This is a genomic window from Curtobacterium sp. MCBD17_030, assembly GCF_003224255.1.
GTDB lineage: Bacteria > Actinomycetota > Actinomycetes > Actinomycetales > Microbacteriaceae > Curtobacterium.
In genome coordinates this window covers 1-56605 of sequence record NZ_QKLI01000011.1, presented here as the reverse complement: position 1 = coordinate 56605, position 56605 = coordinate 1, and the positions used below count along the sequence as shown (strand labels likewise).

Below are 56605 nucleotides of genomic sequence, written 5' to 3'. Positions count from 1 at the left end.
ACGGCGGGGTGCGGCGGACGCGGTACACCCCGGCGCTCGTCTCGAAGACCAGGTCGACGAAGGGCTCCACCCTGGGGTCGGCGTGCTGGCTGTGCAGGCGGTCGTTGCTGGCGTCGCTGCCGGCGAGCCCGCCGTAGAGGGCGTAGACGACGGCGTCGATGATGGTCGACTTGCCGGAACCCGTCGGCCCCTCGAGCAGGAACACCCCCGAGGCGGCGAGGGACGCGAAGTCGATCGACACCAGGTCCGGGTAGGGACCGACAGCGCGGAGTTCCAGGCGGTGCAGGTACATCAGCGCGCCCCCTGCTCGGCGAGCGCGGCGGCCGCGGACTCGTACGCGTCGCGGAGGATCGCGAGCTCGACCTCGTCCGGCGCACCACCCGTCGCGTAGGTGACGAAGTCGGCGGCGACCTCCACCGGGTCGCTCGTCGCACTGACCGTCCGCGCAGCCGAGCGCTCCGGGGCGACCGCGGGCTCGTGCGTGATCGCGAGCGCGTGCGGGAAGCGGTCCTTCACGCGGGCGTACAACCGCTCCGGGTGCACGGTGTCGGTGACGGCGACCCGGACCCAGGCGTCGACGTGTTCGGCGAAGGCCCCGGACTCGATCTGCCCGATGCTGCCGCGGACGTCCACGAGCCGTCGGGGCACCGGGGTCGGCAGGAGGTCCACCGTCACGGACCCGTCCGCTGCCAGCTCGACGAGGGTCACGGACTTGGTGTGGTTCCGCTCGCCGAACGAGAACGCCAGCGGCGAGCCCGCGTACCGGATGCGGTCCCCCGTCCCGACCCGCTGTGGTCCGTGCAGGTGTCCGAGGGCGACGTAGTCGATGCCGTCGAAGGTGGACTCGGCGACCCGGTCGACCCCACCGACCCGGATGTCCTGCTCGCTGTCGCTGGCCAGGGCTCCACCGACGAAGGCATGCGCGACGACGACCGAACGCGTGCCCGGGCGACCGGCGAGGTCGGCTCGGACCAGGTCCGTCGCGGCTCCGACGACCGCCTGGTGCGAGCGGGCGAGTGGCTCGTCCGGCACCGGGGCGAGCGCGTAGCGGACCATGTCGGGCTGCAGGTAGGGCAGGCCGTACACGGCGACCGGGCCGCCCCCGTCGGCGGCGTCCACCAGCACCGGTTCCGCCAGTCGGGACGGCTCGGCGAGGATCCGAACGCGGTCGCTCATCACGCCGGCGCCGAACCCGAGTCGGACGGCGGAGTCGTGGTTGCCGGGCGTCACGACGACCGTCGCCGTCTCGGACAGGCGTTCGAGCACGCGCGAGAGCATCCGGACCGCCTCCACCGGCGGGATGGCCCGGTCGTAGACGTCGCCGGCGACCACGACGAGGTCGACCGCGCGCTCGCGGACCACCTGCACGAGGTGGTCGAGGAACGCCGCCTGGTGCTCGAGCAGGTCCGCCCCGAGCAGCGTGCGTCCGAGGTGCCAGTCGCCCGTGTGCAGGATCCGCATGCGAGCCACGGTAACGGCCGCCAGGGACATCGCCGGACGCCCCCCCTTCTGTTGGGGGTGGAACGCACAGGCGCGAAGGCGCACCATGATGACCACGGCGACCGCCCCGAGTCGCCCGTCGACCGTCCACCGCGGTCCCTGGCGAGAAGAGCGACACCCCCGCATGCGCGACTCCCGAGCGCCCGTCCCCATCGTGCCTGAAGTACTGCCCGACGCGCTGCCCGATCCGCTGTCCGGTGCCCTGCCGGTGCCCGTGAGCCCGGACGTGCAGCCCACCCCGCCGGTCCCCGCCGCCGCCGAGGACGACCTCGCCGACCTCATGGTCGCGTTCCGCTCGTTCCAGATGCACCACGCCCGTGTGCTCGCCCGCGAGAGCGCCGCGCGCGGACTCAACGCGACCGACACCCGCTTCGTGCTCTTCCTGGCCGCCACCGGCACGGGCGTCACCCCGAAGCAGGCCGGCGAGCACCTGGAACTGTCCACGGGCGCGATGACCTCGTTGATCGACCGGCTCGAGCGGCACGAGCACATCCGCCGTGGGCCGAACCCGGACGACCGCCGCAGTCTGCTGCTCCGCCTCACCCCGTCCGGTGCCGCGGTCGCACAGCAGATCGGTGGCGTCTACTCGGCGGCTGCCCGGGAGGTCGTCGCCCCCGCTGACCGCGCCCGCCTCGCCACCCAGTTCACGCTCCTCGGCGAAGCCCTCGCCCGCCACTCCCGAGCCGCCAGCCTCTGACCGAGGTGCGGCGTACGGTCGGACTCATGACCACTCCCGCCGAACTCCTCGTCGAAGCGTTCTCCCGCGTACCCGAGACCGTCGGACGTGCCGTCGACGGCCTGTCGGAAGACCAGCTCGCCTCCCGCCCGGCCGCCGGCGCCAACACGCTCGCCTGGCTCGCCTGGCACATCGCCCGCGGTCAGGACTCGCAGATCGCCGCCCTCGCCGGCACCGAACAGGTCTGGACGGCCGACGGCTGGGTCGAGCGCTTCGGCCTGCCGTTCCCCGCCGAGGCGCTCGGGTACGGCATGTCCCGTGACGACGTCGGCCGTGTCCGCGCGTCGGCCGAGCTCCTGACCGGGTACCTCGGCGCGGTGCACGAGCGCACCGTCGCATACCTGCACACCCTTGCGCCCGAGGACTTCGAAACCGTCGTCGACGAGGCCTGGGACCCGCCGGTGACCGTCGGCGTGCGCCTGGTCAGCATCCTCGACGACTGCGTCCAGCACGCCGGCCAGGCGGGCTACGCGCGCGGCGTGCTGTTCTTCAACCGCTGACACGACGGACGGGAGGCACGGTACCAGCTGGTACCGTCCCTCCAGGCACGGCCGCCACGCCGCTGGCGCGTCGTGTCGGAACCGGCTGGTGGGGCCCACCTCCCGTCCGTGGAGTGGTCGTTCCAGACGCCGCGTCGTGGTCGAGACGCCGCCGTTCCCGGCGGCGTCTCACGAGTTCTGCGGTGTCTCGCAGAGACGCCCGCGTCTCACGACCTCAGCGCGCGGCGAGCTCCGCGAGGATGCGGTCGCCGGGACCGCTCTCGACCAGGTCCGCCCGGATCTCGGCGTGCTCGAGGATGCCCTCGATCTTCCGGCGACGGCTGCGCGGGACGATCGTCACGACCGTGCCCTCCTTGCCGGCACGACCGGTACGACCGGAGCGGTGCATGTACGCCTTGTAGTCGTCCGGCGCATCGGCCTGCACGACGAGCGAGATGTCGTCGACGTGGATACCGCGCGCCGCGACGTCCGTGGCGACGAGCACGTTCACCCGGCCGCTGGTGAGCAGCGACAGGTTGCGCGTGCGGCGTGACTGGTTGAGGTCACCGTGCAGCGAGGTCGCGCGGATGCCGGCGTCCTCGAACTGCTCGGCGAGACGCTCGGCGTAGGCGCGGGTGCGGGCGAAGACGATGGTCTTGCCCTCGCCGGCGACGAGCTCCTCGAGGACGCGGTCCTTGTCGCGCTGCTCGACCACGAGCACGCGGTGGTCGATGGTCGAGGACGCCTGGTCCTCACCCGCGACCTCGTGGACGCTCGGCTCGTGCAGGAACTGCTCGACGAGCGCGGCGACCTGGGTGTCGAGCGTCGCGCTGAACAGCAGCTTCTGGGCGCGGTTGCCCTGCGGGGTGACCTCGGCCGTGGCGCGGAGGATCTCCTGCACCGGCTCGAGGAACCCGAGGTCGCACATGTGGTCGGCCTCGTCGAGGACGGAGATGACGACCTCACTGAGGTCGAGCTTCCCCTTGTTCAGGAGGTCCTGCACACGACCCGGGGTGCCGACGATGATGTCGACGCCGCGCTCGAGCGCACCCTCCTGACGGCCGTACGGGACGCCGCCGTAGATCTGCGTCGTGAAGAGGCCCACCGAGCGGGCGATCGGCTGCACCGTGCGGTCGATCTGCAGGGCGAGTTCGCGGGTCGGCGCGAGGATGAGCGCACGCGGAGCGCGGCCCATCTTCCGCTTCATGCCGCCGCCGTGCTCCATGAGCTTCTCGACGAGCGGGGCGCCGAACGCGATGGTCTTGCCGGAGCCCGTGCGACCGCGGCCGAGGACGTCCTTGCCGGCGAGCACGTCGGGGATCGTCGCCGCCTGGATCGGGAACGGGCTCGCTGCGCCGAGCTCGGCCAGGGCACGGGAGATGTTCCCGCCGATGCCGAGATCGCCGAAGGTCACACCGTCGACGTCGGCGGCGATGGTCGCCTCGGCCTGCAGCTTCTCGAGCTTGACGTCGTCCGCGGGGACGAACGGGGTGCGCTCGGTCGAGCGGTCGGAGCTGCGCGGGGCGCGCTCGTCACGGTCGAAACGGCGCGGCGCACGGTCGTCCTCACGACGAGGGGCGCGGTCGTTGCGGTCGAACGAACGGGGTGCACGCTCGTCACGGTCGAAGCGACGCGGACGGTCGTCGCTGTCACGACGAGGGGCACGGTCGTTGCGGTCGAACGAACGGGGTGCACGCTCGTCACGGTCGAAACGACGCGGGGCACGGTCGTTGTCGTCACGACGAGGGGCACGGTCGTTGCGGTCGAACGAACGGGGTGCGCGCTCGTCACGGTCGAAACGACGCGGCGCACGGTCGTTGTCGTCACGACGAGGGGCACGGTCGTTCCGGTCGAACGAACGCGGCGCGCGCTCGTCACGGTCGAAACGACGCGGCGCACGGTCGTTGTCGTCACGACGAGGGGCACGGTCGTTCCGGTCGAACGAACGCGGCGCGCGCTCGTCACGGTCGAAACGACGCGGCGCACGGTCGTTGTCGTCACGACGAGGGGCACGGTCGTTCCGGTCGAACGAACGCGGCGCGCGCTCGTCACGGTCGAAACGACGCGGCGCACGGTCGTTGTCGTCACGACGAGGGGCACGGTCGTTCCGGTCGAACGAACGCGGCGCGCGCTCGTCACGGTCGAAACGACGCGGCGCACGGTCGTTGTCGTCACGACGAGGGGCACGGTCGTTCCGGTCGAACGAACGCGGGGCACGGTCGTCGCCGCGTGCGGGACGGCCCGCACCGCGGGGTTCCCACGCCGGACGGCTGCCGCGGCTGTCACGCGGCTCCCAGTTCGGGCGCTCGCCCGACGAGGGACGGGAGCGACGCTCTTCGGCGTCCCAGCGCTGCTTCTGGCGCGGCGCGGTGGGCTCGGGGGCTCGGAAGCCGCGGTGCTTGGCACTGCGAGCGGCAGGGGTGCCGTTCGGGTGACGAGCGCGGTCGGAACGGTCGGCGCGGGAGTTCGCGCCCTTGTCGTACGGGGCCATGTGTTCTTTCCGGGGTGCAGACGTACCACGCGGCCCGGCAGCGACATCGGCGGGGGCGGTTCGTGGAGAGGGGGTTCATCCCGTCGTCGATCGACGTGATTCCAGCCCTCGAACTACACAACACCCAAACACGTCCGCGGCTCGCGAGCCACGGTGTCGAAGGCCGACCGAGGGAGTCTACGCGAACCGGCCTCGGGAAGCCAGCCCCGGACCTCCAGGCCGGTGCCGGCGCACCGAGCGGACGAGCGGACGAGCGGTCAGGACTCGGCGAGCCGCTGTCGCTGCTCGGCGACGTCGAAGTCGGCGGCGGGCCACGAGAGGTGCATGTCCTCCAGGGCGCGGAGCAGGAGCTGCTGCACGGCGAGACGGGCGTACCACTTGCGGTTCGCCGGGACGACGTACCAGGGCGCCTGCTCGCTCGACGTCCGGTCGAAGACGACCTGGTACGCCTGCTGGTAGTCGTCCCAGCGCAGACGCTCGTCGATGTCGCCCGGGTTGAACTTCCAGTGCTTGTCCGGCCGGTCCAGGCGGTCGCCGAGACGCTCACGCTGCTCGTCCTTCGAGATGTGCAGCATGACCTTGACGATCGTGGTGCCCTGCTCGGCCAGGCGGGACTCGAAGTCCACGATCGCCCCGTACCGACGCTCGATCTCGGCCGGTTCCGCCAGCCCGCGGACGCGCTGGATGAGGACGTCCTCGTAGTGGGAGCGGTCGAACACCCCGAGCTGTCCGGCGTTCGGCAGCTGTCGTTCGATGCGCCAGAGGAAGTCGTGCTCGCGCTCCTCGGCCGTCGGGGCCCCGAAGCCCGCGTAGTGCACGCCGTTCGGGTCGACCGCGCCGACGACGTGCGAGACGATGCCGCCCTTGCCCGCGGTGTCCATCGCCTGCAGGACGAGCAGCACGCGCCGCTGGTCGCCGGCCGTTGCCGCTGCCCAGAGCCGCTCCTGCAGGGCCGCGAGCCGGGAGGCGCCGGCGGCCAAGGCCTCGAGCCCGTCGATCTTGCGGCCGGGGAAGCCCGGTGTGCCGTCGGGGTCGACGGTCTCGAGTCGGAATCCGGGACCGACGCGGAGGAGCGGTTCCGGATCGGCGTTCCAGGACTTCTGACGGCTCACGGGATCCTCCTGCGGGTGTGACCACCATCCTGGCACCCCGGCCGGCCCCTGTACCGTGGCTCGCGATGAAGTCCGGCCGTCGTCTCCTGCTCGCGCTCGTCGCCGCGGTCGCGGTCGTCGGCGCCGCCGCGTCCTGCAGTGCGGACGGCACGGGCGACCGGAACTCGACGGTCACCGCGGGGCCGGTCATCTACCCCCTGTCGTTGCGGTACCACGGCATCGACGTCGTGCAGGACGTCCCCTACGGGCAGGACCCGCTCCAGCAACTCGACGTCTGCCTGCCCGCCGACAGCCCACCGGAGAGCACCGCCACCCCGACGGCGACCCCGACCGCTGCGCCGACGGAGGCCCCGGACCGTGTCGACGTCGGCACACGTCCGGCGGTGATGATGATCCACGGCGGCAGCTGGTCACACGGTGACAAGGCGACCGCCGCGTACCGCTCGGTGTGCCAGTACCTGGCTTCCGAGGGCTTCGTGACCTTCAACGTGGACTACCGCCTGGCACCGACGGACCCCTTCCCCGCCGGACTCGACGACGTCCGTCGGGCACTCGACTTCGTGTTCCGCGAGACCACGCTGCGGACGTACGACGTCGACCCCGGACGCGTCGGGGTGTTCGGCGGCAGCGCCGGCGGGAACCTCGCCGCGATGCTCGCCGTGCAGGACCACGAGTCCAGTGCGTACGCCGAGGGCTACCGGATCCGGGCGGTCGTCGACCTCAGCGGCCCGACCGACCTGACGGCCCGCTCGACCGGACCGGACGGGGTCGCCGCGGCGTTCCAACGGAAGCAGCTGCTCTACCTCGGCTGTACGTCCTACCGAGCCTGCCAGGCGGCCGAGCGGGCCTCGCCGGAGTACCACGTGACGAAGGCGACGGCGCCGTTCTTCATCGGGCACTCGACGGACGAGTTCATCCCGCTGTGGGAGTCGCAGCGGTTCGCGTCGACGCTGCGGTCGCACGGTGTCTCGGTGCGGTTCGTGGCGGTGCAGGGATCGGCGCACTCGATCGCGCAGCTCGACCAGGCGATGAGCCGGCGCGTGACGAACTTCCTCCGCGCCGGCCTGCGCTGACTCCCCCGGGCGGGTGGCACCCGGAGCGGGACTGCCATCGGACCGGACGGCTCGCCAGACTTCCGAGGTGACCTCCACGCCCTCCGCCCCGACACCCTCTGCCCAGACGCCGGTCCACCGCGCCCCGCGTCCGTTCGCCGCTCCCCTGACCGGTGTCCGGACCTCCGTGGAGCTGCTGCTCGGACTGTCGTTCCTGGTCGCGGTGTCGTTCGGCGGCTACGGGGCCGCGGTCGGCCAGGTGTCCGTCGTCGCGCAGCTCGGGGCGCTCGTCTTCCTCGTCACCCTGACCTGTGCGCTCGTGTCGTGGTTCCGCCCGGCCGACCGGGAGCCCAGCGAGCGCTGAACTCCCGACCGCCAGACGGTCAGATCTGCGCTGGTGCCGACTTCCGCTCGGCCCGACGCTCGCGCGCACCCTCGACCAGGGCGTACAGCGCGGGCAGCACCACGAGCGTCAGCAGCGTGGACGACACCAGACCGCCGATGACGACGAGGGCGAGCGGCTGCGAGATGAAGCCCGACTTCCCCGTCAGCCCGATCGCCATCGGCAGCAGCGCGAAGATCGTCGCGGTCGCCGTCATGAGGATCGGCCGGAGACGACGGGTCGCGCCCTCGAGCAGGGCGTCACGGACCCGGAGTCCTCGTCGCCGGTACTGGTTGACGAGGTCGATGAGCACGATGGCGTTCGTCACGACGATGCCGATGAGCATCAGCAGACCGATCAGCGACGCGACTCCGAGCGGCACGCCGGAGATGATCTGCAGCAGCAGTGCACCGGTGAAGGCGAACGGCACCGACACCAGGAGCATCAGCGGCTGCAGCAGGCTGCGGAACGTCGCGACCATGATCACGTAGACGATCAGCACGGCGACGACGAGCGCCAGGCCGAGCTGCGAGAACGCGGACGACTGGCTGGCGGCGACACCACCGATCGACGCGGTCGCACCGCGGGGCAAGTCGAGCTCGTCGACGGCCGTGGTGACCGACTGCACGGCGGCACCGAGGTTCGACGCGTCCGGCGTCACGGTGATCGTGGCCGTCCGGGCCGCGTTCGTCGTGGTGACGGTGGTCGGGCCGTCGGACTCCTCGACCGTCGCGACGTCCGTCAGCTTGGCGGTGCCGGTGCTCGTCGGGACCGCGAGGTCGCGGAGGGCGGCGATCGTGGTCGGCGGCTCGGCGTCGGCGATGTAGACGTCGAGCGTCGCGTCGTCGATCTCGATGCTGCCGGTGTCGCGCGGTGAGACCGCTGCGGCGACGAGCCCGCCGACCTGGGTCTCGGTGAGCCCCAGGGACGCGGCCTTCGCCCTATCGACGCGGACTGCCAGGAACGGTTCCGCTGCCGACAGGTTGCTCGTCGCGGCCGTCGTGTTCTCGACCGACTGCATGGTCTTGAGGACTTTCTGCGACGCCGTCTCGAGCTGCGACTGGGTCGGCGCGGTGACGTCGACTTCGATGTCACTGCTGCCGCCGAAGCCGCCCGAGGACGCGATGGTGATCTCACCGACGTCGTCGATCCCCTTGAGCGACTTCCGCGCATCGGCCTGGATCGTCGTCTGGTCGGCGTCCGCGTCGGTCGTGACGGCGTACTGGACCGAGGCCGTGCCGCCACCACCGAAGGCCGCCTGGATCGACTGCCCGCTCGTGCCGATGGTGGTCTGGACGGTCTCGACGCCGTCGACGTCCTGCAGCGCCCGCTCCACCTTGCGCGCGGAGTCGGACTGGACGGCGAGGCTCGAGCCGGCCTTGAGGTCCTGCGTCACGGTGAACGTGTTCTGCCCGGAGTCGCCGAGGTAGTTCGTCGTGACGAACGGCAGCGAGGCGACCGTGCCACCGAGGACGACCACGGCGAGCAGCACGACGACGACCGGCTTGCGGACCGCCCAGCTGAGCACCGGCAGGTACACACGGCGCAGGCGGTCCGAGGTGCCGGCGTCGTGCAGGTCGCCCGCCGAGGCGAGCGTCCCTTCGGAGCCCGGACGGATGGTGTCGAGGTCGGCAGCAGCCGGGTCGGAGCCCTCCGACGCGGCCGTGGCGGTGACCGTTCCCTGCTTGGCCTTGGCGGGCCGGAGCCACCAGTACGCGAGCACCGGCACGATCGTCAGCGACACGAGCAGCGAGGCGATGAGCGCCAGCGTGACCGTCACGGCGAACGGCCGGAAGAGCTCCCCGACGAGTTCCGCGACGAACGCCACCGGCAGGAACACCGCGACGGTGGTCAGGGTGGAGGCGGTGACCGCCCCGGCGACCTCGCGCACGGCGGCGAGCACCGCACGGCCGCGGTCGACGCCGGGCACCATGTGCCGTTTGATGTTCTCGATGACGACGATGGAGTCGTCGACCACGCGGCCGATCGCGATCGTCAGGGCAGCCAGCGTGATGATGTTGAGCGTGTACCCCGCAGCGCGCATGCCGATCGCGGCGAGGAGCACCGAGGTCGGGATCGAGATCGCGGTGACCAGGGTCGAGCGCCACGAGAGCAGGAACACCAGGATGACGATGACCGCGAAGCCGAGGCCGAGCAGGCCCTCTTCGGCGAGGGAGTCGATCGACTGCTGGATGTAGGGCGCCTGGTCGAAGACGACGGTGAAGCGCGGGTCGCCCTCGATCTTCTTCTCGATGCCGGGCAGCGCGTCGCGCACGGTCTTCGAGACGTCGACGGTGTTGGCCTCCTGCGTCTTCGTGATCGAGATCGTCAGGGCCTGCTCGCCGTCCACACGGCTGATCGAGGTGCGCGGGGACTCCTTGATGGCAACGGTCGCCACGTCGCCGAGCGTCGTGTCCGTGGGTGTCGCCGCGGTGGTCGCGCCACCGGTCGCCGTGCCGTCGGTCGGAGCCGTCGTCGTGGTCCCGCCGGTCGCGTCCGCACCGGTACCCGTACCGGTCGCACCAGCACCAGTCGCACCAGTGCCCGTCGCACCGGTGGCAGCCGCGCCGGCACCGGTGGCAGCACCGGACGTGGCGCCGGCAGAGCCGGACGTCGTGCCGCCGGAGGCCGAGGAACCAGACCCCGACGACGAGCTCGTCAGCGGCAGGTCACGGATGTCCTCGAGCGACGCGATCCGCTCACCGGTCTGCACGGACAGCGTCGAACCGTCCTCGGTCAACGTGCCGCCGGGGATCAGCGTGCCGTTGTCGTCGAGCGCGTCCGAGATCACCGTCTGGCTGAGTCCGCGGGCTGCGAGCTCGTCCTGGTCCGGCGTGATGACGACGCGGCGGCCCGGGTTGCCGAAGACGTCGGCCTGCCGCACGCCGTCGAGCTTCTCGAGGTCGGGGATCGCCGAGGCCTGCAGCCGGTCGACGAGCTGCTCCTGGTTGCCGGAGGCCGAGACCGCGACCTGCAGCACCGGCAGGTCGTCGAAGGACCCGGTGACGATCTGCGTCTGCACGGAGTCGGGCAACGACAGGGCGTTCACCGCAGTCTGGATCTTGTCCTCGGCGCTGGCCAGGTTCGAGCCGTACTGGAACGAGGCCGAGACGACGCTCTGCCCGGTGGACGAGGTGGCGCTCGTCGACTCGAGGTCCGGGACGACCTGGATGGCCTGTTCGATCTTGGTCGAGACGTCGTTGGACACCACCTCTGGCGTGGCCCCGGGGTAGGCGCTGACGATCGCGACCTGCGGGAACTCGACACTCGGGATGAGTTCCTGCTTCAGGCTCGACAGGGCGACGCCACCGAAGACGGCGACCACGATCGTCACGAGGGCGATGAGGGCGCGGTTCCGGAGACTGAAGACGGAGAGGAGGTGCACGTCTCGATCCTCGCAGCCGTGGCGTCAGCGCGTGCCCCGGCAGTGCACTCTGTGGACGAACGTGCAGTTTCGCGGAGGGAGTGCCGGAGCAGTGCGCCCGGCACGGCGGACGGGATCAGGCCCAGCCGACGCCCACGTACACCGCGGCGACGGCCACCGACCCGATGATCCCGGACCCGAGGGCGACCACCCGGCCGACCGGCGTCCGGGCCAGCGCCATCCCCACGACGACCACGGTGATCCCGACCACGATCTGCACGATCCACGTCGCCGAGCCGGTGGTCGCCGCCACCTGCAGCAACCCGCGGACCCCCTCGCCGATGAGGACGGCGGCGGTGGCCCCGGCCGCAGCCCCGCGCCAGCGGCCGTCGGCGGACCGTGCCGCGACGGCGACCGCGCCCGCCAGGAGCCCGGCCGGCACCGCCATCACGACCCAGAAGTTCGTGATCGACAACGTGTCGACGTAGCCGCGCAGGTTCGTGGCCGCCCAGTACCCGATGTGCATGAGCTCGAGCAGCACGACCCCGAGCACCATCGCCAGCGCCACCGACAGCCATCCGCCACGACCCCGAGCCCGAGCACCGGCACCAGCGCCGCGGCCGACCCCCGCCGCGAGCACCAGCAGCGCCGCGACGACGAACCACGGGCCGGCCGAGTTCGACACCGTGCCGAGTCCGGGCACCGCCTGTCCGAAACTCGTCGCGACCCCGGCCAGGACCGCCCCCGTCAGCGCCATCGTGACCCGGGCGAGCGGCGGCACGCCGGCGGCGGAGCCGGACGACGTACCCGGCAGTGCGGCGGACGAGGAGGACAGGGTGCTGTTCATGGTCCCGATGCTCCCGTCTCGGCACCGGCCACCGCGTCACCCGGGAGGGCCACCCGCATCCCCCGCGAGAGTGAGAAGCGGGACGGAACGAACGGTGGCGGAGTGGAAGCGGCTCACACCACCGCCGCCGCGGACCCCCTCGTCTCCACCGCCGCCCCGCCGACCCGCTCCCACGACCGCGCCAACGCCTCGACCAGCCGCTCCCGGTCCGCGCCGGACACGGTGAACGGCACCCGCAGCGACCGCTCGAACCCGCCGTCCGGCCCGAACACCCCGCCGGAGGCCAGCACCACCCCCTCCGACCGCGCTGCGAGCACGAGCGCACTCGACACCGGCCGCCCGAGCCCGACCCACAGCGTCAACCCGCCCGCCGGGGACGGCACGTCCCACTCCGGCAGCCGCGCCCGGAGCGCGGCCACGAGACCGTCGCGACCGTCGCGGAGGACGTGACGCCGGGCCTCCAGGACGGCCGCGGTCTGCGGGACCAGCTCACGCGCGACGAGCTGGTCGAGGACCGGCGTGCCGAGGTCACCGGTCGGTCGGGCCAGCAGCAGCCGCTGCAGCAGGTCCGGTGCGGCGCGCACCCACCCGATCCGCAGTCCGCCCCAGAAGACCTTGGCGGCGGAACCGACCATGACGACCTGTCCGGCTGCGTCGGCGGCGAGGGGTCGCGAGGGCACGCCGTCGATGCGGAGCTCCCCCATCGTCTCGTCGGCGACGACGACCGTGCCGACCGCCGCTGCGGCCTCGACCAGCAAGCGGCGCGTCGATGCGGTCATCGTCGCGCCCGTGGGGTTGTGCAGTTCCGGCATGACGTAGGCGACCGTCGGGGCCGAGCGGCGGATCGTGGCGTCGAGCACCGCCTCGTCCCAGCCGCCGCGGACGTCGACGGGGACCGAGACGAGTCGGCCGCCGGCCTCGCGGAGCGCCTCGTGGGCGTGCGGGTACGTCGGTGACTCGACCAGCACGGGGTCGCCGCGGCGGACCAGCACCCGCGCGAGCAGGGCGATCGCGTGCTGCGCGCCGATGGTGACGATCACCTCGGACGATGTGGTCGGCAGTCCGCGTGCGGTGTACCGGTCGGCGATCGCGGCCCGGAGCCCGGCGTCGCCGACGGTGTCGTACCCGATCCCGGCGAGTGCCGCCGGGAGGTGCCGCATCGCCCGTTCGACGGCGTCGGCGACGCCCGGCGCGCTGCGGAGGGCGGCCTTCCGGAGGTCGAGCAGGTCCACGGGGACGGTGCCGGCCAGGTGCTCCGGATCCGGACGCCCTTCGAGCGGCAGGCGGATGATGCTCCCGGAGCCGCGGAGCGAGGTGAGGTACCCGTCCTCGCGGAGACGCGCGTAGGCGTTCGCGACGGTGGTGCGGGAGACGCCGAGGGCGGCAGCGAGACCGCGTTCGGCGGGCAGACGGGCCGCGTGCGGGATGCGTCCGTCGATGACGAGGACCCGGACGGCGTCGGCGAGCGCCTCGTAGGCGGCGGCATCGGATCCGGCTCGCCAGTGGCGGAGCAGCAGGGCGACGGACCGGGCGCTGAGGAGGACGGGGCTCATGGGTCCACGCTAGCCCGATTGGCTCTCGCACAGCAGGCCAATCTGCGCGAGCATCGAGCCATGCCCCGCTCCACCGCCCTGACCCTGCGCTTCCTGCAACTCGCCGTCGGCCTCTTCCTCTACGGCGCCTCGGTGGCGCTGCAGGTCCGTGCCGTCGTCGGCGTCTCGTCGTGGACGGTCCTCACGCAGGGGCTCGAGAACGTCCTGCCGTGGTCGTTCGGCGTCGTCACGGTGACCTCGAGCTTCGTGATCCTGCTGTTCTGGATCCCCCTCCGCCAGCGACCGCGGATCGGCACGCTGCTCAACGTCCTGTGCGTCGGTCCGGCCGCCGACCTGGTGCTCTGGCTGGTCCCCGAGCCGGGCGACCTGCTCGGCCGCGTCCTGCTGTTCGTCGCGAGTCTCGCCCTCCTGGCCGTCGCGACCGCGTGCTACATCGGCGCGGGGTTCGGCACCGGTCCGCGCGACGGCCTGATGGTCGGCCTGCACGAGCGGCTCGGCTGGCCGCTGTGGGTCGCGCGGACGAGCGTCGAGGTCACGGTCGTCGTCATCGGCTGGCTGCTCGGCGGGGACGTCGGCGTCGGCACCGTCGTCGCCGCGTTCGCCATCGGTCCGATGGTCCAGCCGTTGATGCGCCATTTCCGTCGGTTCCCGTGGAGCCCCACCCGGGAGGCACGCCCCGCCCCCGCCCCGCCGGTTCCTGACCCTGCGCCGAGCATCCGGGGCTGACCCTGGCCGCACTGTCCAGACGCGATGTATCGTGTCGCAGAAGACGCGACACATCGCGTCTGGACAGGGAGACGTCATGGCACAGGAGAAGTGGCTCATCGACGAGCCGAAGGTCATCGACACCGGGATCGTCCGCGCACTGCGGATCGGTCTGGTCGGCGGACAGGTGGACGTCGTCACGCACGACGAACCCACCGCCCGCGTGGAGATCCACCAGGTCTCCGGCAAGCCCATCAAGGTCGAGATCGAGGGCGACACCCTCACCGTCGACCACCCGCAGATGCGCTGGGACGACGTCCTCGGGTTCCTCAAGTCCTTCCGTGGCGGCGGCGCCCGAGCCGACGTCAGCATCCTGGTCCCCCGGGACGTGACGGTGAACATCGGCGTCGTCTCGGCCGGCGTCCTGCTCTCCGGTACCGAGCGCGGTGCCACCCTCAACAGCGTCTCCGGGGACGTCGTCGTCGACGGCGTGATCGGTGACGTCGTCGTCAACGCCGTCTCCGGCACGACCACGCTCCGCGACCAGGTCGGCGCCGTCGCGCTCCGCACCGTCTCGGGTGACGTCGTCGCCACCGGCGAGATCCGCCGCTTCACTGCGGACGGAGTGTCCTCGGCGGTCGTCCTCGACCTGCACGGCTCCCCCGACCAGGTGAAGGTGAACACGGTGTCCGGGTCGGTCGACGTCCGTCTGGAGCACGGCACGCCCTACACGAGCACGATCAACACCGCGACCGGCCGGCTGCAGTTCGACGACGCCGAGATCCGCGGCACCCGCGGCTCGTACACGCGGACCGACGGCGAGCTCGCCGGCTCCTACGTCGACATCCGCATCAACTCGGTCTCCGGTGACGTGGCGATCGTGCACGGCCACGCACCCGCCGCGTCCGACGCACCGACCGCGCCGACCGCCCCCGACGGGCCGCCCACGCCGACGACTCCGACAGCTCCGGCAACTCCGTCCTTCGACGAGCAGGGCGGGACCGTCGCATGAGCCCCGTCTTCGCGCACGGTCACCTGCGCCTCTACCTGCTGGTCCTGCTGGCCGACCACCCGATGCACGGGTACGAGGTCATCACCGCGCTCGGCGACCGCTTCGGCGGTACCTACGTGCCGAGCGCCGGAACCGTCTACCCACGTCTGGCGAAGCTGGAGGAGGACGGCCTGATCACCGGCACCTCCGACGGCCGCAAGACCGTCTACGCCATCACCGACGCCGGCCGCGCAGAGCTCGACGCCCGCGCGGACGAGGTCGCGCAGCTCGAGAACGGCGTCACCGACAGCGTCAAGTCGCTCGCCGACGGCGTGCGCGCGTCGGTCGGCGCCGCGATGAAGTCGCTGCGTGCGGACCTGGCGGCCGCCGCCGAACCCGGTGCCACCGGCGGGTCGTCCACCTCCGGTCCGACCGCGGTGCCGGCAGCCGGTGTCCGGTCCCTCCGCGACGCCGAGATGGCCGTCGCCGTGTTCCGGCAGCAGCTCCGTGCGGACCTCCGCCGCCGTGCCGCCCGTGGCACGCTCGACGACGCGGCCGTCCAGCGACTGCGCGACGGCCTGGAGGCCCTGCGCAAGTCGCTCTGACCGGCGCCGGACGGGGCGGGATCGATCCGGGCCTCCCGTCCGGTTCCGGTGGGTCGGCGCATCCTGTCCGTTCCTTCAGGAACACCACTCAGAACCCCTCCGATCCGCGTCTTGACGCAGATCGGAGGGGTTCGTCGCATTCTGTTCGGTCACGGCGGAATACCGTTCGGCCCTCCGGTGTTGCGTTCGCCCACCGATTGAGTAAGTTCGTCGCTCGTGACCAACGAGACCCGGTCGTTGAAAGCCCGACTGATCGGCGACCCGCTCCCCTCCGAGAAACTCGAGGGGCAGCTGCTGCCGAAGCACCTGGCGCTCCCCATCTTCGCCAGCGACCCGCTCTCCTCCGTGGCGTACGCGCCCCAGGAACTCCTGATGATCCTGCTGCTCGGCGGCATGGCGTTCCTGACGTTCGCCCCGTGGGTGGCGGCGCTCGTCGTCCTGCTGCTCGTCGTCGTCGTCGCGTCCTACCGCCAGCTCATCAAGGCGTACCCGTCCGGCGGCGGCGACTACGAGGTCGCACACCGGAACCTCGGTGAGCGCGCCGGACTCGTCGTCGCGAGCGCGCTGCTCGTCGACTACGTGATGACCGTCGCGGTGTCGGTGGCGTCGGGTGTGGACAACATCATCTCCGCGCTGCCGATGCTCAACGAGTTCCGCGTCGAACTCGCGATCCTGTTCGTCGTGCTGCTGGCGGCCGCGAACCTCCGCGGTGTCCGCGAGTCGAGCAAGGCCTTCGCGGTCCCCACCTACCTGTTCGTGGCGAGCGTCTTCGTGATGGTCGTCACCGGGCTGATCCGGGTCGCCGCCGGGAACGCGCCCGTCGCCGAGTCAGCCGCGTACACCGTGCAGAACGTCGAGCACACCACGCAGGCGGCGTTCATCCTGCTGCTCCTCCGCGCCTTCGCGTCCGGCTGTTCGGCGCTGACCGGTGTCGAGGCGATCGCGAACGGCGTGCAGGCGTTCCGCCGCCCGAAGATCAAGAACGCCCAGCAGACCCTCGTGCTCATGGGCGGCATCGCGATCGTCCTGTTCATCGGACTCATCACGCTCGCACTGGTCTCACGCGTGCACTACGCCGAGAGCGCCTGCGACCTGCAGGGCTTCGCGGACTGTGCGACCACCCCGCAGCGCTCCCTGATCGCGCAGATCGCGGCCGCGACGTTCGGCAACAACTCGGTGCTGTTCTTCGTCATCCAGGCGACGACCGCGGCGGTGCTGCTGCTCGCGGCGAACACGGCGTTCAACGGCTTCCCGCTGCTCGGCTCGATCCTGGCCCGCGACTCGTACGCCCCGAAGGCCCTGTCGACCCGCGGTGACCGCCTGATCTACTCGAACGGTGTCATCGTCCTCGCGCTCGTCGCCGCCGCGCTGCTCATCGTCTACCGGGCGAACGTCACGAGCCTGATCCAGCTCTACATCATCGGCGTCTTCGTGTCGTTCACGCTCGGGCAGAGCGGCATGGTGAAGCACTGGGTGACCCTGCTCCGCGCCGACCGTGCCGGGACCGCCGACGAGCCGGTGAACCGTGGGCAGGTGCTCCGGAGCCTGACCATCAACTCGATCGGTGCGACCTTCACCTTCGTGGTGCTCGTCATCGTCACGATCACGAAGTTCACGCACGGCGCCTGGCTGGTCTTCGTGATCATGCCCGTGCTGTTCGTGCTGATGCTCGGCGTGAACCGCTACTACCGGGACGTCTCACACGAGATCGAGGCCGACGTCGAGACCGAGTTCGGCGCGACCGGTGACCACGCGATCGTGCTCGTCAACAAGCTGCAGAAGCCGGTCCTCAAGGCCCTCGACTACGCCATCGCCGCGAAGCACGCCGGGCTCGAAGCGGTGCACGTGGCCATCGACGACGCCGACGCCGCCCGACTCCGCGAACAGTGGGCCGAGCACGGCATCGAGGTCCCGCTGGTCATGGTGCCGAGCCCGTACCGCGACATCTCGATGCCGCTGATCAAGTACATCAAGGCGCACCGGCTCGAGCACGGCTCAGAGGTCGTCACCGTGTACACGCCGCTCTTCATCGTCGGCCACTGGTGGGAAGGGATGCTGCACAACCACCGCGGTCGGCGCATCCGCCGGAAGCTGCTGCTCACGCACGGCGTCACCGTCGCGCTGGTGCCGTGGCTGCTGGACTCGTCCGAGCTGCTGTACGGCAAGCGCTCCCGGCCCTTCCCCGGTCAGGACCGACGTGGCGAGCCCGTCCGGCCGCCACTGCGGCGATCCCCGCACGGCGTCTTCCGCTCGGAGGCCGAGGAGGACCGCCTGGTCCGCTCCGCCCAGCGCAACAGCCTGGAACCGCAGCGGCTCGCGCACCAGCCGTCACCGGCCTCCCGACGCGCCACCCGCCCGGCCGGCCCCGCCGAGGGCGTCGACCCCGCACTGTGCACCGGCGAGGTCCGGTCCCTGGTCGCCGCCGCGCCGCCGGTCCCCCGTCCGCACGATGACGATGCGTGACGGTACCCGGTCGTACGATGTGACCCCATGACGACCGCTCCCGAGGCCCTGCGTACCTTCGCGACCTTCGACGGACACGGCGGCAAGGTCTCGAAGCGCGTCGAGGTGCTCGACCACGAGCCTCCCGTGTCGCCCGACGGCCGCTACGACGGGCTCGTCGCCGTGCGCGGTGAGCACCCCCTCGGCGCCCTCGACGAGCGTGCCGCGGACGACTCCGCCGAGCTCGCCCGCGGGGTCGCGAGCATCGGCTGGGTCGACCCGGCCACGCTCCGCGACTGGTACCGGCCCGACCGGGTCGTGGTGAGCCTCCTGGAAGCCCGACGGTCCGGGCTCGAGCCGGGCGTCTACGCCGACTCACGGGGACGCGGTCGCGTCCGCATCGACGGCCGGGAGGCGCACCTCGCCGCCGACGGTCGGCCCGCGTTCCGCGCACTGGCCGGTCCTGCTGACGCGCCGAAGGCCGACGTGCCGCTGCCGATGGACCAGGTGGTCCGGCTCGTCGTCGTGTCGTCCGGCGTGACCGACACGTCGACCGGAGCGTCCGGGGTGGAGATCGTGACGACGCCGGTCACCCCCGTGCTGTCCCCGGGCGAGTACCCGGTGTACGCCGACGACGTCCCAGGGCTGCCGCCGCGTCCCGCGTCCGGACGGGTGCGGGTCACCGCGTCGGTCCTGCTCACCGGGTCGCTGCACCGGGTCGACCGACTCGACGAGCCCGCGAACACGCTCTGGATCGAGCGGGACGGGCGGGTCGTCCCGGTCGCGGCGAGCGACGTCGGCGGCGACCTGGTCCGGTACACGGCGACGCCCGTCTGAGTCGTCCGGCGCCCGTTGTCCGCTCACGGCCTGCGGGGGACGTGGTGCTGCGCCGTTGGTCGGGGGTGCGGCGTACGGTCCGGGGCATGAGTGATGCAGACCAGAACCAGCCGGAGACCCTCGGCGGAGAACGCCCGGACCCCTCGACCACCGCGAGCAAGGACCCCGAGCAGTGGGTCACCGGCGACGAGCCGATGACCGGCCCGCAGCGCAGCTACCTCGACACCCTCGCCCGCGAAGCCGGTGAGGAGTTGTCAGCCGACCTCACCAAGGCCGAGGCGTCGGAGCACATCGATCGCCTGCAGGAGAAGACCGGACGCGGCGCTTCTTCCTGAGCAACAGTCGTTGCGGTACGGCGGTACGGCGGTCCGCAGTTCTGCGGGCCGCCGACGTGCGTCCTGCTGACAGACCGCGGGCAGTCGCCGCGGGGCGTCGTGGGCCGGTGGCGGCCTGACCGCCGGAGCCGGGTGGAGCGCCCGACCCGCGGAGGTCAGCCGCCCACGCGTCGCCGCGCCGGACCCGCGTCGTCCAGCACCGACAGCACCTGGCGGGCGATCCGCCGGCCGGCACGGTTCGCGCCGATCGTCGACGCCTGCGGTCCGTAGCCGGCGAGGAACAGCCGCGGCTCGGCGGTGGAACGCCCGTCCTCGACGACGACCCCGCCCGCCTCGGTCCTGAGGTGCAGCGGTGCGAGGTGCCGCAGGTCCGCCCGGAAGCCCGTGGCCCAGATCACGGCGTCGGCGTGGACGTGCTCGCCCGACTCGGTCCGGACGCCGTCCTCCTCCAGCCGTGTGAACATCGGCTCAGCTCCGAGCAGCCCCCGCGCCAGTCCGCTCCGGATCCTCGGGGACACCGGCAGCCCGGTCCCGCTGACGATGCTCGGCAGTGTCCCGCCCGCCCGCGCAGCGCGGTCCTGGTCCTCGACCGCCGCCACCGCCGCGCCGATCGCCAGGGCCGGGTCCTCCGACCAGACGACGGGCCGCCGCGTGAACCACCGCGTGGCACGGGCGACGCCGTCGAGCTCGAGCAGGAACCCGATCGCACTGGTCCCGCCGCCGACGACCACGACGTCCTGCCCGGCGAAGTCCGACGCGTCGCGGTAGCCCGTCGTGTCGAGCTGTCGGCCGCGGAACTCGTCGCGGCCGGGGACCCACGGCACGAACGGGGTGCCCCACGTGCCGGAAGCGTTGACGACCACCTCGGCGCGGATCGCCCCCGCGGTGCCCTGCTCGTCACGGGTCTCGACCACCAGGGCGGCACCTCCGTCGTCGTGGCGGACCGCCGTGACGGCGAGCGGCCGGCGCACCCGGAGGTCGTGGTGCTCCTCGAAGCGGCGGTAGTACTCGGCGACGACCTCCCGGGCCGGCCGCGTCTGGTCGGCGTCGTCGAAACGGAGACCCATCTCGTGCATGCCGGGCAGGTCGTGCACCCGGTGGGCGATGCCGAGCCGCAGGGCGTCCCACCGGAACTGCCACGCGCCTCCCGTCCCCGGAGCGCGGTCCAGGACCACCAGATCGCGACCCGCGACCAGTCCCGCACGCTGCAGGTGCCAGGCGACCGAGAGTCCGGCCTGACCAGCACCGATCACGACGACGCGGACTCGTTCTGCTGCGCGGATCATCACCCTCGATTCTGCTGTGCTCGGGACGCGCCGGGCGAAGTCGGCAACGGGGTACATGGTAAAGTGGCCGACAGATTTCAAACCACGAACCGTCTGTTCTTCCCGGGTGCGCACTCGACGCCCGCCGAGACCGGACACGAGCCGACACAGAGGGGGTCACGCATGGGGCGCGGCCGTCAGAAGGCGAAGCACACCAAGGTCGCCCGGGAGCTGAAGTACTTCAGCCCGGACACCAACTACGGTGCTCTCGAACGCGAACTCTCCGTCGCACAGCAGTCGGACGAGCCCGACTACGTCGACCGGTGGGCCGACGAGTTCGGCGACGAAGGTGACCTCGAGAACCAGACGGACACGAACAAGTCCGCCTGACCTCTCGGTCGAAGACGCCGCGCGCCTCCGGGCAGCGCGGCGTTCCTCGTTGTCGGCGCGTCGCCGAGGGCGGGGCGGGGCCGGGCGGCGCCGAGGTCGCACGAACTGCCGCGCCGGCGGTCCCGAGGCGGCACATCGTGCGACCTCGGCGTCGCGCGGACGGCACGTCGTGCGACCTCGAGTACGGACGAACCTCGGCCGAACCGCGGCCGGCGCGTCAGCCCGCGTAGGACCCGACGAGCCGAACGGCCCCGCCGTCGACGCCCTTCGCACCCTGCTCGAACCCGGTCAGGTCGCGCGTGCCGATCGACACCGTGCCGACCGCCCACGCGGGCAGCCCGGCCGACCGGAGCGTCGCGGTGATCCCGTCCACCGACGCCGCCGAGACGACCGCGAACATGCCGATGCCCAGGTTCCAGGTGCCCTCGGTGTCCTCGATCGCCGTGCCGGCCAGGTCCGCGAGCACACGGAACACCGGGAGCGGCTGCCAGGTGGAACGCTCGACCTCGACCCACGAACCGACGGGCAGCACGCGCGCCAGGTTCGCCGCGATGCCGCCACCGGTGACGTGCGACAGCGAGTGCACGTCGCCCGGGTGCCCGTCGATCAACTCGAGGAGCGGGGTCGTGTAGAGGCGGGTGGGCTCGAGCAGGGCCTCGCCGACCAGGCCGCCGAGCTCCGGCAGCGTGTCGGTGTAGCCGATGCCCCGCTGGCCCAGGATGTGCCGCACGAGCGAGTAGCCGTTGGAGTGCAGCCCCGAGGACTCGATGGCGATGACCACGTCGCCGTCCTGCACCAGGTGCGCGCCGAGCTGCGAGCCGGCTTCGACCGCGCCGACTGCGGCACCGGCGACGTCGTAGTCGTCCGGTCCGAGCAGACCCGGGTGTTCCGCGGTCTCGCCGCCGACGAGGGCGGTGCCGGTGGCCGCGCAGCCGCGGGCGATGCCGGCGACGATGTCGGCGATGCGGTTCGGGACGACCCGGCCGCAGGCGATGTAGTCCGTCATGAACAGCGGCGTCGCGCCGACCACGACGATGTCGTCGACGACCATGCCGACGAGGTCCAGCCCGATCGTGTCGTGCTTGTCGATCGCCTGCGCGATCGCGACCTTCGTGCCGACGCCGTCGGTGGAGGTGGCCAGGAGTGGCCGCTCGTAGTCCTTCAGGAACGAGACGTCGTACAGACCGGCGAAGCCGCCGACCCCGCCCAGGACGGACGCGTTGTGCGTCGCCGACACGGCGGACTTCATGAGCTCGACGGCCAGGTCACCGGCAGCGGTGTCGACGCCGGCCTCGGCGTAGGGGTTGGGCATACGTCGTCCTCCGCGGGGCATGGCAGACTTGTTCGGTACCACCCGATCCTACGGTCTGGAGCACTCCGCGCATGTGCGGCATCGTCGGCCTCGTCAACCAGGGGCCAGCAAACCAATCCATCTACGACGCACTGCTCCTGCTGCAACACCGGGGACAGGACTCCACGGGCATCGCCACGGTCGACGGTCACGTGCACCACATGCACAAGACCCGCGGTCACGTGCGCGAGGGGTTCCGCACCCGTGACATGCGTGCACTCCTCGGGACGATGGGCCTCGGCCACGTCCGGTACGCCACACGCGGAGCCGCCGCGAACGAGGAAGAGGCCCAGCCGTTCTACGTGAACGCGCCGTACGGCATCGTCCTCGTGCACAACGGCAACCTGACGAACACGCGGGAACTCACCCGCGAGCTGTTCGACATCGACCGTCGGCACCTCAACACGACCTCGGACACCGAACTGCTCGTGAACGTGCTGGCGCACGAGTTGCAGGGACAGGTCCGCGGGACCCACCTGGACCCCGGGCAGGTGTTCGACGCGGTCGAGCGCGTGCATGAGCGGGTCGAGGGGTCGTACGCCACGATCGCGACGATCGCGGGTCACGGCCTGCTGGCGTTCCGCGACCCGTACGGCATCCGGCCGCTCATCCTCGGCCACAGGTTCGACGACGCCGGCAAGAGCGAGTGGGTCGTCGCGTCCGAGTCCCTGGTGCTGGAGTCCGGCGGCTACGACATCGTCCGCGACGTCGCCCCGGGCGAGGCCGTCTTCATCGAGATGGACGGCACGATGCACGCCCGGCAGTGTGCGAAGGACCCGCGCCTGGTCCCGTGCTCGTTCGAGTACGTCTACCTGGCCCGTCCGGACTCCGTGATGAACGGCATCTCCGTCTACGACGCCCGTCTGCGCCTGGGCAACCGCCTGGCGGACACGATCGAGCAGTACGCCCCGACCGGTGACATCGACGTCGTGATGCCGATCCCGGACTCCAGCCGGCCCGCAGCGATGCAGGTCGCGCAGAAGCTCGGCATCGAGTACCGCGAGGGCTTCTACAAGAACCGCTACGTCGGCCGGACGTTCATCATGCCGGGGCAGGCGGAGCGCAAGCGATCGGTCCGTCAGAAGCTCAACGCGATGTCGTCCGAGTTCAAGGGCAAGAACATCCTGATCGTCGACGACTCCATCGTGCGCGGCACGACGAGCCGCGAGATCGTCGAGATGGCGCGGGCCGCCGGTGCGAACGAGGTCACCTTCACGAGCGCCGCGCCGCCTGTCCGGTTCCCGCACGTGTACGGCATCAACATGCCGACCCGCGCCGAGCTCATCGCCCACGACCGGAAGATCCCCGAGATCAACCGCGTCCTGGGCAGCGATCACCTGATCTACCAGGAGATCGGCGACATGCGCGACGCGATCATCGAGGGCTCCGACGTCACGGACCTCGAGATGAGCTGCTTCACCGGCGAGTACGTGACCGGCTCGGTGTCGCCGGAGTACCTCGCCTGGGTCGAGGCGAACCAGCTCAGCTGACGCCGCTGCGGACGTCCGCACGGAACGGACTGGAGGCCCGTCACCACCTGGTGACGGGCCTCCAGTCCGTTCTCGGGTCGCGTCTGCGAGCGCAGCCTCAGCGCTCCGGCTGTGCCTGGTCGTCGGGGGCCGGATCGGTCGCGGCCGGGGCGGCCGGGGCGTCGTGCTCCTCGAGCTCGCCGTCGACGGTCTCGGGTGCCGGGTCGACCGCCACGCGCTCGGCCGTCAGCCGGGCTGCACGGCGGGACGAAACCTGGTCGAGCACCACGGCGATGACGGCGCCGACGAGCATGCCGATCGAGATGCCGTACAGGCTGAAGTAGCCGACGAGCCCCGCGAAGCCGGTGGTCTCCTGCTGGTCCCCCCGGTCGATGCTCATCGTGAGCGCGACGACGACCACCGTCACCAAGAAGCCGAGGACGGCCCCGCCGAGGATGAAGACGCTGAAGCGGGGGGCGCGCCGGATGGTGACCTGGTCCGGGCTGGTCACCGCGTTGGGCGCCGGCACCGGGCGCTCATCGGGTCGATCGGTGTTGCTCACGTCCCCATTGTCCCCCACCTTGGGAGGAGCCACGCCCGGCAGTTCGTCCGCTGGACGCGAGATGATGGTCCACTACCGAGCAGTATCGAGGACGGAGGTGCGCGATGATCGACGGGACCGCGTCGAGCGACCGCCGTCCGACGACCGCCCCCGCCCGCCTGTCCTGGCCCGTGATGACCCGGCACGAAGAGGACCGGGCCGTCGCCGTCGTCGGGGAACACCGTTGGAGCGTCGCCCTGGTCGGGACCGCCGGGCTCGGCAAGACCACCGTCGCGGCCCGGGTCACCGACCGGGTCGCCGCGCAGGAGCGTGACGCGGACCCGCTCGTCGTGCCCATCACCGCGGTCGCCTCCGGGTCGTCGATGCCCTTCGGCGCGGTGTCCGACCGTTTCGGGGACGTCCTGGGCGACGACCTGACCGAACCCGTCCCCGCCGAGGCGCGCCTTCGTGACGCGGCCGAGGCGGAGGGCCGGGACCTGCTCCTGCGGGTCGACGACGCCGACCTGCTCGACGCGCTCTCGGCCCGCTACGTCGCCTGGCTCGTCCGTGACCAGCACGCGCGCCTCGTCCTGACCTGCCGGGACTTCACCGCACTCGCCGAACCCCTGCGTGCGCTGTGGCAGGACGACCTGCTCGAGCGCATCGACCTGGAACCGCTCGACCTGGCCGAGACCTCGTCCCTCGTCGAGTCCGCCCTCGGGGCTCCGCTCGAACCGGCATCGGTGGAGCAGGTGCACCGTGCGACGCAGGGCAACCCGCTGTACCTGCGCGAGGTCGTCCGGGCCGGTCTGTCCTCCGGCGCGCTGGAGCACACCGCCCTCAGCTGGTACTGGCGCGGCCGGGTGACGGCGTCGCTGAGCCTGGCCGACATGTACAGCACCGAGCTCGGGGCACTGCCCGGAGACCTGCGTGACGTCGTGGAGATCGTCGCCCTGGCCGAACCGATCCCGCTGTCCCGGCTGATCGCCCTGGTGGACGGGCTCGACCTCGACCGCACGGTGGGGCTCGGCTTCGTCCGGATCGACTCGACCGACACCGGCAGTCCGGTCGCACGCTCCTCGCACCCGCTGGTCGGTGAGGTCGTCCGCGCCCTGGTGCCCGTGGCCCGACGCACGGCCCTGTTCGCCCGGGCGAACGCGTTCCGCACCGACCGTCCCGAGGGTGCGCCGCCGGCCGCCCGGCTCCGTTCGACCCTCTGGGCGCTGGAGTGCGGCATCGTGCCTCCGGTGGACCAACTGCTCGACGCGTCTCGGGTCGCCGGCGGCCTGCAGGAGCACGAGAGCGCCATCGCCCTGACGACCGCAGCCCTCAGCGCGGGGCCCGACGCCGGCCTCACCCCGACCGACCGGGTGCGGACCCACTGCCTGCGGTCCCTGGCCCACGGGTACAGCAGCGGGCGCGAGGCCGGCCGGCTCGACGCCGAAGCGGCCTGGGGTCTGGTGACCTCCGGGGTGGAGGTCGACGACGTCGCCGTGGTCGAGGCGTGCGAGACCCTCGCGAACCTCCGACAGTTCCACGACGACGACGCTGCCGCGGCCGTCGCGCTGACCGAGGTCGCGATGCAGTTCGTGGGCCCGGAGACCGTCGAACAGCTGCGGGTCCTGCGCCTGTCGCACCTGGGCTGGGGCGGTGACTTCGCCGAGGTCCGCGAGGAGATCGAGCGCACCGGCGTCCTGCACGCCCCCGCGATCCCCCGGTCCTTCCTGCCGATCGCGGCGTGCGCCGTGGCCGCCCTGGGCACCGGCGGACGACTCGACGACGCCCTGCGGCTGGCGCAGGCGAGTCTCGCCACGGCCGCGGTGCACCTCGAGGACTCGCCGTGGAGCGTCGGTGAGATCGTCTCGGTCATGCACCAGGTGCAGGTCTGGCGCGGCGACATCGCCGAGATGGTGACCCAGGTGCCGGTCAGCCGGTCGGACCCGTTCCTCAAGTACGACTTCACCCTCGAGCTGTTCGGCATCGGCAACCAGGCCCTCGGACAGCGCCGGTGGTCCGACGCGGTCACCGCGTTCACGGCCGCCTGCGAGCGGTACGCGGTCGACGACCCGGGAGGGTTCGCCGCCTACGCCTGGTCGCGCCTGGCGATGTCGCAGGCGTACGCGGGCATGACCGACGCCGCCGCCGAGTCCGTCGAGCGGGCGCGGACCACTCCCCTGCGGGCCATGCGGATCCTCGGCGCCCAGATCGAGATGACGATCGCCTGGACCGAGGCGCTGCTCGGCAACCCCGCCGGGCTGTACCGCGCGGACGAGCTCATCGCCCGTGGCACCGCCTCGGGCGCCTGGACGCACGTGCTCTACGGCCAGGCCCTGCACTACGCGATGGACGTCGCGGCCGGTCGGGACACCACGGCGTCGCTCGACCGCCTGCAGGATGCGGCCGGCCGGGTGGACGGCCCCCTCGCGAACGCGATCACCCAGTACGCCGACGCGCTGCGCTCGGGTGACCGCGGGTGGATCGCCAGCGTGCAGGCGGACCTCGCCGCGTGCGGGATGGCGGTGACGGCCGGCCGACGGACGCAGCCGCTGACGAAGCGCGAGTACGAGGTCGCCCAGCTCGCGGCGCAGGGGTTCTCGAACCGACGGATCGCGGAGCACCTCGGACTGTCGGTGCGGACGATCGACGCCCACATGTCGCGGGTGTTCTCGAAGTGGGACCTGCGTGCGCGGTCCGAGCTCGCCGAGATGGTCTGAGCCGACGGCCGTCCGCCGCGAGACGCCCCCGTGTGCGCGAGACGCCTCCTGATCCTGCGGCGTCTCGCCCGGTCGGCGGCGTCTCGGGGCCGTCCGGAGGATGCCGGCCGCGTCCGGGCACGACGGGTCGACCGCAAGAAGTTGCGGGTTGCAGCACGACTCGCCGTCCTCGTTGACACAGTGCGCCTGGTTTCGCGTAGCGTTGCGTACGTCGCCGGGTTCGGACCCGTTCGGGTCGGGTCCGAATCCCGGCGGCTTCAGCAAGGCTAGAGAAGCAGGTGCACGGTCCACATCGGTAGGACCTACCTAATTCCCGCCGGTACCGGCCAGACGCGGCCCGTGTCTCCGCCTTCCGGCTGATGTGCTCGCGTCCCGCTGCCCGCCAGGCTCGACGGGTGCCGTTCACCATCAGCCACGCGGTCGTCGCGCTGCCGTTCCGCCGCTCCGCCCTGCCCGTCGCGGCGGTCGCGGTCGGCTCGATGGCCCCCGACGCCGTGCTCTTCGTGACCGCGCTGCCGCCGTACGGCTTCACGCACTCGTGGCTCGGTGTCGTCACGATCGACCTCGTGGTGTCGCTGGTCGTGCTCGCCGCGTGGTGGTACCTCGTCCGGCCCGCGTGGACCCCGGTCCTCCCGTCCCGGTACCGCGCGCAGCTACCCGGCTGGGACCGGCCCGAGCGGGTCCCGCCGTCGCGGGTCCCGCTCGTCGTGGTCGCCTGCGTGCTCGGGAGCGTGACGCACATCGTCTGGGACGCCCTCTCGCACCCGCACGGCTGGGTCGTCCTGCACGTGTCGGCGCTCCGGTCGGAGGTCGGCGGCCACCCGGTGTACTCCCTCGTCCAGGACGCCTCGAGTGCGGGCGGCCTGCTCCTGCTCCTCGTGCTGCTGCGGCAGTGGACGCGCCACGCGCGGACCGCCGGCGACGTGGCGGGGGTGAGGCGGGCCTCCCGGCCGGACCCCGCGGTGGTCGCACCGGACCACACCGGACGGGAGGCCCGCATCACCCCCGTCGTCGCCCTCGCCGCCGTCCTGCTGGTCGCGCTGGTCACCGCGGGGTCGGGCCTCGGCCGCGGCGGTGGCGTCGGGACGGTCGTCGTCCGCGAGGCGTTCGTCCTGCCGCCGACGGTCGCGGTGACGCTGGCCGCCGGGGCGCTCGTGCTGCTGCTGGTCCGGAGGGCGCGGGCGGCGGAACCGTCAGGGCAGGCGGACCGGCAGGAACGCGGCGAGGTCCGCCCGTGACCCGGAGGCGCTGACGCGGCGCGCGGTGTCCGGGTCGTCCCAGCGGAGCCGACCGGTCGCGAGCGCGAGCCAGGTCGTCGGGTCGGTCTCGACGACGTTCGGCGGGGTGCCGCGGGTGTGTCGAGGGCCGGGCACGGCCTGCACGGCGGCGAACGGCGGGACCCGGACCTCGACGCTGTTCCCGGGCACGTCCTCGGCCAGGCGCTGCAGGGTCCAGCGGACGGCGGTCGCGACCGAGGTGCGGTCCGTCGCACCGGCGGTCACGGCGTCCAGGGCAGCCCGGCCGACGGCGTCTTCGATCGTCCTCGGCGGCATCTCCACAGGCTAGCCGGTGCACTGCGGGCGGCGAGTCGGGCTCGGTAGGGTGATCGGGTGCGAATCCTCGTCCTCGGTTCCGGTGCCCGCGAGCACGCGATCATCACGGCCCTCCTGGCGGAGAACGCCGCGTCCCCGGACGGCGGCCACGTCATCACGGCCGCGCCCGGCAACGCCGGCATCGCCGCCGACGTCGAGACGGTGTCGCTCGACCCGTCGAACGGCGCCCTCGTCGCGGAGTACGCGTTCGAGAACGACGTCGACCTGGTCGTCGTCGGCCCCGAGGCCCCGCTCATCGCCGGTGTCGCCGACCCGCTGCGCACCCGCGGCATCCCCGTCTTCGGTCCGGGCAAGGCCGCCGCGCAGCTCGAGGGCTCGAAGGCGTTCGCCAAGCGGATCATGGCCGAGGCCGGGGTCCCGACCGGACGCCCCGTGTACGCCGGCACGGTGGCCGAAGCCGCGGCGGCGCTCGACGACCTCGGAGCCCCGTACGTCGTGAAGGCCGACGGGTTGGCAGCCGGCAAGGGCGTCCTGGTGACCGAGGACCGGCAGGCGGCGCTCGACCACGCGACCTACTGGTTGCAGCACGGCCACGTCGTCGTCGAGGAGTTCCTGGACGGCGAAGAGGTGTCACTGTTCTTCCTCAGCGACGGGCACGACGTCCGGCCGCTCTCCCCCGCACAGGACTACAAGCGCCTGGGCGACGGCGACCTCGGACCGAACACCGGTGGCATGGGCGCGTACTCGCCGCTGCCGTGGCTCGACGAGCGCTGGGGCTCCGAACAGGCCTTCGTGGACGAGGTCTCCGAGCTCGTCGCACTGCCGACCGTCCGCCGCCTCGAGCACGAGGGCACGCCGTTCGTCGGGCTGCTCTACTGCGGGCTCATCGTGACCGAGCAGGGCGTCCGCGTCATCGAGTTCAACGCCCGGTTCGGCGACCCGGAGACCCAGGTCGTCCTCCCCCGGCTGGCGACCCCGCTGAGCGGCCTGCTGCTGGCAGCGGCGACCGGGCAGCTCGGCAGCGCCCCGCGGCCGGAGTTCCGCGACCAGGCAGCGGTCACCGTCGTCCTGGCGAGCGAGGGCTACCCGGAGAACCCGGTCACCGGTCGGGTCATCACCGGGATCGACGACGCGAACGCCCGCGACGGTGTCGCCGTGCTGCACGCCGCGACCGGCACCCTCGACGGGGACCTCGTCGCCACCGGCGGACGCGTCCTGAGCGTCGTCGGGACCGGGTCCGACTTCGCCCAGGCCCGAGACCGCGCGTACGCGGGACTGCACGACATCACCCTGCCCGGCGGGCAGTTCCGCACCGACATCGCCACGAAGGTCGTCCGATGAGCGCCGCACCCGTCGTCGAGGGCTGGCGTCACGTCTCGTCCGGCAAGGTCCGCGAACTCTACGTCCCGGCCGACACCGCCGACGTCGCCAGTGCCACCGAGCTGCTGCTGCTGGCCTCGGACCGGGTCAGCGCGTACGACTTCGCGCTCGAACCGCCGATCCCCGGCAAGGGCGAACTGCTGACGCGGCTGTCCCGCTTCTGGTTCGGCCAGCTGCGCGACGTCCCGAACCACCTGCTCACGCCGAGCGGAACCACGACCCCGGTGCCCGCCGACGTCGAAGCCCGCTCCATGCACGTCATGCCGCTCCGGATGTTCCCGATCGAGTGCGTCGTCCGCGGGTACCTGGTCGGCAGCGGCTGGGCGGAGTACCAGGAGTCCGGCAGCGTCTGCGGCGTCGAGCTGCCCGCCGGCCTGTCGAACGGTGACCGCCTACCGGAACCGATCTACACCCCGGCGTACAAGGCGCCGCAGGGCGAGCACGACGAGAACATCTCCTTCGCGCGCACCGAGGAACTGGTCGGGCCGGCCGATGCCGCTGCCCTCCGTGACCTGTCGCTCGCGGTGTACTCCGACGCGGCGGCGATCGCCCTGCAGCGCGGGGTCGTCATCGCGGACACGAAGTTCGAGTTCGGCCGCGACGCCGACGGCCTCATCCGCATCGCGGACGAGGTCCTGACCAGCGACTCCAGCCGCTACTGGGACGCCGCCGCGTACGAGTCCGGTAACCGCACCGACTCCTTCGACAAGCAGATCGTCCGCGACTGGCTCAGCACGCACTGGGACCGCACGGGCACGCCGCCGGTGCTGCCGGACGAGGTCGTCCAGCGGACGGCTGCACGGTACCAGGAGCTGATCGAGCGCCTCGGGGCCTGATGGCCGGGGCCTCAGGACCTCGGGACCGCCGGGCCCGGGGACCGGGAGGCCGCCTGCCCGGTGTCCGACGCGGGTCAGGCGTCGCGGGAGACCACGACGACAGTCAGGTCGTCGCCCGGGTCGTGCTCGATCGCACGCCCGCGGACGCCGGCCAGGAACGTGCCGAGGTCCGGCGACTTCCGGTACAGCGCCCCGAGTCGCGACAGCGAGGCGAGAGTCGAGTCCCACAGTTCGAGCGCCCCGTCGCTGACGAGCAAGAGGGAGTCACCGGGTTCCAGGACGAGCTCCCCGACGGCACGGTCGATCCCGACGGGGTGCAGGCCGATCGGCAGGTCGACGGAGCGCAGGACGGTCTCGGTGCCGTCGGCGTGCAGGTGCAGCACGAGGCCGTGCCCGGCGTCGACGAAGTCGAGCCTGCCGGTGGTGGTGTCGAGTCGGCCGTGGAACAGCGTGGCGAACGCCTCGGCCGCGCTGAGGTCGGGCACCACCTGCTCCTCGAGCGCTGCGACCGCTGTCGTGGGGACCTCGTTGCTCCGGGCGAGCAGTGCCCCGCGCATGCCAGCGGCGAGGAGTCCGGCCGCCATGCCCTTGCCCATCACGTCCGCGACGGTCACGTCGACGGTGTCCCCGGCGACGCGCCACTCGTGGAAGTCACCGGACACGATGCCGTGCGGGATCGACGTGCCACCGATGGTCCACCCCGGCAGGTCCACTGTCCGCGGCTGCAGGCCCGACAGCACGGTACGGAGCCGGTCGTCGTCCAGGCCGGTCGCGAGTTCCCGCTCCGCCCAGACGCCGAGCTCCTCGAGCAGTGCGAGGTCGTCCGCGCTGAGGGTCCGGGGTGCCGAGTCGATGAGGCAGAGGGTGCCCACCTTGGTGGCGTCGGCTCCGACCCGGAGCGGGACCCCGGCGTAGAACCGGACGTTCGGGTCACCGTTGACCCCCGGCAGGTCCGAGAAACGCTGGTCGTCGCGCGCGTCCGGCACCACGACGGGGCCGTCCTGCTGCAGGGTGCGGCCGCAGAACGTGTCCTGCAGCGGCGTCGACCCGGGGATCGCGGAGTCCGACTGTTGCGACTTGTGGAAGAGCAGGTCACTGCCGGCCAGGTTGAGGAACGACCCGGAGACCCCGAAGGCCTCGCGGGCGATGCGGGTGATGCGTTCGAAACGCTCCTCTGGGCCACCCTGGACCACGTCGAGGGCGGCGAGGAGTGCATCCCGCCGAGCGGCGTCAGGAGCGGGGACCGTCTGCTGCTCCACGTGCTCGGTGCTCATGCCTCCACGGTAACGCGGATACCGGACACCGCCCGCGTGCTGTTCCCAGAACGCATGCCCCCAGTGGACGGGCCACCCGGGCGTCCCGCGTAGCCTGGATCGGTGTTCCGCCGTGTCGTCCCCGTCCTCGCCCTGGTCTGTGGCGCGACCCTGGCCCTCACCGGCTGCGGCGCGCAGAACCCCACCGGGCAGGTGTCCGTCACGGTGTCGCAGAACGCGGCCGACCACCCGTACCAGGTGAAGGTGTTCCTGCCGAACGGCGAACCGTCGTCCCACCAGCAGGTCTACCCGGGCGACACCGCGGACTTCGCGGGCGTGCCCCTCGGCGAGGTCACCGTCCGGGCGGGCGACCTCTGCCCGCACCGCGCGGAGGTCCGAGCCGACCGGGTCGCGAAGGTGACGCTGACGACGGTCGGTTGCTGAGCCTCCCGTCCGGACGCCGACGTCTCCGTAAGACGTCCCGAACTGCTGAGACGCCCCCGAGCTGCTGAGACACCGCCGGATCTGGCGGCGTCTCGCGCCTTCCGGGGCGTCTCGCGCCTTCCGGGGCGTCTCGCCCCACCGCTCGCGCCCCGACGGTCACGCCCCGCCGGTCGCGCCCCGCCGCTCGCGCACTGCCGGTCGCGCCCCGACGGTCAGTCCCGGTCGGGGACCGCGTCCCACTCCGCGCCGTAGCGCGACAGCACCGACCACCGGTCCGCCGGCCAGGTGATGACGAAGGCGCGTCCGACCACGTCGTCCATCGGGACGTTGCCGTGGATCCGGGAGTCCGCCGAGTTGTAGCGGTTGTCGCCCATCACCCAGATCCGCCCCTTGGGCACCGTGATCGAGAAGTCCTCGCCCGACACCCGCTCCACGTCCTCCGGCAGCCGCACGTACGGCTCGTCGACGGCGTGCCCGTTCACCGACAGCCGGCCCTGGGCGTCGCAGCACTCCACCCGGTCCCCCGGCAGGCCGATCACGCGCTTGATGAGGTCCTCGCCCTGCCCCGGGCTGAGCCACGCGTTCGGGTCGCGGAAGACCACGACGTCGCCGCGCTCCAGCGGCATCACCCCGGGCACGAGTTCGTTCACCAGCACCCGGTCGCCGACCAGGAGCGTGTTCTCCATCGACTCCGACGGGATGTAGAACGAGCGCACCAGGTACGCCTTCACCAGGAACGACGCGAGCAGGGCCGCCACCACGATGATCACCAGGTCGCGGAGGAACCGCTTGGTCGACCTGCGGCGCTCATCGGCTGCGCCTTGGATCGGTGTGTCGCTGCTCAATGTGTCGCCACGACCTTCACGAGTGAGATCGCGAGCGCGACCGCGGCGAGCACGATCCCGCCCCACAGGCCCAGGAACGACGGCTGCTTGCCGCTGAACCGCTGCAGGAACACCCCGACCAGACCGATGCGGACGACCAGGATGACGACCGCCGCGATCTGCGCCCACTCCGCTGGCAGCCGTCCGAGCCACGCGCCCGCGTAGAGCACGGCCGGGATCAGCCCGGAGGTCGCGATCGGGTTCGCGTTCCGCGTGATGACGGCGACGGTCTCGCGACGGGCGTCCTCGTCACCGGTGGCGCCGATGGAGTGCGCCACCAGGTGCGCGAGCACGTGCGCCAGGTACGTCAGGACCGCGGTCGCGAGCACCGTCAGGACCGCCGAGCCGTGCTGGATCTGCTCCGGCGAGACGGCGATCGCGACGGCGAGGACGGTGATGTTGCCGTAGATGTACGACGACATGCGGTCGCGGACGTGCTCGACCGGCAGGTCCTGGGGTCGCGGGCGGCGACCTCGGCGTTCAGGGGGCATCGGTCCATCTTGGCCCGTCCCGGCCCGGTCCGGCTGACGAGCAACCGGATGCGATGCCAAGGTGGTCAGGACCGCGCACCGCCGCACGGTCGGGATGGAGGCCCGCATGACGAACCGCAGACCACTCGCCCTGGTGACCGGGGTCGGCCGACGAGCCGGGATCGGGGCCGCCATCGCGACACGCCTGGCTGCCGACGGGTGGGACCTCGCGATCAGCTGGTGGGGGCCGTACGACGAGCGGGTGCACGGGGGCGCCGACCCGGACGGTGTGGACGCGGTCGTCGCGGAGTGTGTGGCGGCGGGAGCTGCCGTGACGCGCCTCCCGGTCGACCTGGCCGACCCGGAGCAGGCGGCCGCAGTCGTCGGCCGCGCCGAGGCCGAGGCGGGCGTGCCGGTGACGGCCGTCGTGATGTCGCACTGCGAGTCGGTGGACTCGGACTTCGCGACGACCACCGTCGAGTCGTTCGACAAGCACCTGGCCGTGAACGTCCGCGCGCCGTTCCTCATCGTGCAGGCGTACGCGCGGCGACTCCGCGAGGGGGCCGACGCACCGCTCGACCGGCGTCGGGTGATCGCGCTGACGAGTGACCACGTCGGGTTCAACCTGCCCTACGGCACGAGCAAGGGCGCGCTCGACCGGTTGATCGTGGGGGCCGCGATCGAGCTCGGGGACGTGCAGGTGAGTGCGAACACCATCAACCCGGGGCCGAACGACACGGGGTGGATGACGGACGAGATCCGACAGGCCGCGGTCGACCAGACCCCGCTCGGACGGCCGTCGATGCCCACCGACACCGCGGCGCTCGTCGGGTTCCTGTGTGGGCCGGACGGCGGATGGGTGAACGGGCAGTTGCTCAAGACGGACGGTGGCTTCAGCGCGAAGTGACGGGCGGCCGGTTTTGTTGACGCGTCAACGAAACCGGCGCACACTGATGGGATGAACTCGCAGGACCTCCTCGCCGCGGACACCGGGATGGGCGCCGTGACGCTCCGGGTCGCCGACCTCGACGCCATGACGGCCTTCTACCGGGACGGCGTGCGGCTGACGGTGCTCGTGCAGGAGGGGGCGCGGGTCGTGCTCGGGCGGCCCGTACCGGGTGGCGGCAGTGTGCCGGCTGGCGGCGCGCTCGCCGTGCCGGTCGTCGTGCTCGAGCACGAGCCCGCACTCCGGCAGGCGAGTCCCGGGCAGGCCGGACTGTTCCACACGGCCGTGGTGTTCGACGACCGAGCGGACCTCGCCGCCGCCCTGTACTCCGTCGCCACGCGGTACCCGCAGTCGTTCACCGGCAGCGCCGACCATCTCGTCAGCAACGCCTTCTACTTCACGGACCCCGAGGGCAACGGCGTCGAGCTGTACTGGGACCGCGACCGCACCGAGTGGTCGTGGACCCACGGCTCGATCGACATGGACACCGTGTACATCGACCCGAACGCGTTCCTGCAGGAGCACCTCACCGCCGAGGCACTCGAGCACGCCGACACCCGGCCCGGCCGCGTCGGCCACGTGCACCTGTCGGTCGGCGACGTGGCCTCGGCGAAGGCGTTCTACGTCGACACCCTCGGTTTCGCGACGACCGCAGCGATGGGCAGCCACGCGCTGTTCGTCAGCGCTGGCGGGTACCACCACCACATGGCGATGAACACGTGGAACTCCCGAGGGGCGGGCCGTCGGCAGCAGGCGCTCGGACTCGGCCTCGTCCGGATCGAGGTCCCGGCCGCCGACGACCTCGGTGCGCTGACCGCGCGGATGCGGGACGCCGGGGTGCAGACCGCTGACGAGGGATGGACGGTCGCGTTCGAGGACCCGTGGGCGAACCGCATCGAGGTGACCACAGCCGGGCGCGGCTGACGCGGCGGGCGCGCGCCGTGCCTCCCGGCTGGTGCGCGGTGGTGAGCCGGAGATGGTCGGCGAAGCGACAGAAGTGCGGCGTCATCCTGTGCACATCTGTCGCTTTGAGGACCATCTCCGGCGCGCGAGACCGTCAGCCCGTGCGCGGGTGCGGGCGCGGGCGCGGGCGCGGGTGCGGGTGCGTTGGTCCGGCCGGGAGGCACGTGTCACCACCCAGCACCCGCCCGGTCAGCGGGTGCGGAAGTAGCGGTGCAACGCGCGCTCCCGGATGAGCGGCACCGCGGCCGCGCCGCCCGCGACCGCACCGACGAGTCCGAGTCCGCAGAGGACCGCGCCACCCGCGACGATCGGCAGCCCGTCAGCGACCGGGAGGCCCCGCACCAGTACGACGGACACGGCGAGCGCCAGGGCGGTTCCGACCACACCCCACGCGAGGTGCTGGACCGCGATGCCGAGTGCCTGCGCTGCCGTGCTGACGCCGACGTGCCGGTCGGAGGCGATCGACAGGCGCCGACGGAGGACCGCCGCGCCCCCGACGACCAGTCCGAGTCCGAGTGCGGCTCCCTCGAGTACGCCCGGCGTCGGGAGCTCGCTCGGGGCGAACGCCGTTCCGGACCGCGGGTTGAGCTGGCCGAGGGTCGACCGCTCGCCCTCCTCGGAACCGGTCGCCGGCAGCAGCGTCCGCCGCACGCTCGCGAGGGCTGTCTCGTCCTCCGGCCAGATCGTCGCCCAGCAGGCGTCGAAGGGTGCGTCGTCGACAGCGGTCGGCGCCAGGACCGCGTACGCCAGGTCGGGGTCCCGGCCGTCGTCCGGGTACGAGTAGACGCCCGCGACGGGGACCGGCCCGTCCGGCGTCACGATCTGCTCGCCCGGATGGACGCCCAGCTCGTCGGCCACCTCGGGCGCGACGACGACACCCGGACCGCCGGTCGTCTCGGTGACGCTGAAGAGCGAGGTCGCCCCGCTCGTCACCTCGTAGGTCGGGATCGAGGTCCCCGGGAGCGCTGCGACCACCATGCCGTCGTCGAGCCGGCGGAGCGCCCCGGCCGCCAGGACGTCCGGCTCGTCCGCGAGCGCCGCGCACGCGCGACCGTCGATCCGTCCCGCCGCAGTGAACACCTGCGTCGCCGCCCCGGACACCACCCACTGGGCGGCAGCACGGACGTCCCCGGCGACGGTCTGGGTCCGGAGGCTGACGACACCGCCGATCAACACCGCGAGCACGACCGCGCACGCCACCGCGGAGCCCGCGCCGGTCGCCAGGTCGCGCCAGGCCTCGCGCAGTACCTCGGTCACGCGCATGGGGTGCCGGGTCCTCCCGGGGACGGTGCGAGGACTCACCGGAACGCACCGAGGTCCAGGACCTCGCCGCATGCAGACCGTGTGGCGTCGTCGTGCGTCGCGACGACGACGGTCGTGCCGACGGCTGCGAGTTCGGCGATCACGCCGTTCACCTCTGCCGCGGTCGTCCGGTCGAGCTGGGCGGTCGGTTCGTCGACGAGCATCAGGGTCGGCGCCGCGGCCACACCCCGGGCGAGCATCAGCCGTTGCGCCTCGCCGCCGGACAGCTCACGGAAACGCGCTGTCGCTCGGGGCGCCAGGCCGAAGCGCTCGAGGATCGTCCGTGCCCGCTGCTCCGCTGCCCGCCGGCGCATCCCGTGAGCGAGCAGCGGCAGGGTCACGTGGTCGAGGGCCGTGCGCCGAGCAACACCGTGGGGGTTCTGGAACACCCAGAGCACGGCCGCGTCGTCGGGTAGCTCCACGCGTCCGGACGTCGGGGTGGTCATCCGCGCGAGGATCGCGAGCAGGGTCGACTTGCCGGAGCCGCTCGGGCCGATGAGCGCCGTCACCGTGCCGTCGTCGAAGGTCCGGTTGACGTCGTGGAACAGCCCGGTCCCGTTCGGCCACCGGTGCCCGACTCCGCGGAGGCTCACCGGCATGACCGACCGGTGTCCGGGACAACGCGGACGCGATCGAGCGGTGTCGGGACGGCCGTCGCGGGGCCGGCGGTCGCGGGTTCGGCCGTCGCGGGTTCGGCCGTCGTGGGGTCGGCGGTCGTGGGGTCGGCGGTCCCGCCCGGGTCGACGCGGATGAACGACTGCCCGAGCTCCGAGCCGACCACCTCGACCCGGACCGGATCGCCGGGCACCGGCTGGACGCACGCATGGTGGTCCCGAACGTCCCAGAGCGCACTCGGGGGCACGACGCGGACCTCGAGCGGCTCGGCGAGCACCCACGACGCCAGCAGCGTCGGCACGCCGTCCGCAGAAGCAACGGTGGCGGCGTACTCCGGCAGGGCACCGATCTGCGTCAGTGCGTCCGGGTCCGTCACCACACCGTTGTCGTCGACGGCCGTGCGCAACTGCCCGACGGCGATCTCGCGTGCGCCAGCCACGGCCTCCGACGGGAGCTGCTGGATCCGGGCACCCCGCAGCTCCGCGGGCAGTTCGACGAGTGTGCCGTCGGCGTCGACCGGCGCCCCGACCACGGCGGTGCACGTCCGGACCGTCGCCTCGGCCGCCGGGATCCAGGCGAACGCCGAGCGCTCGATCGTGTCGTCCGGTACCGCCGCCCGGGGGACGTCGTGGGACAGGAGGAACGACCTCGTCGCCCGGAGCGTCCCCGGTCCGACGATGCCGTCGACCGCGATCGTCGAGCCGAGTCGGGCGAGTTCCTGTTGGAGACCGCGGACGTCCTCTCCCCGGTCGTCGAGCGTGAGGTCCCGGAACAGCGGCGTCCTGCTCGCGAACGCGATGACCGGCACGTCGTCGACCCGGGCGATCTCCGTGCCGCTGCGAAGAACCCCGCCCGTCGAACACGACGAGGACGTGACGATGCCGGTCCGGCTCGTCACCACCGATCGGGGCGCACCGGTGTCGAGCGCGAGTTGCACCTGGTGCTCGTCGGCGTCCGTCCGCTCGGTGACCGCCACGGTCTGGACCGGAGACGCCGTCCGCAGTGCCGCGGGTGGGTCGGTCGGGAGCGCCACGACCGCACCGACCGCGGCGGCGGCCGCGACGAGCAGGCTGCCGAGGCCGATGAGTGAGCCGGACACGGCTGCGCTGCGTCGCCCGCTCATCCCTGCCGCCAGAGGCTGAGCGGGTCGAGCCGACACTGCGCGGCAGCAGGGTCGTAGTCGTCGAACGAGAACATGCCGGTGTCGTTCTCCGACCGCCACTTCCGCTCGGTGTAGTCCTTCCCGACGAGCCCGGACTTCTGCAGACACGCGACGGTGATCTTCGCTTCGTCCTGCTTCTCCGGGTTCCGCCGCACCTCGTTGAACAGATAGGTGATGCTCCTGTCGAATTGGTGAGAGCATCGCCGCCTCACGGCTTCGACGACGTCCATCTCAGGAAGATCGGCTCCGTCGATCCTACTGAGGCTCGAAGTTCCGTCATCGGCCACCTGCAGGTCGTAGCCAGCATCACGCATGCAGGCGCGGTCTCGGGCCTGCGCGTCCGCGAGCTCTGCTGCGGAGATCTCACCGTCTCGCAGAATCTGAGTCTCGTAGTCGCTGGCGAGTGCAAGAGATTCTCCGAATTCCTGCGCCCAGGGACCGGCGGCCGGAAGGCGCTGCGGAGTTGACGGTGCCGACGCTGCGTCCTGGGCACATCCACTCATGAGGAGCATCGACAACACCATGATCGCAATGCCGCGACCGGGCCTCCTCAGTACCACCTCAGACCCGGACCATCCCGTACTGCGTCACGTGCGCATAGCAAACCGGTTCGTACGACCAGGTGTTTGCTTTGGCGTTGTTACCGTATTTGAGGTCTTTGTTGTTGATGCGATTTAAGTGATGGGCCATTCCGCAACCCGTGTAGTTCTTCCCCCTCGTCTGGGTGATCTGCCCCCAGCACGCAGCTGCTTCGGCTTCAGTTGCCGTCGCTGTGTCGATTGCGACGCCGATACCGAGGATGGTCCCGGTGATCGCAACTGCGACCATCAACTTCGTGAGCATTTGTTTCTCCTTCCACTCCGCAAGCACCTCGCGGTAGAGTGCAACGTATTAAATTCTTGTCGTCAGGTCAACTCAAATATGACATCTTCAATGTCAACGGGTTGTTACAAGTCGGTGAGCTCTGCGGCGGTCACGCCACCCGCACGCGGCGCTACTGCGCCGCCCGCTCACCCCTCCTGCAACAGGCCGAGCGGGTCGAGCCGACACTGCGTCGCCTCCGGTGACCACTCCACGAAGGAGTAGACGTAGGCCTCGCGCTCGGTCCGCCAGCGCTGCTCGGTGTAGTCCCGGCCGACGACTCCTGCGCGTCGCAGACACGCCACCTGGAGCGCAGCCTCATCCCGGTGCTCCGGGTTCCGTCGGATCGCGTCGAACAGCCTCGAGATGTCGTGGTCGAACCTCCGCGAGCAGCCCCGCAGGTACGACATCACCTGTTCGATGCCCTCCCTCTGACCATGCAACGGATCGATGTCCGCCGCGCCGTCGCGGTGTTCCTCATACCGGTATCCGTGCTCCCGCATGCACACCTTCGTCCGCGCTCGGGCGTCTGCGCGTTCATCGGCTGTGATCACACCGTCGGCGAGCATGCCGATCTGGTACGGGCTCACCGCAGCATCAGCGAACTCCTCCGCCCACGGCCCTGCGGCCGCGAACCTCGAGGGATCCATCCGCCCCGGAGTCGGCTCGCCGCGGTCCAGAGGAGCCTGGGCACAGCCGCTCAGAATCAGGGCGCACATCGCCACCAGGGCGCACGACCGCGGTGTCACGGTTCCCGCCAGAGCCCGAGCGGATCGAGCTGGCACTGCTGCGCACGCTTGTCGTACTCGTCGAACGAGAAGACTCCGGTATCGCCCTCGGCCCGCCACTTCCGCTCGGTGTAGTCCCTCCCGACCAGACCGGCTCTCCGCAGACACGCAACGGCGATCTCTGCCTCGTCCTGCTTCTCCGGCTTCCGACGCGTCTCCTCGAAGAGCATCGTCACGTGTTCGTCGTACCGTTCCTCGCACGCGCGGAGGACCGGATCCGACCGCTTGAAGAAGTCGTCCGGGTACTTGCCGTCACGGGACGAGAGCTCGAAGCCGCCGTCCGGGTCGTACTCGATGTCCAGGCCGGACTCCCGCAGGCACTGCCGGACGTGGTGGTGCGCGTCCTCGAGCTCCGCCGCCGTGACCTCACCGTCACTGAGGATCGCCGCTTCGTACGGCGAGACCCCTGCCGGAGTGCTTCGCGGAACTCGTCCACCCAGGGCCCACCAGCAGTCAGCGAGGCAACGGCGGAAGCAGTGGTCGCGCGCGGATCCTCGGTCCGGGCACAACCCGGGAGGCCGAGCGAGACCACGGCCGCGCACGCGATGGCCGTCGCAACGCGGCCGTGCTCTCGACGTCGCATCTACCTGGCCGTCATCCCGTACGAGACGACGTTCGCCCAGCAGGCGTTCTGGACCGAGTACCGGCCCCGTCCGACCCACGCTCCGTACTTCGACTTGGCGTTCTTGATCGCGTCCCAATGACGGGCCGACGAACAGGTGTTGTTCTTGCCCTTCCAGATGCTCACCGAGCCGTAGCACGTCGCCGCCTCTGCTCCGGGCGCAGTCGCCACGTCGAGCGTCAGAGTGCCGCCGATGACCGTGCCGACGACCGCTGCGCCGAGGATCAACTTCGTGATCATCCGTCCTCCCTCCTCCGCCACGAGCCCTCTCGTGGATGACGTGACAGTAGAACGGCGGAACTCCGGAATGCCACCTTTCGGTATACGACATTTTTAAGACCTCCGCCGCGTTGTTCACATCCCGGGCAGGATGGACCGATGAGCGAAGACATCCGGTGGGAGGTGGTCGAGGAGAGCGCACTGACGCTCACCGACCACGAGGCGATCGCGGCGATGCTGGCGCAGGCCTTCCCGAGCTGGTCGCACTGGTACGTCGGCGGTCGGAGCTGGGCGGGCATGCAACCCGAGCGCCGGGTGCTCGGCCGGACCGAGGACGGCGTCGTCCTGGCCCACGTCGGCATCCGCCGGATGTTCGTCACGGTCGGCGGCGAGGACGTCCTGGTCGGGGACACCGGCCTGGTCGGTGTCTCGCCCCGTCTCCAGGGCTCAGGGGTGGGTCGCGAACTGATGGAACGTGTCCACGACGTGCTCGACGGGCTCCGCGTGCCGTACGGGTTCCTCGGTGCGGGCGAGGACCGCATCCCCTTCTACGACCACATGGGTTGGCACGAGTTCCCCGAGGCGGTGGGCACCTTCAGCGCCTTCACCGCGGACGGCGCCGGGGTCGTCGAGACCGAGCAGGGCGGCTGGATGGTCCGTCCGGTGACCGCCCGCCTCGAGGACTGGCCGGACGGTCCGATCCTCCTCAACGGCCAGCAGGTTTGAACACACCCGACCTGACGCACCCGACCGCGGTCGCCGAGCGGTCTGGGACGGTCGCACCGGGCCTCCCGGAACGACGATTCCGGACCACTCGGCGGAACTGAGCGGGGCGTCTCGACCGGTCGGCGCGCCGCGCACGCGCACCAGGCGAGCCAGCGGACCACAGACGGGAGGCGCGGTGCGAGTCGAACTCGCACCGCGCCTCCCGTCTGCGTCCTGGTTGCTACGCCTCGACGGCGACCTTCTCCGGGTCCTCGTTCGAGCCGGGCGCGCTCGGCACCACGGCTGCGCGCACGCGCGCACCGAGATCGGGGTCGACGCTCGTCCAGTAGGCGAAGACCCGCTCACGGAGGTCGTCACGCGTCACCTTGGAGACGTGCCCGGCGATGTTGCCGACCAGGCGCTCGCGGGCGGCGTCGTCGAGGACCTCACGGTAGAGCGTGCCCGCCTGGCCGAAGTCGTCGTCCTCGGGGTGCAGGGTCGCCGCGGAACGCTGCAGCGCTCCGTCGGACTCCCAGCCCGGGGCGTCGTCGGTCGCGTTCGGGTCGGCGTGGACACCGCCGAGCGAGTTCGGTGCGTACACCGGGACTTCGGACTTCTGGAAGTCGAAGCGCATGGCGCCGTCCTTCGAGTACGAGTGCACCTCGTTCTTCGGGGCGTTCACCGGCAGCTGCGCGTGGTTCGTGCCGACGCGGTAGCGGTGGGCGTCGGCGTAGCTGAAGATGCGCGCGAGGAGCATCTTGTCCGGGCTGGCCGCGATGCCGGGCACGAAGTTCGAGGGGGCGAAGGTGGCCTGCTCGATCTGCGCGAAGTAGTTCTCCGGGTTGCGGTTGAGCTCCATGGTGCCGACCTCGATGAGCGGGTAGTCCGCGTGCGGCCACACCTTCGTCAGGTCGAACGGGTTGAAGCGGTAGCTCGCGGCGTCCTCGTACGGCATGACCTGCACCTTGAGGGTCCAGCGCGGGTTGTCCCCACGCTCGATCGCCTCGTACAGGTCACGGATGTGGAAGTCCGCGTCCTCGCCGGCGATGCGGTCGGCGTCCTCCTGCGTCAGGGTCGCGTGGCCCTGCTCGGTGAGGAAGTGGTACTTCACCCAGAAGCGCTCGCCCGCGGCGTTGATCCACTGGTAGGTGTGCGACCCGAAGCCGTCCATGTGGCGCCAAGACGACGGGAGACCGCGGTCGCCCATGAGCCACGTGACCTGGTGCGCGGACTCGGGCGACAGGGTCCAGAAGTCCCACTGCATGTCGTGGTTGCGCAGGTGCGAGCCCGGCAGACGCTTCTGCGAGCGGATGAAGTCGGGGAACTTGATGCCGTCGCGGATGAAGAAGACGGGGGTGTTGTTGCCGACGAGGTCGTAGTTGCCCTCTTCGGTGTAGAACTTCAGCGCGAAGCCGCGGGGGTCCCGCCAGGTGTCGGGCGAACCCTGCTCACCGGCGACGCTCGAGAAGCGGGCGAGCATCTCGGTGGTCTGGCCGGGCTGGAGGAACGCGGCCCGCGTGTACTTCGAGACGTCGTTGGTGACGGTGAAGGTACCGAACGCCCCGCCGCCCTTGGCGTGCACGACACGCTCCGGGACGCGCTCCCGGTTGAACTGGGCGAGCTTCTCGACCAGGTAGTGGTCGTGCAGGGCGATGGGGCCGTCGGCCCCCACTCCCATGGAGTGCTGGTCGCTGGAGACCGGGGCTCCGCTGTTGGTCGTGGTGGTGGGCGTGTTCTGGTCGGACACGGTTCCTCCTCAGGTGGAACGTAGGTTCGGTCAGGATGGCTCGGGTCGGTTCGCAGCGACGGCGTCGGTCTCGACACCGCTCTGCTCGGCTGCCGCACACTGCGCGCAGATGCCCCAGTAGGTGACCTCTGCGGTGGTGACGGCGAAGCCGTGGGTCTCGGACGGCGTCAGGCACGGCGCGTGGCCGACCGCGCAGTCCACGTCACCGATCGCGCCGCACATGGTGCAGACGATGTGGTGGTGGTTGTCGCCGGTCCGCCGTTCGTAGCGGGCGGGGCTGCCGGCCGGCTCGATGCGACGGACGAGTCCGGCGCCGGTCAGTGCGGCGAGGACGCCGTAGACCGCCTGGTGACTGGTCGTCGGGAGTTCGGCGGCGAGCGCCGTGACCAGGTCGTCAGCGGTGGTGTGCGGGTGCGTCTCGATCGCCCGGAGGGCGGCGAGGCGCGGCGCGGTGACGCGGAGGCCGGCTCCACGGAGGAGTTCGGTGTCGTCGACCATGCGGAGCCCTTCTCTTGCAGGATTCAAGACAACGCTCACTGTACACGGCGAGAGCGGTCCTCCGGGCGACACATGCCCCTCCCGGAATGCAATGTGTCACGATCCTGTCGCGATCGGCTGGACCCGACCTGGGAGGGTGGAACGACCGGTAGCGTCCAGCCATGTCCATGCAGCAGGCCGACGCGTCGGCGAACACAGCTCAGGACGCCCGGGGGACCATCGCGCAGCGAGACCTGGTCGTCGACCTCATCCGGACGGCCTGTGTCGTCCTGGTCGTCATCGTGCACGTCACGATGGTCGGCGTCGGCTCCGACGCCTCGGGCCTCCTGGTGACGAGCCCGCTGCAGCAATTGCCCTGGTACGTGGCGGCGACCTGGATCGGCCAGGTCATGCCCCTGTTCTTCGCCGTCGGCGGCTTCGCGAGCGCGGTCGGCTGGCGCAGCACCGTTGCCCGGGGCGGCGGTGCCCGGGACTGGGTCGCGACCCGGCTCGTGCGGCTCTACCGTCCGGCGGTGCCGCTGTTCGCGGTGCTCGCGGTCGGGCTCGGCATCGCGACCGTCCTCGGTACGCCCGCGGACCTGCTCGACGAACTCGCGTTCGGCATCGGGTCACCGCTGTGGTTCCTCGCCGCCTACGGCATCACGCAGTGCTGCGTGCCGCTGATGGCCCGGCTGCATGCCACCGCCCCGTGGCGCACCCTGGCGGTGCTGCTCCTGCTGGCCACGGTGGTCGACGCGGTCCGGCTCGCCAGCGGGGTCGCCGAGATCGGCCTGCTCAACCTCGGCCCGGTGTGGCTGTTCGCCCAGCAGCTCGGGTTCCTCTGGGCCGACGGCTGGTTCGCCCGGCGCTCGAAGCTCCTGCTGGCGGGTGTCGCGGTCGTCGCCTCCGCGGTCCTCGTGCCGATCACCTCGGTCGGGCTCTGGTCTCCGGACATGCTGCAGGACCTCAACCCGCCGATGCTGCCGCTGGCCCTGCTCGCCGTCGGTCAGGCCTGCCTGGTGCAGCTCGTGCACGCTCCCCTGACCCGGCTGATGCACACCCGACCCGCACAGGCCGTCGTGTTCCTGCTCGGCCGCGACGGCATGACGATCTACCTGTGGCACCTGCCGCTCTTCATCCTGCTCAACGGCGTCGGGCTGCTCGTCGGGCTGCCGTTCCCGGACCCCGGCTCGCGCACCTGGTGGGCCACGCGGGTGATCGCGGTGGTCGTCCTGCTCACCGCCACCCTCGGCGTCGCCCGGGCCGTGCGGCGCTTCGACCGTCCACTCCCCCGCCTCGTGCCCGGCGCGGACCGCCCCGCCTGGCCGGTCCTCGCGGTCGCGGCGCTCTGCACGATCGGCCCGGCGTTCGCCGTGATGCAGCTGCACCTCTCGTTCCCGCTCGCGCTCCTCGGCGCGGTCGCGATCCCGGTCGGGACGTGGCTGCTGAGCAAGACCGTCGCGGCGCGAGGCGTGCGGACCATGTAGGGATCCTCATCTGGCGGAGCCGGGTCGGGCCTCCCGGCCGGAGGAAGATGACTCCCGCAGCGCGACCACCGGGAGGCACACCACGCCGTCACCCTCCGAGTTCTGGAACACCTGGCACGTCGACCCCCTGGCGGTGGTGCTCCTCGTCGTCGCCGCCGTCGCGTACGGCGCCGGACTCGTCGTGGCCCGGCGACGGGGCGTCCGTTGGCCCTGGTGGCGGACCCTGGCGTTCGTCGCCGCGCTGGCCTTGTTCGCGGTCGTGCAGTTCGGGATCGTCGGCGAGTACGACCGGCAGCTCCGGTGGGCGTTCGTCCTGCGGATCGCAGTCCTGTTCTTCGCGGTCCCCACGTTCGCCGCGCTGTCCGGCCCGTTCGCGTTGCTGCGGACGGGAGGCCCGACCCGCCTCGCCGAGACCGCCGACGCCGTCCTGCGCTCACGTCCGGCGCGGCTCCTCGGCAACGCGATCATCTCGCCGCTGGTGGCCCTCGCGCTGTTCTGCGTGATGCTCACCCCGCTGGCGGCCGTGCTCCGCCAGTCCCTGGTCAGCAGCGAGGGGATCACCGTCCTCGTGCCCGTCCTCGGCTTCGGGTTGCTCGCGCCGCTGTCCGAGGTCGGGGTGCTCCGCTCCTCCGCCTTCGCCACCGCAGAGTTCCTGCTGGCGTTCGTGGAGCTCGTGCTCGACGCGGTGCCGGCGGTCGTGATGCGCGTCAGCGACCACGTGCTGGACGGAGCCGGGAGGGTGGCGTTGCACGTGCCCTGGGCGCCGTCGCCACTGCGGGACCAGCACCTGGCGGGCGACCTGCTGTGGTTCATCGCCGAGGTGGCGGACGTCCCCGTGCTCATCGCCCTCTTCATCCGGTGGCAGCGCTCCGACCGCCGCGAGGCCCGCGAGGTCGACGACTTGACGGACGAGCAGATGGACGCGCTGACACGGGAGCACCTGCAGCGACGGTCCTGATGGGTCGCGGCTCGCGGCCGGGCCTGAGGGGCGCGGGGCGCTGGTCGGGTCGGTCGGGTCGGTCGGGTCGGGTCGGTCGGGTCGGGTCGGGTCGGTCGGGTCGGTCGGATCGGTCGGATCGGTCGGGTCGGTCGGGTCGGTCGGGTCGGTCGGGTCGGTCGGGTCGGTCGGGTCGGCGGGAGGTTCGGCCGCCTGGCGCGAGCGGGCGGAACACCAGGGTCCGAGCGCTCCGAGCCGCGCAGATCTGACCGTTCGATCCGCGCCGGGCGTCCGTCGCGCTCGAGCGGGCGGAATCCCCCGGCCCGACGACCCCGCGGAGCGCGGATCCGCCCTCTCGCCGAAGCGCGTCAGCTCGGCGGCCGCCCCCGCCGGCGAGCGGGCGGAACACCAGTGCCCTGCCCGGTCTGGAGACGCGCTTCCGCCCGCTCACCGACGAGTCGCCGCCCCGACCCGCGAGTGGGCGGAATGCCTCAGCCCCGCCCGGTCCGGAGACGCGCTTCCGCCCACTCGCCGACGTGCGTCCGTCCCGTCGCCGCCCCAGCCCGCGAGCGGGCGGAACCCCCGAGTGTCGCGAGCACAGGGGGCGCGGAACTGCCCGCTCGACGCGGGGCGGGCCTCCCGGCTGGCCGGGAAGTGCGCGCGACGCGGCGAGCGGGCGGAATCCTCCGGCGCGGGCGACCCGGGAGGCGCGTTTCCGCCCGCTCGCCGCACTGCGCCCGCCTCGGCGCCGGCTCACGGGCCGCGCACCCCGCGAGCGGGCGGAAGACCCTGGTGCCGCGGACGCCAGCGGTGCACTTCCGCCCGCTCGGCAACCACGCCGGCCGACCGGGACACCCGGAGACGAAGGAGCCCCGGCCCCTCGTGCGAGGGACCGGGGCTCCGGTGGTGCGGGACGCTCGGGCTACGCCTCGACGTGCTTGCCCGGGTGCTGCCCGGCGGCGAGCTCGTCAGCGGCGGTCGCGGGTGCGGCGGCCGAGGCGTGGGCACCGACGTGCTCCCGCTCGTCATCGGCCTGCGCCGCTCCGGCGTGCGCCGCGCCGGCCTGCGCCACGTCGGCGGACCCGTCGGGCTGCGTGGCGACCGAGCCGGTCTGCTTCCAGGCGACGGTCTGCTTCGGCTTCGCCAGGAACAGGGCCGCGACGATCGCCGCGATGAGCACGACGGCCGGCAGGACGAGCGACTGCCCCATGGCTCGCGAGAACGGCTCGAGCAGGAACCCGGGCAGCGACCCGGTCTGCGCGGCACCAGCGCCGGAACCACCGGACTGCTGCGGGAACTCGGCGGTGATCCGAGCCTCCATCAGGGCGGCGATGCCGGCGGAACCGAGCACCGCACCGATCTGACGGGTGGTGTTGTAGACGCCCGAGCCGGCGCCGGCCAGACGCGGCGGCAGGTTGCGCGTGGCGGAGACGGACAGTGGTCCCCACATGCAGGCGTTGGCCAGGCCGAGCAGCGCGCTCGGCAGGAGCACCCAGCCCCAATCGGCGTTCGCGGCGATCAGCGCGCCGAACCAGAACAGCCCGCCGGAGAAGCAGGCGAGCCCGAAGGACGCCACCCAGCGCGGGTTCCAGACGTTGAGCTTCTTGCCGACGACCGGCGCGAGGCCGGCCGAGATGACCGCCTGCGGCACGAGGAGCAGCGCGGCCTGCGTCGGCGAGAAGCGCAGGACGTCCTGCGCCCACAGCATGATCGGCAGCGCGAAGGACGAGATCGCGACGCCGACCGCGGTGATGGCGATGTTCGCCAGGGTGAAGTTGCGGTCCTTGAACAGGCCGAGCGGCAACAGCGGCTCGCCCTTCTGCACGCCCTGCCAGACGACGAACGCGGCGAGCACGACGATGCCGGCGATGATCAGCGACCAGACCGAGATCGGGCCGGTGATGGTGCCCCAGTCGTAGGTCTCGCCCTCCTGGATGCCGAAGACGAGCAGGAACAGCCCGACTGCGGACAGCACGATGCCCAGGTAGTCGAAGCGGTGTCCGTGGCGCTCGAAGGACGGGACGAACTTCTGTGCGAGGACGAACGCGACGATGCCGACGGGGACGTTGACGAAGAAGATCCACTCCCAACCGAAGCCGTCGACCAGCAGGCCGCCGACGATCGGGCCGACGAGCGAGGCCACACCGGCGACCGCACCCCAGAGGCCCATGGCTGCGCCACGGTTCTGCGGCGGGAAGATGCGGGTGATGACGGACATCGTCTGCGGGGTCATCATCGCGGCGCCGAGACCCTGCACGACGCGGGCGAGGATCAGCATCTCGATCGAGCCGGCGAGTCCGCACCAGAGGCTGGCGAGCGTGAAGACGACGAGCCCGACCTGGTAGAGCACCTTCGGCCCGAAGCGGTCACCGAGTCGACCGGTGATGAGCAGCGGGACGGCGTACGCCAGCAGGTAGGCGCTGGTCACCCAGATGACGGCGTTGATGTCGGCGTCGAGCGCCTTCGCGATGGTCGGCGTCGCGACCGAGACGATCGTCGAGTCGACGAGGATCATGAAGAAGCCGACGACGAGTGCCCAGAGCGCTGGCCACGGCTTCTTGCCGTGCTCCAGGTCGGCGGCGGTTGATGCGGATGTCATCGAGTGGTGTCCTTGCTGTTCTGTGTGGGTTCTGCGGGGACGGCCGGACCGTCCCAGGGGATGTCGCCGCGCTCCACGCGGTCAGCGATGGCGGTGAGCCACTCGAGTTGCGCGGTGAGCATGGCACGGACGTACGACACGTCGAGCCAGTAGCGCTCGGCGAGGCCCTTGGCCTGGAGGCCCGTGGCGGTCTCGTCGTACCCGTCGCGTCGGGCGTCCAGCGCGTGGATGCGAGCGCGGAGCGCGGTGACCACGTCCTCGACGGGCAGGTTGTCCATGTGGGACACCGCCAGTCCGAACTGCGGGTACTCGTCGGCCGGCTCGGCGACCATGCGTCGGAGGCCCTCCTCGAGCGCCGCGCGGCCGGCGTCGGTGATCGAGTAGGTGGTCCGTTCGGGCCGGTTGCCCGCGCGGTCTGTGCCGACGACCTCGGCGTACCCGAGGTCCGCGAGGCGGCCGACCTGGTGGTACAGCGTCCCGGGGCGCACCTTGACGTTCCGGTCCTCGCGACGCTGCAACATCGTCTGGAACATCTCGTAGGGGTGCATCGGCGCCTCGGCGAGCAGGCCGAGTGCCGCGAACGCCAATGGCGTCAGGTCGGTCACGTGGTCTCCGGTGTTCGAGAGCGAGGGTGTTCGAGAGCGACGGGTGTTCGACGCCGATTGTTCGACATCGAATAGTACGTCTCCGATGGTCCGTCCACAACCGCTCCGGCTGCCCCCGCGGGCCACCTAGACTGGTGACGTCCCCACCCGACCCCTGTGCTGGAGTGAACACGTGCCAACGATCGTCGTCGAGGTCATGCCGAAGGCCGAGATCCTCGACCCCCAGGGCAAGGCGGTGGGCAACGCCCTCGCCCGCCTCGGCAAGAACGACCTGACCAACGTCCGCATCGGCAAGCGATTCGAGGTGTCGGTCGACGGCCCCGTCGACGACGCCAAGCTCGCCGAGGTCCGCGAGATCGCGGTCGACGTCTTCTCGAACGCAGTCATCGAGGACGTCGTCTCCGTGAGTGTCGTCGAGTGACCGCGATGCGCATCGGGGTCATCACCTTCCCCGGCTCGCTCGACGACCGCGACGCCCAGCGCGCCGTGCGTCTCGCCGGAGCCGAGCCGGTGGCGCTCTGGCACGGTGACCACGACCTCCAGGGCGTCGACGCGATCGTCCTGCCGGGCGGGTTCTCCTACGGGGACTACCTCCGCGCGGGCGCCATCGCGGCCAAGGCCCCGATCATGGCCGAGGTCATCGACGTCGCCGGCAAGGGCATGCCCGTGCTCGGTATCTGCAACGGCTTCCAGATGCTCGCCGAGGCCCGCCTGGTCCCGGGCGCGCACACGCGGAACGCCCACCAGCAGTTCATCCGCCGCGACCAGGTGCTCCGCGTCGAGAACGCCGACACCGCCTGGACCTCCGGCTTCGACGCGCAGCAGGAGATCACCATCCCGCTGAAGAACGCCGACGGTCGGTTCGTCGCCGACGCGGACGAGATCAAGCGCATCGAGGACAACGGCCAGGTCGTGTTCCGCTACGTCGGCGTCAACCCGAACGGGTCGATCGGCGACATCGCCGGTGTCTCGAACGAGCGCGGCAACGTCGTCGGCCTGATGCCGCACCCCGAGCACGCGACGGAGCCCGGGTTCGGCCCGGACACCCGCGCGGCCATGGCCTCCGGCACGGACGGCCTGACCTTCTTCACCTCCGTGATCGAGCGCGCGCTCGTCAAGTGACCGCGACTCCAGCGCCCGCGACTCCAGTGACAGGGAACGACAACACCGTGACCACGCCCGTCCGCCCGAAGCCCGACACCGTCCAGGACGCCGCCGAGACGCCCGACAAGGAACAGCCCTACGCGGCACTCGGGCTGAAGGCCGACGAGTACGCGAAGATCCGCGAGATCCTCGGTCGTCGTCCCACGTCGGGCGAGCTCGCCATGTACTCCGTCATGTGGTCCGAGCACTGCTCCTACAAGTCGAGCAAGAACTACCTCCGGCAGTTCGGCAAGAAGGTCACGCCGGAGATGACCAAGAACCTGATGGTCGGCATGGGCGAGAACGCCGGTGTCGTCGACGTCGGTGACGGCTGGGCGGTGACCTTCAAGGTCGAGTCGCACAACCACCCCTCCTACGTCGAGCCGTACCAGGGCGCGGCCACGGGTGTCGGCGGCATCGTGCGCGACATCATCTCGATGGGTGCCCGTCCGGTCGCGGTGATGGACCAGCTGCGCTTCGGCGCGATCGACCACGAGGACACCGCACGCGTGGTGCACGGGGTCGTCGGCGGCATCTCGTTCTACGGCAACTGCCTGGGCCTGCCGAACATCGGCGGCGAGACCTACTTCGACCCGGTGTACCAGGGCAACCCGCTGGTCAACGCCCTGGCGGTCGGTGTGCTGCGGCACGAGGACCTGCACCTGGCGAACGCGTCCGGCGCGGGCAACAAGGTCGTGCTCTTCGGTGCCCGCACCGGTGGCGACGGCATCGGCGGCGCGTCGATCCTGGCGTCCGACACCTTCACCGAGGGCGGCCCGACCAAGCGTCCGGCGGTCCAGGTGGGCGACCCGTTCGCAGAGAAGGTCCTCATCGAGTGCTGCCTCGAGCTGTTCCAGAAGGAGCTCGTCGAGGGCATCCAGGACCTCGGTGCCGCGGGTATCTCCTGCGCGACGAGCGAGCTCGCGAGCAACGGTGACGGCGGGATGCACATCTCGCTCGACGACGTCCTGCTGCGCGACCCGTCGCTCACGGCAGAGGAGATCCTCATGTCGGAGAGCCAGGAGCGGATGATGGCGGTCGTCCGCCCCGACAAGCTCGACGCCTTCCTCCAGGTCGTCGGCAAGTGGGAGGTCGAGACCAGCGTGCTGGGCGAGGTCACCGGCACCGGTCGCCTCGTCATCGACTGGCAGGGCCAGGAGATCGTCAACGTCGACCCGCGCACTGTCGCGGTCGACGGCCCGGTGTACGACCGTCCGGTCAAGTACCCGACCTGGATCGACGCGCTCCAGGCCGACGGCGCCGAGTCGCTCGACCGTCCGGAGACCGGCCCTGCCCTGAAGGCGCAGTTCCTGCAGCTGCTCGGGTCGCCGAACCTCTCCGACAAGCGCTGGGTCACGAACCAGTACGACACCTACGTGCTCGGCAACACCGCGCTGTCCTTCCCCGACGACGGCGGCATGATCCGCGTCGACGAGGAGACCGGTCTCGGTGTCGCGATCGCCACGGACGCCAACGGCCGCTACTGCCAGCTCGACCCGAAGCAGGGTGCTCGACTGGCCCTGGCCGAGGCGTACCGGAACGTCGCCGTCACCGGAGCCGTCCCCGCGGCGGTCACCGACTGCCTGAACTTCGGCTCGCCGGAGAACCCCGAGGTCATGTGGCAGTTCTCCGAGGCCGTCGAGGGCCTGGCGGACGGCTGCATGGAGCTCGGCATCCCGGTGACCGGCGGCAACGTCTCGTTCTACAACCAGACCGGTGACACCCCGATCCACCCGACGCCCGTCGTCGGTGTGCTCGGCGTGATCGACGACGTCGCCAAGCGCATCCCCTCGGGGTGGCAGGACGACGGCCACAACATCTACCTGCTCGGCACCACGAATCTGGAGCTCGACGGGTCGGCCTGGGCCGGCACCGTGCACGACCACCTCGGTGGACGTCCGCCGCGGGTCGACCTGGCGCGCGAGAAGGCCCTGGCGGAACTCATCGCCGCCGCGGCTGACGAGCAGTTGCTGACGAGCGCACACGACCTGGCGGACGGCGGCCTCGGCCAGACCCTCGCCGAGTCGGTGCTCCGCTTCGGCCTCGGTGCCCGTGTCGTGCTGGACGAGCTCGAGTCCCGCGACGGCGTCGACACCGCGACCGCGCTGTTCTCCGAGTCGACCGGCCGGGTCATCGTGACCGTCCGACGTGAGGACGACGTGCGCTTCCAGGGCCTCTGCACGGGCCGGGGGTACCCCGTCCTGCGCATCGGCGTGACCGACGCCGCGTCGGGCTCGCTCGAGGTCCAGGGTGCGTTCGAGGCGACGATCGACGAGCTCCGCGGCGCACACGGTGCGACCCTGCCGACGCACTTCGGTGCCGTCATCCAGGAGAACGTCACCGAGGGCTACGTCGGTCGCGGGCCGCTCGACGACCACGGGTCCTTCTCGCCGCGCACGGACTCCTGACCCGGTGCCGATCGTCACGCTGCCCTTCCAGGAACTGGTCGACGGCTTCGGCCCGGTCCCGGACGGCATCGAGTTGGACGTCTGGGACGTCGAGGCTCCGTACGAACGGGCCGACGAGGTCGCCATCGCCTTCCTGCCGTTCTACTTCGGCGGGCGGCACCGGTGGCAGTTCGTGCACGACCTGCCGAACCTCGAGCTGCTGCAGCTGCCGAGCGCCGGGTACGAGTGGGCGACCCCGCACGTGCCCGGTCACGCTCATCTGGCGAACGGCCGAGGGATCCACGACGACGAGACGGCCGAGCTCGCCGTCGGGTTGGCGCTGACCTCGCTCCGTGAGATCGCCGCGTTCCAGTTCGACCGCGCCGAGCAGCGGTGGGACTCGAGGGAGACCCGTTCGCTCGCCGATCGCCGCGTCACCGTCGTCGGCTACGGCGCCATCGGGTCCGCGATCGCGACCCGGTTCGAGGCGTTCCGCACCCGGGTCACCGTCGTCGCCCGGACCGCGCGGCAGCAGGACGGCCGGCGGGTGCACGCGTTCGGCGAACTGCCGGAACTCGCGCGGACCACGGACGTCCTCGTGCTCATCGCGCCGCTCACCGACGAAACCGAGGGGCTGGTGGACGCGGACCTCCTCGCAGCGCTGCCGGACGGCGCCCTCGTGGTGAACGTCGCGCGTGGCAAGGTCGTCGACACCGACGCACTGGTGGCGGAACTCCGCTCGGGCCGGATCTCGGCGGCGCTCGACGTCACCGACCCCGAACCCCTGCCTGCCGACCACGCCCTCTGGACGACGCCGAACACCGTGCTCACGCCGCACGTCGGCGGCAACACGGACCTCAGCGTCCCGCGGTCGCTCGACCTGATCCGACGCCAGGTCGCGGCGCTGGCCGAGGGGCGGCCGTTCGAGAACGTCATCGATCTGCCGGTCCCCCAGGGCTGACGGCCCCAGGGCTGACAGCTGCAGGGCTCACAGCTGCAGCGCTGACAGCCGCAGCGCCCCCAGCCCCCGGCCGCGCTACCCCAACGGGATGACGCACGTCGGGCTGCCGACGGCGATCTGCCCGACGGCCTCCCCCGGCACGCCGTCGTCCCCGACCGGCAGCACCGCCACCGCGTCCGAGTTCTGGTTCGCGACGAGCAGGTACCCGGGAACCCGGGCGAAGTGGCGCGGCCAGGCTCCCCCGGCCGACGCTGCCCCGATGACCCGGAGCCCGTCGTCGGCCGTGTCGAGCACCACGATCTGGTCGCGGCCGCGGACGGCGACGGTGACCAGGCCGCGCTCGTCGACCTCGATGTGGCTGAGGAGCGACGGGACACCGGGTCCGTCGAACACCGGGGTGGCGCAGACCTCCCGGAACGACCCGGACTCGTCACGGCGGAGGCGGTACACCCGTCCGTCGAGCTCCCCGGCGACGACCAGGTCGCCGCCCAGCGCGCCGCCGACCGAACCGGAGACCGGACCGCCGACCGAGCCGGAGACCGGAGCGGAGACCCAGGCCATGTGCCGCGGTCCGGCACCCGGGGTGACGCGGTGCACGCGGAGCGGCTCGATCGACACCGAGCCGGCATCGGCGTCGATCCGGAACTCGTGCAGGGCGTCGCCGCCCAGGTCGGCGACCAGCACGGTGCCGTCCGGTGTGGCGATGGACTGGTGGGCGTGTGGGCCCTCCTGGCGCTCCTCGTCGGGGCCGGTCGCGTCGGGCAGGACCTCGGTCGCGAGTGCCGCGTCGGGCAAGGCGGCGGACACTCCGGCACCCTGGCCGCCGACACCGTGCACGAGGCCACCAGCAGCAGCTCCGCCGGACCCGACCCCGCCGGGGACGGCGTAGGCCTCGGCCGCCTCGAGCGAGACCGCGGTCACCGTCCCGGAGACGTAGTTCGTGACGACGAGCGCTCCCGAGGGGTCGACCCGCACGTGGCAGGGTGCATCCCCGCCGGCGGGGGCGTCCCACAGGTGCTCCAGAGCGGAGCCCGTGCGGCGGAACGCGTGGACGCCGCCGTCGACCGTCTCGGAGACGGCGTACACCCGGTCACCGTCGACGGCGAGGAACGACGGATCGTCGAGCACCGCGACCGTCGACACGACGTCACCGTCGACGATGGAGATGCCGGTCGCGTTCCCGCCTCCGGTCGCCGTGTACGAACCGATCAGCAGGTGCAGCGGCGGCAGGGTCACAGTTCACCGACGGCGATGCGCTCGTGGTGGTGGATGACCTCCGCCACGATGAAGTTGAGGAACTTCTCGGCGAAGGCCGGGTCGAGGTGGGACTCGGCGGCGAGGGCCCGCAGCCGTGCGACCTGGATCTGCTCGCGCGAGGGGTCGGCCGCGGGCATGCCCGCCGCGGCTTTGAGGTACCCGACCCGCTGCGTGTACTTGAACCGCTCCGCGAGCATGTGGATCACGGCAGCGTCGATGTTGTCGATGCTCTGCCGGATGCTCTGCAGCTCGGCCACGGCGTCGTCGTCGGTCGTCCCTCGGGCCTCGTTCATGGTCAGAGCCTACTGATCGAGGTCGTTCCCGACGAGATGCGACCGCGGGGCCGTCCCGTTGCTGCGAGGATGGTCCTCATGACGGTTCTGCTGGCGATCTCCGGTGTCTTCGCGGTCCTGGCGGGCCTGGTACACGCGTACATCTTCTTCCTCGAGTCCCTCGCGTGGACGAGCCCTCGGGTCCGACGCATCTTCAGCATCTCGAGCGACGCCGAGGCGCAGGCGACCCGCTCCCTCGCCTTCAACCAGGGCTTCTACAACCTGTTCCTGGCGATCGGCGCTGTCCTCGGTGTCGTGCTGGTGCTCGCCGGCAACGGTGCGACCGGCTGGACGCTCGTCGTCTTCTCGTGCGCGAGCATGCTCGGTGCCGCCGTCGTCCTCGCGGGCACCGGCCGCAAGTACCTGCGCTCCGCGTCGATGCAGGGCGCGTTCCCGCTGCTCGCGCTCCTGTTCGCGTTCGTGGGCTCGTCCTTCGGGTCCTGACCCGCGCCTCCCGTCCGGCACGCGCGCAGCGACCGGCCTGGAGGCCCGCCCCACCCCCGCAGGGC

Annotated in this window: 55 protein-coding genes (1 of these 55 cut by a window edge); 27 read left to right on the top strand and 28 right to left on the bottom strand. The window is 71.6% G+C overall.

Features of this window, described 5'->3' with window-relative positions; translation table 11 throughout:
• Together DEI89_RS10960 and DEI89_RS10955 are read right to left on the bottom strand one after the other, a co-directional pair.
• A protein-coding gene (locus DEI89_RS10960; RefSeq protein ID WP_110904084.1) for an AAA family ATPase crosses the window boundary here: on the bottom strand, positions 1 to 292 show its start. The gene continues 2753 nt to the left of window position 1, outside the view; the window shows 292 of its 3045 coding nt (coding positions 1-292); the start codon lies at positions 290 to 292; the stop codon falls past the left edge of the window.
• Complete coding sequence (locus DEI89_RS10955; protein ID WP_110904083.1) at positions 292 to 1461, bottom strand: exonuclease SbcCD subunit D; 1170 nt, start codon at positions 1459 to 1461, stop codon at positions 292 to 294. The genes DEI89_RS10960 and DEI89_RS10955 overlap by 1 nt, the downstream gene beginning before the upstream one ends.
• Positions 1462 to 1654: 193 nt before the next feature.
• Between DEI89_RS10955 and DEI89_RS10950 the strand changes: the two genes are divergently transcribed.
• The gene (locus tag DEI89_RS10950; protein WP_181421599.1) at positions 1655 to 2197 is read left to right on the top strand and encodes a MarR family winged helix-turn-helix transcriptional regulator; all 543 of its coding nucleotides are present in this window, start codon (positions 1655 to 1657) and stop codon (positions 2195 to 2197) included.
• A gap of 26 nt (positions 2198 to 2223) precedes the next feature.
• A complete protein-coding gene (locus DEI89_RS10945; protein WP_110904081.1) occupies positions 2224 to 2736 on the top strand; it encodes a DinB family protein in 513 nt (170 codons plus the stop codon).
• A 214-nt stretch (positions 2737 to 2950) separates the two neighbouring features.
• Here DEI89_RS10945 and DEI89_RS10940 read toward each other — a convergent pair whose 3' ends face one another.
• Both DEI89_RS10940 and DEI89_RS10935 read right to left on the bottom strand, forming a co-directional pair.
• Entirely contained in the window at positions 2951 to 5206 is a 2256-nt protein-coding gene (locus DEI89_RS10940; RefSeq protein WP_110904080.1) for a DEAD/DEAH box helicase, read from the bottom strand.
• Positions 5207 to 5463: 257 nt separating this feature from the next.
• Positions 5464 to 6318, bottom strand: coding sequence for a PPK2 family polyphosphate kinase (locus tag DEI89_RS10935; RefSeq protein ID WP_110904079.1), 855 nt, complete (start codon positions 6316 to 6318; stop codon positions 5464 to 5466).
• A gap of 65 nt (positions 6319 to 6383) precedes the next feature.
• On the opposite strand from DEI89_RS10935, the gene DEI89_RS10930 reads away from it, so the two are divergent.
• Together DEI89_RS10930 and DEI89_RS10925 are read left to right on the top strand one after the other, a co-directional pair.
• Positions 6384 to 7391 carry an alpha/beta hydrolase gene (locus tag DEI89_RS10930; protein ID WP_110904078.1) on the top strand — a complete coding sequence of 336 codons (1008 nt, stop codon included), beginning with the start codon at positions 6384 to 6386 and terminating at the stop codon, positions 7389 to 7391.
• Between the two features lie 67 nt (positions 7392 to 7458).
• The gene (locus DEI89_RS10925; RefSeq protein WP_110904077.1) at positions 7459 to 7734 is read left to right on the top strand and encodes a hypothetical protein; all 276 of its coding nucleotides are present in this window, start codon (positions 7459 to 7461) and stop codon (positions 7732 to 7734) included.
• A gap of 19 nt (positions 7735 to 7753) precedes the next feature.
• Here the strand turns inward: DEI89_RS10925 and DEI89_RS10920 are convergent, their stop codons facing one another.
• The 3 genes from DEI89_RS10920 to DEI89_RS10910 all read right to left on the bottom strand — a co-directional run bounded on the left by DEI89_RS10920 (position 7754) and on the right by DEI89_RS10910 (position 13516).
• The gene (locus DEI89_RS10920; RefSeq protein WP_110904076.1) at positions 7754 to 11137 is read right to left on the bottom strand and encodes an efflux RND transporter permease subunit; all 3384 of its coding nucleotides are present in this window, start codon (positions 11135 to 11137) and stop codon (positions 7754 to 7756) included.
• A 115-nt stretch (positions 11138 to 11252) separates the two neighbouring features.
• The gene (locus tag DEI89_RS10915; protein WP_110904075.1) at positions 11253 to 11963 is read right to left on the bottom strand and encodes a DUF6518 family protein; all 711 of its coding nucleotides are present in this window, start codon (positions 11961 to 11963) and stop codon (positions 11253 to 11255) included.
• A 113-nt stretch (positions 11964 to 12076) separates the two neighbouring features.
• A complete protein-coding gene (locus DEI89_RS10910; RefSeq protein ID WP_110904074.1) occupies positions 12077 to 13516 on the bottom strand; it encodes a PLP-dependent aminotransferase family protein in 1440 nt (479 codons plus the stop codon).
• Between the two features lie 60 nt (positions 13517 to 13576).
• Between DEI89_RS10910 and DEI89_RS10905 the strand changes: the two genes are divergently transcribed.
• From DEI89_RS10905 to DEI89_RS10880, 6 genes are all read left to right on the top strand, one after another.
• A complete protein-coding gene (locus DEI89_RS10905; protein ID WP_110904073.1) occupies positions 13577 to 14242 on the top strand; it encodes a YitT family protein in 666 nt (221 codons plus the stop codon).
• Between the two features lie 76 nt (positions 14243 to 14318).
• Positions 14319 to 15233, top strand: a complete 915-nt coding sequence (locus DEI89_RS10900) for a DUF4097 family beta strand repeat-containing protein (RefSeq protein ID WP_110904072.1) — start codon at positions 14319 to 14321, stop codon at positions 15231 to 15233.
• The gene (locus tag DEI89_RS10895; protein WP_110904071.1) at positions 15230 to 15817 is read left to right on the top strand and encodes a PadR family transcriptional regulator; all 588 of its coding nucleotides are present in this window, start codon (positions 15230 to 15232) and stop codon (positions 15815 to 15817) included. Before DEI89_RS10900 ends, DEI89_RS10895 begins: the two co-directional genes overlap by 4 nt.
• A 216-nt stretch (positions 15818 to 16033) precedes the next feature.
• Entirely contained in the window at positions 16034 to 18280 is a 2247-nt protein-coding gene (locus DEI89_RS10890) for an APC family permease (RefSeq protein ID WP_258366156.1), read from the top strand.
• Between the two features lie 27 nt (positions 18281 to 18307).
• Positions 18308 to 19096 carry a hypothetical protein gene (locus DEI89_RS10885; RefSeq protein ID WP_110904070.1) on the top strand — a complete coding sequence of 263 codons (789 nt, stop codon included), beginning with the start codon at positions 18308 to 18310 and terminating at the stop codon, positions 19094 to 19096.
• A gap of 86 nt (positions 19097 to 19182) precedes the next feature.
• Entirely contained in the window at positions 19183 to 19431 is a 249-nt protein-coding gene (locus tag DEI89_RS10880) for a DUF3072 domain-containing protein (RefSeq protein ID WP_110904069.1), read from the top strand.
• A 155-nt stretch (positions 19432 to 19586) separates the two neighbouring features.
• Here the strand turns inward: DEI89_RS10880 and DEI89_RS10875 are convergent, their stop codons facing one another.
• Positions 19587 to 20717 (bottom strand): NAD(P)-binding domain-containing protein, encoded by a 1131-nt coding sequence (locus DEI89_RS10875; protein ID WP_110904068.1) that lies wholly within the window; start codon positions 20715 to 20717, stop codon positions 19587 to 19589.
• 162 nt (positions 20718 to 20879) lie between these two features.
• Between DEI89_RS10875 and DEI89_RS10870 the strand changes: the two genes are divergently transcribed.
• Positions 20880 to 21086, top strand: a complete 207-nt coding sequence (locus DEI89_RS10870) for a DUF3073 domain-containing protein (RefSeq protein ID WP_110904067.1) — start codon at positions 20880 to 20882, stop codon at positions 21084 to 21086.
• 217 nt (positions 21087 to 21303) lie between these two features.
• On the opposite strand, the gene purM is transcribed toward DEI89_RS10870, so the two are convergent.
• The gene (gene purM / locus DEI89_RS10865) at positions 21304 to 22398 is read right to left on the bottom strand and encodes a phosphoribosylformylglycinamidine cyclo-ligase (RefSeq protein WP_110904066.1); all 1095 of its coding nucleotides are present in this window, start codon (positions 22396 to 22398) and stop codon (positions 21304 to 21306) included.
• A gap of 71 nt (positions 22399 to 22469) precedes the next feature.
• Between purM and purF the strand changes: the two genes are divergently transcribed.
• Positions 22470 to 23927 carry an amidophosphoribosyltransferase gene (gene purF, locus DEI89_RS10860; RefSeq protein WP_110904065.1) on the top strand — a complete coding sequence of 486 codons (1458 nt, stop codon included), beginning with the start codon at positions 22470 to 22472 and terminating at the stop codon, positions 23925 to 23927.
• A gap of 97 nt (positions 23928 to 24024) precedes the next feature.
• On the opposite strand, the gene DEI89_RS10855 is transcribed toward purF, so the two are convergent.
• On the bottom strand, positions 24025 to 24468 hold the full coding sequence (locus tag DEI89_RS10855) for a hypothetical protein (protein WP_146236756.1): 444 nt from the start codon (positions 24466 to 24468) through the stop codon (positions 24025 to 24027).
• 104 nt (positions 24469 to 24572) lie between these two features.
• Between DEI89_RS10855 and DEI89_RS10850 the strand changes: the two genes are divergently transcribed.
• A complete protein-coding gene (locus tag DEI89_RS10850) occupies positions 24573 to 27161 on the top strand; it encodes a LuxR C-terminal-related transcriptional regulator (protein ID WP_110904063.1) in 2589 nt (862 codons plus the stop codon).
• 395 nt (positions 27162 to 27556) lie between these two features.
• Positions 27557 to 28399, top strand: a complete 843-nt coding sequence (locus tag DEI89_RS10845) for a DUF4184 family protein (RefSeq protein ID WP_181421598.1) — start codon at positions 27557 to 27559, stop codon at positions 28397 to 28399.
• On the opposite strand, the gene DEI89_RS10840 is transcribed toward DEI89_RS10845, so the two are convergent.
• Positions 28355 to 28714 carry a sterol carrier family protein gene (locus DEI89_RS10840; protein WP_110904130.1) on the bottom strand — a complete coding sequence of 120 codons (360 nt, stop codon included), beginning with the start codon at positions 28712 to 28714 and terminating at the stop codon, positions 28355 to 28357. The two genes, DEI89_RS10845 and DEI89_RS10840, sit on opposite strands and share 45 nt — an antisense overlap.
• A gap of 57 nt (positions 28715 to 28771) precedes the next feature.
• Between DEI89_RS10840 and purD the strand changes: the two genes are divergently transcribed.
• Positions 28772 to 30055: a phosphoribosylamine--glycine ligase gene (purD, locus tag DEI89_RS10835; RefSeq protein ID WP_110904061.1), complete on the top strand. Its 1284-nt coding sequence runs from the start codon at positions 28772 to 28774 to the stop codon at positions 30053 to 30055.
• Positions 30052 to 30930: a phosphoribosylaminoimidazolesuccinocarboxamide synthase gene (locus DEI89_RS10830; protein ID WP_110904060.1), complete on the top strand. Its 879-nt coding sequence runs from the start codon at positions 30052 to 30054 to the stop codon at positions 30928 to 30930. Before purD ends, DEI89_RS10830 begins: the two co-directional genes overlap by 4 nt.
• Before the next feature lie 74 nt (positions 30931 to 31004).
• On the opposite strand, the gene DEI89_RS10825 is transcribed toward DEI89_RS10830, so the two are convergent.
• Positions 31005 to 32204 (bottom strand): GAF domain-containing SpoIIE family protein phosphatase, encoded by a 1200-nt coding sequence (locus DEI89_RS10825; RefSeq protein ID WP_110904059.1) that lies wholly within the window; start codon positions 32202 to 32204, stop codon positions 31005 to 31007.
• 102 nt (positions 32205 to 32306) lie between these two features.
• Here DEI89_RS10825 and DEI89_RS10820 point away from each other — a divergent pair, with 102 nt between their 5' ends.
• A complete protein-coding gene (locus DEI89_RS10820) occupies positions 32307 to 32627 on the top strand; it encodes a hypothetical protein (protein ID WP_110904058.1) in 321 nt (106 codons plus the stop codon).
• Between the two features lie 212 nt (positions 32628 to 32839).
• Here the strand turns inward: DEI89_RS10820 and lepB are convergent, their stop codons facing one another.
• Positions 32840 to 33472: a signal peptidase I gene (gene lepB / locus DEI89_RS10815; RefSeq protein ID WP_258368849.1), complete on the bottom strand. Its 633-nt coding sequence runs from the start codon at positions 33470 to 33472 to the stop codon at positions 32840 to 32842.
• Positions 33469 to 34002: a hypothetical protein gene (locus tag DEI89_RS10810; RefSeq protein WP_110904057.1), complete on the bottom strand. Its 534-nt coding sequence runs from the start codon at positions 34000 to 34002 to the stop codon at positions 33469 to 33471. The genes lepB and DEI89_RS10810 overlap by 4 nt, the downstream gene beginning before the upstream one ends.
• Before the next feature lie 106 nt (positions 34003 to 34108).
• Here DEI89_RS10810 and DEI89_RS10805 point away from each other — a divergent pair, with 106 nt between their 5' ends.
• Both DEI89_RS10805 and DEI89_RS10800 read left to right on the top strand, forming a co-directional pair.
• A complete protein-coding gene (locus DEI89_RS10805) occupies positions 34109 to 34888 on the top strand; it encodes an SDR family oxidoreductase (protein WP_110904128.1) in 780 nt (259 codons plus the stop codon).
• A gap of 51 nt (positions 34889 to 34939) precedes the next feature.
• Positions 34940 to 35851 carry a VOC family protein gene (locus DEI89_RS10800; RefSeq protein WP_110904056.1) on the top strand — a complete coding sequence of 304 codons (912 nt, stop codon included), beginning with the start codon at positions 34940 to 34942 and terminating at the stop codon, positions 35849 to 35851.
• 228 nt (positions 35852 to 36079) lie between these two features.
• Here DEI89_RS10800 and DEI89_RS10795 read toward each other — a convergent pair whose 3' ends face one another.
• The 8 genes from DEI89_RS10795 to DEI89_RS10760 form a co-directional block, all read right to left on the bottom strand.
• Positions 36080 to 37147, bottom strand: a complete 1068-nt coding sequence (locus tag DEI89_RS10795; RefSeq protein ID WP_181421597.1) for a hypothetical protein — start codon at positions 37145 to 37147, stop codon at positions 36080 to 36082.
• 41 nt (positions 37148 to 37188) lie between these two features.
• A complete protein-coding gene (locus DEI89_RS10790) occupies positions 37189 to 37791 on the bottom strand; it encodes an ABC transporter ATP-binding protein (RefSeq protein ID WP_110904054.1) in 603 nt (200 codons plus the stop codon).
• Positions 37782 to 38930 carry a peptidoglycan-binding protein gene (locus DEI89_RS10785; RefSeq protein ID WP_110904053.1) on the bottom strand — a complete coding sequence of 383 codons (1149 nt, stop codon included), beginning with the start codon at positions 38928 to 38930 and terminating at the stop codon, positions 37782 to 37784. Before DEI89_RS10785 ends, DEI89_RS10790 begins: the two co-directional genes overlap by 10 nt.
• Positions 38927 to 39481 carry a hypothetical protein gene (locus DEI89_RS10780; protein ID WP_146236754.1) on the bottom strand — a complete coding sequence of 185 codons (555 nt, stop codon included), beginning with the start codon at positions 39479 to 39481 and terminating at the stop codon, positions 38927 to 38929. The genes DEI89_RS10785 and DEI89_RS10780 overlap by 4 nt, the downstream gene beginning before the upstream one ends.
• Before the next feature lie 49 nt (positions 39482 to 39530).
• Entirely contained in the window at positions 39531 to 39812 is a 282-nt protein-coding gene (locus DEI89_RS10775; protein ID WP_110904051.1) for a hypothetical protein, read from the bottom strand.
• Between the two features lie 167 nt (positions 39813 to 39979).
• Entirely contained in the window at positions 39980 to 40399 is a 420-nt protein-coding gene (locus DEI89_RS10770; RefSeq protein WP_146236753.1) for a hypothetical protein, read from the bottom strand.
• 176 nt (positions 40400 to 40575) lie between these two features.
• Entirely contained in the window at positions 40576 to 41127 is a 552-nt protein-coding gene (locus tag DEI89_RS10765; protein ID WP_110904049.1) for a hypothetical protein, read from the bottom strand.
• A 74-nt stretch (positions 41128 to 41201) separates the two neighbouring features.
• Complete coding sequence (locus DEI89_RS10760; RefSeq protein WP_110904048.1) at positions 41202 to 41480, bottom strand: hypothetical protein; 279 nt, start codon at positions 41478 to 41480, stop codon at positions 41202 to 41204.
• Positions 41481 to 41618: 138 nt separating this feature from the next.
• Here DEI89_RS10760 and DEI89_RS10755 point away from each other — a divergent pair, with 138 nt between their 5' ends.
• Entirely contained in the window at positions 41619 to 42185 is a 567-nt protein-coding gene (locus tag DEI89_RS10755) for a GNAT family N-acetyltransferase (RefSeq protein WP_110904047.1), read from the top strand.
• A gap of 220 nt (positions 42186 to 42405) precedes the next feature.
• On the opposite strand, the gene DEI89_RS10750 is transcribed toward DEI89_RS10755, so the two are convergent.
• Together DEI89_RS10750 and DEI89_RS10745 are read right to left on the bottom strand one after the other, a co-directional pair.
• The gene (locus DEI89_RS10750) at positions 42406 to 43911 is read right to left on the bottom strand and encodes a catalase (protein ID WP_110904046.1); all 1506 of its coding nucleotides are present in this window, start codon (positions 43909 to 43911) and stop codon (positions 42406 to 42408) included.
• Between the two features lie 30 nt (positions 43912 to 43941).
• Complete coding sequence (locus tag DEI89_RS10745; protein ID WP_110904045.1) at positions 43942 to 44409, bottom strand: Fur family transcriptional regulator; 468 nt, start codon at positions 44407 to 44409, stop codon at positions 43942 to 43944.
• Positions 44410 to 44570: 161 nt separating this feature from the next.
• Between DEI89_RS10745 and DEI89_RS10740 the strand changes: the two genes are divergently transcribed.
• Together DEI89_RS10740 and DEI89_RS10735 are read left to right on the top strand one after the other, a co-directional pair.
• Positions 44571 to 45875: an acyltransferase gene (locus tag DEI89_RS10740; protein WP_110904044.1), complete on the top strand. Its 1305-nt coding sequence runs from the start codon at positions 44571 to 44573 to the stop codon at positions 45873 to 45875.
• A 133-nt stretch (positions 45876 to 46008) separates the two neighbouring features.
• A complete protein-coding gene (locus DEI89_RS10735) occupies positions 46009 to 46833 on the top strand; it encodes a cytochrome c oxidase assembly protein (RefSeq protein ID WP_258368847.1) in 825 nt (274 codons plus the stop codon).
• A gap of 901 nt (positions 46834 to 47734) precedes the next feature.
• Here the strand turns inward: DEI89_RS10735 and DEI89_RS10730 are convergent.
• Together DEI89_RS10730 and DEI89_RS10725 are read right to left on the bottom strand one after the other, a co-directional pair.
• Complete coding sequence (locus tag DEI89_RS10730; protein WP_375334556.1) at positions 47735 to 49411, bottom strand: DHA2 family efflux MFS transporter permease subunit; 1677 nt, start codon at positions 49409 to 49411, stop codon at positions 47735 to 47737.
• Complete coding sequence (locus DEI89_RS10725) at positions 49408 to 50016, bottom strand: PadR family transcriptional regulator (protein WP_258366483.1); 609 nt, start codon at positions 50014 to 50016, stop codon at positions 49408 to 49410. Before DEI89_RS10725 ends, DEI89_RS10730 begins: the two co-directional genes overlap by 4 nt.
• Before the next feature lie 172 nt (positions 50017 to 50188).
• Here DEI89_RS10725 and purS point away from each other — a divergent pair, with 172 nt between their 5' ends.
• The 4 genes from purS to DEI89_RS10705 are packed head-to-tail and all read left to right on the top strand — an operon-like array spanning position 50189 to position 54507.
• Positions 50189 to 50437 (top strand): phosphoribosylformylglycinamidine synthase subunit PurS, encoded by a 249-nt coding sequence (gene purS / locus DEI89_RS10720; protein WP_110823495.1) that lies wholly within the window; start codon positions 50189 to 50191, stop codon positions 50435 to 50437.
• A 5-nt stretch (positions 50438 to 50442) separates the two neighbouring features.
• On the top strand, positions 50443 to 51138 hold the full coding sequence (purQ, locus tag DEI89_RS10715; protein WP_110904124.1) for a phosphoribosylformylglycinamidine synthase subunit PurQ: 696 nt from the start codon (positions 50443 to 50445) through the stop codon (positions 51136 to 51138).
• Between the two features lie 47 nt (positions 51139 to 51185).
• Positions 51186 to 53567 carry a phosphoribosylformylglycinamidine synthase subunit PurL gene (purL, locus tag DEI89_RS10710; RefSeq protein ID WP_258368846.1) on the top strand — a complete coding sequence of 794 codons (2382 nt, stop codon included), beginning with the start codon at positions 51186 to 51188 and terminating at the stop codon, positions 53565 to 53567.
• Positions 53568 to 53571: 4 nt separating this feature from the next.
• Entirely contained in the window at positions 53572 to 54507 is a 936-nt protein-coding gene (locus DEI89_RS10705) for a 2-hydroxyacid dehydrogenase (RefSeq protein ID WP_220033212.1), read from the top strand.
• Between the two features lie 75 nt (positions 54508 to 54582).
• Here DEI89_RS10705 and DEI89_RS10700 read toward each other — a convergent pair whose 3' ends face one another.
• Together DEI89_RS10700 and DEI89_RS10695 are read right to left on the bottom strand one after the other, a co-directional pair.
• On the bottom strand, positions 54583 to 55743 hold the full coding sequence (locus DEI89_RS10700) for a beta-propeller fold lactonase family protein (protein ID WP_110904042.1): 1161 nt from the start codon (positions 55741 to 55743) through the stop codon (positions 54583 to 54585).
• Positions 55740 to 56057: a chorismate mutase gene (locus DEI89_RS10695; protein ID WP_110904041.1), complete on the bottom strand. Its 318-nt coding sequence runs from the start codon at positions 56055 to 56057 to the stop codon at positions 55740 to 55742. The genes DEI89_RS10700 and DEI89_RS10695 overlap by 4 nt, the downstream gene beginning before the upstream one ends.
• Before the next feature lie 78 nt (positions 56058 to 56135).
• Between DEI89_RS10695 and DEI89_RS10690 the strand changes: the two genes are divergently transcribed.
• The gene (locus tag DEI89_RS10690) at positions 56136 to 56540 is read left to right on the top strand and encodes a DUF1304 domain-containing protein (protein WP_258366485.1); all 405 of its coding nucleotides are present in this window, start codon (positions 56136 to 56138) and stop codon (positions 56538 to 56540) included.
• Positions 56541 to 56605: the final 65 nt, after the last annotated feature.

Coding starts and splice junctions, on each gene's coding strand:
- DEI89_RS10955 (WP_110904083.1), bottom strand. CDS start 1,461: ATGCGGATCCTGCACACGGGCGACTGGCACCTCGGACGCACGCTGCTC.
- DEI89_RS10945 (WP_110904081.1), top strand. CDS start 2,224: ATGACCACTCCCGCCGAACTCCTCGTCGAAGCGTTCTCCCGCGTACCC.
- DEI89_RS10940 (WP_110904080.1), bottom strand. CDS start 5,206: ATGGCCCCGTACGACAAGGGCGCGAACTCCCGCGCCGACCGTTCCGAC.
- DEI89_RS10930 (WP_110904078.1), top strand. CDS start 6,384: ATGAAGTCCGGCCGTCGTCTCCTGCTCGCGCTCGTCGCCGCGGTCGCG.
- DEI89_RS10915 (WP_110904075.1), bottom strand. CDS start 11,963: ATGAACAGCACCCTGTCCTCCTCGTCCGCCGCACTGCCGGGTACGTCG.
- DEI89_RS10910 (WP_110904074.1), bottom strand. CDS start 13,516: ATGAGCCCCGTCCTCCTCAGCGCCCGGTCCGTCGCCCTGCTGCTCCGC.
- DEI89_RS10905 (WP_110904073.1), top strand. CDS start 13,577: ATGCCCCGCTCCACCGCCCTGACCCTGCGCTTCCTGCAACTCGCCGTC.
- DEI89_RS10900 (WP_110904072.1), top strand. CDS start 14,319: ATGGCACAGGAGAAGTGGCTCATCGACGAGCCGAAGGTCATCGACACC.
- DEI89_RS10895 (WP_110904071.1), top strand. CDS start 15,230: ATGAGCCCCGTCTTCGCGCACGGTCACCTGCGCCTCTACCTGCTGGTC.
- DEI89_RS10885 (WP_110904070.1), top strand. CDS start 18,308: ATGACGACCGCTCCCGAGGCCCTGCGTACCTTCGCGACCTTCGACGGA.
- DEI89_RS10880 (WP_110904069.1), top strand. CDS start 19,183: ATGAGTGATGCAGACCAGAACCAGCCGGAGACCCTCGGCGGAGAACGC.
- DEI89_RS10875 (WP_110904068.1), bottom strand. CDS start 20,717: ATGATCCGCGCAGCAGAACGAGTCCGCGTCGTCGTGATCGGTGCTGGT.
- DEI89_RS10870 (WP_110904067.1), top strand. CDS start 20,880: ATGGGGCGCGGCCGTCAGAAGGCGAAGCACACCAAGGTCGCCCGGGAG.
- purM (WP_110904066.1), bottom strand. CDS start 22,398: ATGCCCAACCCCTACGCCGAGGCCGGCGTCGACACCGCTGCCGGTGAC.
- purF (WP_110904065.1), top strand. CDS start 22,470: ATGTGCGGCATCGTCGGCCTCGTCAACCAGGGGCCAGCAAACCAATCC.
- DEI89_RS10850 (WP_110904063.1), top strand. CDS start 24,573: ATGATCGACGGGACCGCGTCGAGCGACCGCCGTCCGACGACCGCCCCC.
- DEI89_RS10840 (WP_110904130.1), bottom strand. CDS start 28,714: ATGCCGCCGAGGACGATCGAAGACGCCGTCGGCCGGGCTGCCCTGGAC.
- DEI89_RS10830 (WP_110904060.1), top strand. CDS start 30,052: ATGAGCGCCGCACCCGTCGTCGAGGGCTGGCGTCACGTCTCGTCCGGC.
- DEI89_RS10825 (WP_110904059.1), bottom strand. CDS start 32,204: ATGAGCACCGAGCACGTGGAGCAGCAGACGGTCCCCGCTCCTGACGCC.
- DEI89_RS10810 (WP_110904057.1), bottom strand. CDS start 34,002: ATGCCCCCTGAACGCCGAGGTCGCCGCCCGCGACCCCAGGACCTGCCG.
- DEI89_RS10805 (WP_110904128.1), top strand. CDS start 34,109: ATGACGAACCGCAGACCACTCGCCCTGGTGACCGGGGTCGGCCGACGA.
- DEI89_RS10800 (WP_110904056.1), top strand. CDS start 34,940: ATGAACTCGCAGGACCTCCTCGCCGCGGACACCGGGATGGGCGCCGTG.
- DEI89_RS10790 (WP_110904054.1), bottom strand. CDS start 37,791: ATGCCGGTGAGCCTCCGCGGAGTCGGGCACCGGTGGCCGAACGGGACC.
- DEI89_RS10785 (WP_110904053.1), bottom strand. CDS start 38,930: ATGAGCGGGCGACGCAGCGCAGCCGTGTCCGGCTCACTCATCGGCCTC.
- DEI89_RS10780 (WP_146236754.1), bottom strand. CDS start 39,481: ATGCTCCTCATGAGTGGATGTGCCCAGGACGCAGCGTCGGCACCGTCA.
- DEI89_RS10775 (WP_110904051.1), bottom strand. CDS start 39,812: ATGCTCACGAAGTTGATGGTCGCAGTTGCGATCACCGGGACCATCCTC.
- DEI89_RS10770 (WP_146236753.1), bottom strand. CDS start 40,399: ATGCTCGCCGACGGTGTGATCACAGCCGATGAACGCGCAGACGCCCGA.
- DEI89_RS10760 (WP_110904048.1), bottom strand. CDS start 41,480: ATGATCACGAAGTTGATCCTCGGCGCAGCGGTCGTCGGCACGGTCATC.
- DEI89_RS10755 (WP_110904047.1), top strand. CDS start 41,619: ATGAGCGAAGACATCCGGTGGGAGGTGGTCGAGGAGAGCGCACTGACG.
- DEI89_RS10745 (WP_110904045.1), bottom strand. CDS start 44,409: ATGGTCGACGACACCGAACTCCTCCGTGGAGCCGGCCTCCGCGTCACC.
- DEI89_RS10740 (WP_110904044.1), top strand. CDS start 44,571: ATGTCCATGCAGCAGGCCGACGCGTCGGCGAACACAGCTCAGGACGCC.
- DEI89_RS10730 (WP_375334556.1), bottom strand. CDS start 49,411: ATGACATCCGCATCAACCGCCGCCGACCTGGAGCACGGCAAGAAGCCG.
- purQ (WP_110904124.1), top strand. CDS start 50,443: ATGCGCATCGGGGTCATCACCTTCCCCGGCTCGCTCGACGACCGCGAC.
- DEI89_RS10695 (WP_110904041.1), bottom strand. CDS start 56,057: ATGAACGAGGCCCGAGGGACGACCGACGACGACGCCGTGGCCGAGCTG.
- DEI89_RS10690 (WP_258366485.1), top strand. CDS start 56,136: ATGACGGTTCTGCTGGCGATCTCCGGTGTCTTCGCGGTCCTGGCGGGC.